This window comes from Ruegeria sp. CDSA246 (assembly GCF_059611225.1).
This window is the reverse complement of sequence record NZ_JBXWPD010000006.1, coordinates 222353-271478: the sequence shown is the minus strand read 5'-3', so window position 1 is coordinate 271478 and position 49126 is coordinate 222353. Positions and strand designations below refer to the sequence as shown.

The following is a 49126-nucleotide window of genomic DNA, read 5'->3' as shown; positions in this document are numbered from 1 at the left end:
CGGCTTTTGATTGGTGAGGCTGATAATATCAGGCCTCGTTTGCCCAAGGAGAGCGACCACCGCGATCACACCATGTCGTTCGCTGCACTTGGCATGAGCGGCTGATTTTGAGCGCGAAGCAGGCGTTGTTCTTTTTAAACGACGTAGCCGCTTTTTTGTTTTGTCCGCGCTACGCCGCCCGCTCCTTGAAGCTGACAGACTTAGCGATTACATACCAATCGCGGGCGGACAGCCCGCAATTCCCCCAAACATGATAACGCTCGTCTGCCGAGCCTTGCCCGTAAGTCGCGGAAGACCGCCGGGGTATGGACCGCCCGAGACATGCTTGCGACCGGTGCGAATGGTCTGGGTCTAGCGCCGATCCACTGATGAGCCTAAGGCAGGGCGAAACCAACAGCATCCAGAGCGTCACGAAAATTGTGATCACCAACCCCGCCTTGGGGTGGTCGCCGGTGGCAACAGCCAACGGGATGCGCATCAACATGATGAATAGGAGAAATCACATGGAGCAAGATATCCAACTTGAAGCTGCCGCAGCAAGGCACATCGTCTTGATCGCTATGGCCTACTGTGAAGCCCAAACAGCAACGAGCGGCGAGGAAAGCCCGATTGTGCATGACCGGCAGTGGCAGGCCTGCTGTGGTGTCGCTGCGCGTTTCCTGAGCGATCCTGAAGCTATGACACCGCAACTCTGCCACCATGAATGGCGGCTCAGCCAAATGCGGCACAGTCATCCGCAGTTCTGGCCTGCTGCCGCATCTCGCACTTGGGATGAACTCGACCCGATGGACCAGTATGTCGAACGGGCTGGTTTGGCAGCAATGCGTCAGGCACTGGACGAAACTCGGAGGTTCTCGCGGGGTCGCACCGCGGCGCTGCAATGAACGTCGGACGTTGAAAAGCAGCATTATGCTTGATGTGCGCAACAGAACATATACCGACGGACGAGACATAAAACCTCCCAACCTCCCAACCAAACGCCCGACGGGGAAGTTGGGAGGTTTGATTACTTGTCCGCCCATAAAGAACTGGCCGGCCTAGCTCGTTTGGCCTCTTTACAAGCTGTCCCACTTAAATCAGACCGTCTTGAGGATAGCATTTTCGAACCGAGCGCCTTTGCTATTGGGTCCTGGAACGAGACGGGGCTCTACTTGACGCAAGCGTCGCGCGAAACTGTTACGTGCGGGGATGCGGCCTTCTGGAACACCTTCGGCAGCGCACCATTGGCGAAAATCCAGATATAGGTCTGCAACGGTGACGACCTTGTTTGCCCTGATGGATAGTCTTTCTGCCGCCCACGCACGAACTCGGTCCGCATCCCTCATCCACGCCTCCTTGGCGATGCGTGATGTCATGGGATCCGCCATGCGCCGCGTGGTCAAAAGTTCCGCAGCCGCAACCACGACAAGATGTAGTAGAAGATCCGCCTCGTATTCGATTATGCGATCTGCCAATCCCTCGTCGGCCTGCTCTTCAGAATACGCTTTGTCGAAGACCAGAACCTTGAAGCGGCGCTCAACGCCGCTGTCGATCCCCCCGCTAAATGCGGGCAGCTCATTGCAGATGAACACATGCTGCGCCTTGGGACTGAAATAGAACGGTATGCCGTATGGCAGCCGGGCATGACAGATGTCCCCGGTGATGACCTTTTTTAGCGCGTCGCCTGAAAGATCACGATCCGACGTCTCCTCCGCAACGTTCAGCGCGCACCCGCGCAAAACTGAGACGAAGTAGTCTTGTCCCATCTTGGCTGGCGGCACCGACTGAAGTGCATCCGCTGCGATCAATGATGAGATGACCTTGCGCGTGGTACTTTTTCCTGCGCCGCCCGGCCCAATCCAAATAAGGGCCTGCGGGTGTTTCATTTGCGTGCCGATACCAAGTGCCGCTGCGGCGGCTGTCTGCAGGATCAGCTCAATCCGCGCGCTTTTGTCTTGTTCAGCCCTGTCCAAGTCGAACTCAAGGTTTGGAGCCTCGTGCTGCAGCCGCCTCAAAGTCGTTTTAGCTGAGAACAAACCCGTGAGCAGCTTCATCACGTCGCTTCCCAAAAGTCGCTTCTCAGCATCCTGCACTGGCCATACACCACGTACGGCATGCCGAGCCCGGTGCTTGCGAGCATGTGGTTCGAGCCGTGGGACATATTCACCTGTTGCAACGTCTTGTTCGAACAAAACGAACCCGCTTTCACAGGTGATGCCAACAGGCGCACCTTCAAAAAACCCATTGTCATCGCGTTTGGACATGAGAAGCGACTTGACACTCTGCGCCTTACTGGACGTGATCTTGACCTCGCCAATGCCGTTGGACGGCGTAGGGTAAGTGGCACCGTCAAAGCGCGCGATGGCACGCGTAAGCCGATTGTCGTTGAGAGCAGTCCAAAGCTTGCCATCGTAAATCCAAACTGTGCCCTCAGTGATGACAATGCGACCAAAGAGATCTTCTAGGTTTTCCAGCACACGATCGGCAATCTCTTCGTCGCTACCGCGGAGCAGCTGCTCAACGTTGGACCTTCGCTGCCGCGCGTGGATGCGGTCGGCATCATCCACGGCGGCGGCAACAGCCCGACGTCCCATATCCTGGAGCAGATCGTTCAAATCGGCCTTTTCACGAAGGTTTGACGGTACTGTGACGACATGGACCCGTGCATTTGGGTTTTCTGCCGCCAATTCACGCGCGATCTGGCGGCAGTCCTGCGCTTTGTCGCTGTCGGCAATGATCTCAATCCGACCGGCGTTTGCTCCTATCGTTTCGGGGCGGATGGACCCGAGGCACACCCTGATCTCTGCTGGCCCAGCAAACAATCGGGTTAATCCGGTTTCGATACCTTCGGCGATCGCAATTGTGCCTGTACCCAGTTTGTTTTTGATCCGAACTGAACCATCCCCGATGTAGCCTGCGCTCAGTTTGGTCTTCTTGCCGTTCTCGTCGCGTATCGGTTGCCCATTGCGGTTCAGGATTGTGCCCTGCATGCCAACAATATTTCCATCGTCATCCGTAGCCACCGCCACTAGAGCCGGGTTTTTCTTACCACCCGGTTTGCATTGGAAATCTGGAGCATATCGCAAAGCGTCGTGTTCAAGATCGATCCCAACCAATCCACGGATGTTGCGCAAGTATTCTTCGCCGGGTGAGCCGGCTAAAGGACGTGTCTTCGCAACCTGCTCCTGCACCCATGCGATCTTAGCAGCCTTTTCATCAGATGCCGCGCCGGAGCGTGCTCTTTCCTCCGCTTCTCGCTGCACGGCTTGTTCATCAGTTTCTTCACGGTTCTCCGAGGCCGCCTGTTCTCCCGGTTCCGATTGCTTCTGCTTCCGCCGTCCTTCAAAAACCTTTTCGCCAGTTACGGCTTCAATCTCGCGTACAGCAGCGTTGAAGTCGGCAAGGCCTCGTACCTTCATTAGCGCATCGGTCAGCGAAACCCCTTTTTCGGGCAGGCACGTGCAAAAAATACGATTAGCGTCTGCATCGTAGCGAAATGAAGGGTTCTTATCTTCATGGTCAGGAAACGGGCAGCGCTGATGCTTTTTTCCAATTTGTGGTTTGGCACCAATGGCGGCGAGGATTTTGTCCGCGTGTGATTCCTCGACGATGCGGAGACGCTCGGTCAAATTTTCATTGGTCCCCTCATGACCGCCACCGCTGTGTTTCGGTCCGGTATGCTGCAGATTTTGCCTGCATACTTTGTTCCTTTCCTTGGTCTAGGGAGAGCAACAATCATCACTGGCCCCGTTGCGCTCTCCGTGCGGCGGGGTTTCTCCATTCCTATTCCGCTGCCAGATCGGGCGTGTCGATCTTCACAAGCCGCCAGTCGATACCCGCCGCAATTGCGCGGACAGGTTCAGCGCGCCAAAAATGCTGGCGACCAATCTGGATGGGTTCCGGCGCATCGCCGCTGTCCACCATACGCAACCACGTGCTTGGCGATCCGGGGAACATGCCCAACGCACCGCTGTGGGTGGAAAGCTGTTTCAGTGTGACGTTCCCTGTTTTCGGGAAGCTGTCGGGGTGGATAGGCATACGGGCGACACTCATGCGGACGCCTGCGTCTGAGGTTCTTCGCCATTGGCTTTTTCAATTGCAGCCCGTGACCGCTTGAAAAAACCTTTCTCCATCATTTCCTGGCCCAGCTTCTCTGCCTTCTTGGCCTCAAGGCCTTCGTAGCTACGAATGATGTCACGGGGATCGTGATCGCCACCAGCTTCTATCCAATTGGTGATGTCGCTGCCGAGATACCGGATTTGTCCCGTGGGAAGGTTCATGAATTTCGGGCCGAGATGGTACTCGCGCCAGTGGTCCAACAGATAGAACTCGTCGTCGCTGAGACCGAGCAGCGCCGCCAGATACCGCTGATCATAAAGACGGTGTGGAACGGGCACTTCGATGTGATCTGACATTGCTAGCCTCCTACAAAAAGATACTGGCAATTCAGATAATGAAAGCAGGGGGGTAAGAACAAACGTTCTAATTTACCCCCCTGATCAGGTGGGTGAGAACACCCCAAGAATGACGTCTTCAACCGTCATTTGGTTGTGTATTCGAGACACTCTTTCAGTGAGTTTCCGGATCATTTCCTGCGCGGCAAAGTTCAGATTGAGGCGGTAGTTCTGATCACTGATATCTGGAGCTTTCAGCGTGGCTTTATGCCACTTGACTACATCGTCACGATCAATCTGCATTACATTTGCAATCAGAGTTCGCGCTTTTTCCACGTTATAGCCTTGCTGATCGATCAGGTACATGACGCCACCCGCAACGCCGCCTTGAAAACCGATTTCCATCGGGTCTTTCGCAGCATTGCCAGCATTCGCTTTGTGCATTGCAGTTGTGCGATCTCTCAGGTGCTTGTCCAGCGCTGGTGACACTATTTCTTCCTGCTCGCGCAAAACATCCAGAATGTCATGCAAGTCGAGAACGTAGGACCATTCGCCAGATTTCACGCGCTCGTTTAAACGTCCACGCAACCAGTCGAAATCTTTTAATACCGTGTCACTCACAACTTTGCCCCCGCAATCAACGGCACCACGATAGCACCGCCCTCCTGAAGCTGAACCAGAAACTGCGAATAAGCTTCCATCATAACGCGGCGCTGGGCGAGGAACGATGTGCGGTCATATGCGCGGCCATGCTGTTCCTTCGATGCGTGGGATAACTGTGCCTCTGCCAGTTTCTCGTCGAACCCGAGATGCTCGGTCACCAATGTGCGCAGCGTTGCCCGCAGGCCATGTGCGTCGGTCTCTCCATCAAACCCGATCCTGCGGATCATGTTCATTGTGGCCGGTTCAGAAACAGGTCCGTTCTCGCTGGCGAATACGTACTCGCGGTGGCCATTGAGCTTGTACATCTCGTTGAGGATTTTGATCACCGCGTCCGTCAGGGGTATGGCGAGCGTGATACCTGTCTTGGTGACAGGGTTGTTCCAGACCCGCTCGCCCATGTTGATGTCCGCCCATCGCATTTTGCGCACCTCACCGGCCCTCTGACCTGTATGTGCGATAATCTGCACCAGAGGTTTGCCCAAAGTGTGATGCGGCCAAGCGTCCAGCGCCTGCAGAAACAGCGCCAGACGTTCTGGCTCAACGATGGCTGGGTGGTGCTTCTTCGGCTGGGGCTTGAACCTGTCGATCACGTTTGCTCCCGGCACGACAGAGATCAAGCCTTCGGCCTCCGCATAGCCTAGAACTTGCCGCAGGATGCGAATGACCCGGCGTGCAGTCTCATGCGATCCACGATCCGCGATCTTGAGCGCAACGGCCTTGATATCGACTGCCGTGATATCCGCGACCACTACAGCCCCCAACAGAGGGATGGCATCCTTTTCGATCCGGTTGCGGGCGCGGACATAAGTCTTCTCTGCCCAGTGTGGACGCTCCTCTGCCAGCCATGCGCGTGCGACACCGGCGAAGGTGGTGTCCGTCAGACCTGACCGAGCCTGTACCCCTGCGCGCATCTCCGCCACGTCGGGGTTGATATTGGTGTCAAGCAAGTTCCTCTGCGCCTCGACGCGCTGGCGCGCGTCCTTGAGGCCGACAGAGGGATAGGAGCCCAAGCTCATCTCACGCTGCTTACCATCGACCCTATAGCGCCAGACCCATGTCCTGCCGCCTTTCGGGTGAACGATCAGCGTCAGGCCACCGCCATCTGCCAGCTTGATCTTCTTGTAGCCGGGTTTCGCAGCCTTGATTTGTTTGTCTGTAAGTTTGGTCATCTTGCATACTTTCTCACTGGCGAACCCCACACAGACCCCCACAATGGGTATTCTGGCAGAGCCCAAGTTTCCTTGGGGGTGAGAAAGACTGGCACGTCAAAAGCCTTATTTACAAAGCCGTGTGACTGCGAGTGAATTCGAACTGAGGAGAAAAATGGTGGAGCCTAGGGGAGTCGAACCCCTGACCTCTTGCATGCCATGCAAGCGCTCTCCCAACTGAGCTAAGGCCCCATCATGGTACCGCGGCTGCGGTGGGCGGACATTTATGAGACAGTGACATTGAGTGCAAGTCCAAAAATGGAGTTTGCGGAAAAGTTTCTGTCTTGCATCCGAGGATCGTCTGAGGCGGCGCAGGGGCCGCCCCGGACAGGTTTTAGCTGTCGTCTTCCGACGGCATGTCGGTAATCTCTTCCAGCGAAACGTCATCGTTGCTGTCGTCATCATCGTCCAACAGATCATCGTCCAGTTCGACGTCGACATTTTCGTCATCGTCCAGAACCAGATCTTCTTCTGAAGCATTTTCGCGTGCTTTTGCCGATGCGGCATCTTCCGCATCTGCGGCGATCATCCGGCTCTTGCCGGTTTCAAGCTCCACGATCTCGCCGGTGTAGGGGCTGACGATCGGGTTCTTATTCAGGTCGTAAAACCGCTTACCGGTCGTCGGGCAAACGCGCTTTACACCCCATTCTTCCTTGGGCATTTCAGATCCCCTTGATATCAGGTGAGTCGTAGTAATGATTCAGGTCACGTGCCACATGCAGCGGGCACTGTCAAAGCCTTTGAGCAGGAGAAACAGGCACATGGGGGATCACGCATTGCCCGGAAAACCGCCGGTGCCGCTAACGCTGCGCAAATCAGCCAGGGCGCGGCGTATCAGCCTGCGGATTTCTCAATTGGATGGGCGGGTTACACTAACCTACCCTAAAGGTGTGGCTGAAGCCGAGGCGCTGAATTTCGCCAAGGTCAAGGAAGACTGGATCCGTCAGCATCTTGAGGACCGACCCAACCCATCAGCCGTAGGATTCGGACAATCAATCCCTATAGAAGGCAAAGATAGGCGAATCGTACTGGCAGAGGGCCGACGCGTTCTGCTGCGGGACGCAGAGGTTGCAGTCCCCAAAGGGGCCGAAGCCCGGCGATTGGCACGGTTCCTAAAGGAACTGGCGCGGGATCGCCTGACCGAGGCTTGCGACGATTATGCGGCTATGCTGGGCCGTCCTTATTCCAGCCTGACCTTGCGCGATACGCGGTCTCGTTGGGGATCGTGCAGTTCCGCTGGTGGCCTGATGTTTTCGTGGCGCCTGATCCTCGCGCCATCGGACATCCTTCATTATGTCGCCGCACATGAGGTTGCGCATCTGGACGAAATGAACCATTCCCCCGCGTTCTGGGCGCAGGTCGAGCGTCTGTTTGGTGACTGCAAAGCCCAAAGGCGCTGGCTGCGCGACAACGGGGCGCAGCTTCATCAGTACAGATTTGATGGCGCGACGAGTTGACCGCGCGGCAATTTGTGATCACATGGGGTTATGTTAAGCGCTCGCCAAACCGAAACCCAACCTGCAGCTCATGATCTGGTCTATCGAGCCCTGCGCTCGCGTATCATGCACGGCGACATAGCGCCCGGGCAGGCGTTGACCCTGCGCGGCATCGGCAAGGAATTTGATGTCTCAATGACGCCTGCGCGTGAAGCGGTGCGGCGGCTGGTGGCCGAAGGGGCGTTGTTTCTGTCTTCTTCGGGTCGGGTGTCCACGCCCGAGCTGACCAATGACCGTATCGAAGAGCTGGCAGCCCTGCGTGCACTGCTAGAAGTCGAGCTGGCCAGCCGTGCATTGCCCCGTGCGCACATGGCGCTGATAGACCGGTTGCAGAGCATCAACATGACCGTCGCGGAAATGGTCACGAAACGGGATGCCGTCGGTTACATCCGATCAAACCTGGAATTCCATCGCACGCTGTATCTGCGCGCTCAGGCTCCGGCGATGCTGGCCATTGTGGAAACCGTGTGGCTTCAGTTGGGGCCGACGATGCGCGCGCTTTACGGGCGGTTGCGGCGGACAGAGCCGCCGCATTATCACAAGCTGATCATCGCCGCGTTGAAGGCGGGGGATGAGCCCGGATTGCGGCTGGCCGTACGTTCAGATGTGACGCAGGGGCTGCGCATGCTGGTCAGTTGAGCGGCTTGTCGCCGAAGTGATCGGGTTGCCTTTTCCAGGCACCGCAGAACTAGCTTGCGCACTTGGTCTGCGATACTCTGACCCAAATCACAACAAGAGCAGATTTCAGACATGATCAATCGACGCCTATTTTCAGTTGGACTTGGGTCAACCTTTTTGGCCGCCTGTTCGGGTGGCGCGCCAACCAGCGCCCCGGCAACGCGGATGCGGGCCGTCCCCAACGCAGGGTGGGACGCCTGGGTTGCCGGGTTCAAGTCGCGCGCGGCCTCGCAAGGCATTTCTCAGACCACCATCAACCGGGCCTTTCAGGGGGCAGGGTATCTGCCGGATGTGATCGAACGGGACCGCAATCAGGTCGAATTCAAGCGCTCACTCGAAGACTACCTGGCGATTGCTGCGTCGGATGAACGGATCGCAACCGGCAAACAGATGCTGGTACGCCATGCCGGAACCCTGTCAGCGATCGAGGCAAAATACGGCGTCGACAAAGAGGTTGTCGTGGCCGTATGGGGCTTGGAAAGCCGGTATGGAGCCCGCCGCGGGGATGTGCCGGTGGTATCAGCGGTTTCAACCTTGGCCTATGACGGGCGTCGCGGTGCGTTTTTTGAAAAGCAATTGATAGCCGCTCTGAAGATCATTCAAGAGGGCGATACATCGCCCGCGAACATGACCGGCAGTTGGGCCGGGGCGATGGGGCACACGCAGTTCATCCCGACCTCTTATTTGGCCTACGCGGTGGATTTTACCGGTGATGGTCGTCGGGATATCTGGTCTGAGGATCCCACGGACTCTTTGGCCTCGACCGCCGCATATCTGGCGCGCGCTGGCTGGGTACGCGGACAGCCTTGGGGGGGCGAAGCAGGTACTGTTTCGGGAACGCCTGTGGCGGTGTTGCAGCCGCAAACGCCGGGGCCGCGGATTGCGGTGTTCCGCAACTTCCAGGTGATCAAGCGCTATAACAACTCGGACAGCTACGCGATCGGCGTTGGGCATCTGTCGGACCGGATCGCCGGTGGCGCGCCGTTTCAGGCCTCGTTCGGGCCCGATGCGACCGGGTTGACGCTTGAGGATCGCAAAGAGCTGCAGCGCCGACTGACATCCGCAGGGTACGACACCCAGGGCGCGGATGGGGTTATCGGCAACAATACGAAATCCGCCATCAGCGCGTATCAACGCGCCAGTGGTTTGGCCGTAACCGGTGAACCTTCAGCGGCTTTGTTGCGTCAGCTCGGCGGCTGACGGATTACGCCGCCAGCCCTTTCGAGCCGATATCCAGGAATTTTTGGCGGCGGTCCTTGATCAGGGCTGCCGCATCCTTGCCATCCAGTTCTTTCAGCATAGCAGCAATGGCACCTCGTACAGAGTCGACCGTTGCGGCGCGGTCGCGATGCGCGCCGCCCTTGGGTTCGGTGATGATGTGATCACAGACGCCCAGCTTTTGCAGGTCTTGAGCAGTCAGCCGTAGCGCTTCGGCGGCCTCACGCATCTTTTCCGAATCCTTCCACAGGATCGACGCACAGCCTTCAGGTGAGATTACCGAATAGACCGAATGTTCCAGCATCGCGACCCGGTTTGCCGTGGCAAACGCTACTGCGCCGCCTGAACCACCTTCGCCGATGATCACAGACACCAAAGGCACGCCGATCTTCAAGCACATTTCGGTCGACCGCGCGATGGCCTCGGACTGGCCGCGTTCCTCGGCACCTTTGCCCGGATATGCACCGGCCGTGTCGATCAGAGTGATGACGGGCAGACCGAAACGTCCAGCCATTTCCATCAGGCGTACGGCCTTGCGATAACCTTCAGGGCGGGCCATGCCGAAATTCCGTTCGATCCGAGATTTGGTGTCCGAGCCTTTTTCGTGCCCGATCACCATGACGGGCTGGTCGTCGAAACGGGCCAGGCCACCGATCACAGCCAGATCGTCAGCAAAGTTGCGATCACCCGCTAGCGGTGTGAATTCGGTAAACAGTTCTGCCACGTAATCCTGGCAATGGGGGCGTTCAGGGTGACGCGCGACCTGACATTTTCGCCACGGAGTGAGGTCACCGTAAAGCTCGTCCAGCAGCTTGGCAGCCTTGGCGTCCAGCGCAGCGGCTTCTTCGGCCACGTCCATCTCTTCGTTGGCACGGGCCAGCGCGCGCAGTTCCTCGGCCTTGCCTTCGATCTCGGCCAGGGGTTTTTCGAAATCCAGATACTGGGTCATGACGCCTCTCAACGCGGAAGTTCATTGCTATATGAACTTGCTGTCAGAGGAATGCAACACAAGGTAAAGCGCGCCCCGATCAAGGGCCGCGCCGGTATGGGTCACTTCACAGGTACGTAGCTGGTCGGAAGGCCGTCGTCGTCAGCGTTCACCATGTAGTACTGGTTCTCGCCGCTGTCCCAGACCAGAAATGCGTCTGCGCCTTCGGGTTTGGTCTGTTCGCCCCATGGGGCCTGAATGGTCAGAGCATCGCTTTTTGCATATCCCAGATCAGACAGGCGCAGCATATCAACCGGTGTTGTCTTGAGCGCGCCAACAATGCCGGGCGCCTGATCTTCGAACATCGCCTTGACCTCAGGGGCCATGTCCAGCCGTTCGATCAGGCGCGTATTCTTGGCGGCAACACTGTCCAGCGAAACCAGCTCGTAGGCCTCGTCAAACGTGCTTTTGCCGATGATGTAGAAGTCTGGGCCATCCTTGCGGAACTGCAGCGCAATGATCGAGCCGGTGTTCTCGGTCAGGTAAGCCTGATCGTAACTGGTGCCATCAACCGAACCGAGGTTTTCGCGTATCGCGTCGGGGATGGCGTCGAAGTCATCGCTGGTCAGCTGCCAACCCAGGATTGGGCGATCCTTGATATAGGCTTCGGGCGCCGGGTTATGCTGGCTGACACGTTCAGAAATCATGGTTTGTGTCTGGACGTCATCGGCCTGCGCAATAGCCGGTATTGCGGCAAGGATGGCGGCAAACAGAATTTGGCGGAGCGGGCGAGATGGATTGTTCATATTGGTCCTCATTTACCATGTTGAAAAATCTATTGGTCTCGTGAGTTATACGCCCAGTGTAACATTCTTACCTGTGTATTCCGATTTGAATTCAGCAAGATATGTGGCCGCAGAATATGCATCCCTAGGCGGGCAAATAGAAAGGATGCTGATGACGACCCGTTATGAAGACAGCGTTCTGCGTGTTTTGGCCCACGTTCATGATAATCAGGCTGAAGACCTGGCGCTGAAATTGCTCAGTTCGGGTATAGAACAGGGTAGAGCGAGCCGACGAGCAAAGCCGCCATTGTCCAGTTGAACACCATCAGCCGGCGTGGGTTCGTCAGGATGCGCGCCATTTGCTGACCCAAAACGGTCCATGTGCTGACCGAGGGCAGGTTGACCGCTCCGAATACAAGAGCCACGACAACGATGGCCTGAAGGGTCTGATCCGGTGTGTAGGCAGTTGTGGCTGTCAAGGCCATGGCCCAGGCCTTGGGGTTGACCCACTGAAAGGCTGCCGCCTGCCGGAACGTCATCGGCGTGCCTGTCGTGTTTTGCCCCTTAGCCGGGGCGGCATGCGCGATTTTCCAAGCAAGGAACAGAAGATACGCAACAGAGGCGAATTTCAGCACCGTATAGCTGATCGGATATCTGTCGAACAGCTGCACGAGGCCGGTGCCGACCAATAGCACCATGAAGGTAAACCCAAGCCCGATCCCCAGCATGTGCGGGATGCTTTTGCGAAATCCGAAATTAGCCCCTGACGCCATCAGCATCAGGTTGTTGGGTCCAGGCGTAATGGACGAGACAAAAGCAAAGGCGATCAAGGCCAGAAGGATATCGTAGGTCATGAGTTGGATAATTGCTGCAAACTGAACAAATGAAATTGCGTTTTAATGCGTGATCTCACTAATATCGCAATCAATGGCGAAAATTGACCACATAAATCAGCAAATATTGCGAGAGCTATCACAAGACGGCCGCATCAGTAATCTGGATCTGGCCGACCGGGTGGGGCTGTCTCCTTCTGCCTGCCTGCGCCGCGTGCAGGAGCTGGAGCGTTCGGGTGTAATCTCGGGTTACCGCGCAGTCCTGAACCCATCCGAGATTGGCGTCGGATTTGTCGCCTATATCGGCGTTGGGCTGGGAGAACATACCAAAGCTGCACAGGAAGGGTTCGAACGCGCCCTACAACGTGTGCCGGAAGTGGTCGAATGCCACAATATCACGGGGACCATCGAATACCTGTTGCGCGTGGAATGCGCGGACTTGCCTTCCTACAAGACATTCCACACCGAAGTTCTGGGAACACTGCCGCATGTGACGTCGATCACGTCTTATGTGGTGATGGATTCACCCAAGGATATGCGCGCCTGACGTTGGAATTGTGATCTTCAACCGGCTTGCCGGGTGAATTTTCACAGCCTAGTGTCTTCTCAAGGACCTGATCGAAGGGGAACAACCCCAACAGGCCACACACAGGGAGAAGATAATGAAATTTGTTCGCATTGGAGCGCTGATAGCAGCTGCGGCGTTTATCGCCAGTTCAGCAGTGGCCGCGCCGCTCAAATTGCAGCCCGCCAGTCCGCAACCCAGTCCAAAAGCGGGATTGAATGTAAAATATGTGGGAACTGGTACTCAGCGCAAAATCCGCAACCTCACTCATGCCAAGCAGTTGCTGCCTAAGGCTCAGCCGGGGCAGCCGCTGATCGGTTTGGATTATAGGGATACAAACGAAGGCGAGGATGTTTTGACATTCGACCACCACTATAATGTCGCCGCAGAAATCACCGGTTACATGCGCTTTGACTCACCGGGGGTATACGAGTTGGAGACATGGTCAAACGATGGGATCGATGCCTGGGTCGGCGGGCAGCAGATCGGCAAAGTCAATAGTATTCAGGGGTGTGAGGCCAATCAACGAACCGAAGTAGAGGTGCCGAAGGCGGGTTGGTATCCGCTGAAGATAATCTATTTTCAGAAGCTCGGTACATCTTGCCTGATGATGAAGTCAGGAAAAAAGGGTGAGCGTTTTACATGGACGCCTAACGACGTCTTTGGCCGGTAGGCCCCAATAAGGCGCCCCTAAGGGCGCCTTATTCAATTAGATCAGCTCGCGGCGATCAATTCGGCCTGCGCCACGATCACCTCGGCCTGTTTGATCGAGGCGATGTCGACCAGACGGCCTTTGTAAACGGTTGCGCCTTCGCCATTGGCTTTGGCCTGCTCCATCGCAGCCAGGATTTCGCGTGCCTCGGACACGGCTTCGTCCGACGGGGTGAAGACCAGGTTGGCCAACGCGATCTGCTTGGGGTGGATCGCCCATTTACCAACCATGCCCAAGGTAGCCGAACGTTTCGCTTGCGCGATGTAACCTTCGTCGTCTGAGAAGTCGCCAAAGGGTCCGTCCACGGGCAGAACGCCATGTGTCCGGCATGCCGCAACAATGGCAGCCTGCGCCCAATGCCACGGATCGGACCAATGCTTTTCGCCTTCGCGCAGCATGTAATAGTTTTCTTGCGTGCCGCCGATACCGGTGGTCTGCATCCCCATCGAGGCTGCAAAATCTGCTGCACCCAGGCTCATCGCTTGCATGCGCGGAGACGAGGCCGCGATCTCTTCGACATGGGCAACGCCAGCTGCGGATTCGATGATCACCTCAAAGCTGACGGGCTTTGTGCGGCCCTTGGCGCGCTCGATGGCGGTGACCAGCGCGTCAACGGCGTAGACATCTGCCGCGCAGCCGACCTTGGGGATCATGATCTGATCCAGCCGGTCGCCGGCTTGTTCCAGCAGGTCCACCACATCGCGGTACCAATAGGGTGTGTCCAGCCCGTTGATGCGCACGGACATGTATTTGTTGCCCCAATCGACGGTGTTCAGCGCTTCGATTACATTTGCGCGCGCGGCGTCCTTGTCCGACGGCGCGACCGAGTCCTCAAGGTCGAGGTTGATTACGTCAGCGGCCGACGCGGCCATTTTCGGGAACAGCTTGGTGTTTGATCCCGGTCCGAACAACTGGCAACGGTTGGGGCGCGCGGGGGCGGCGGGTTGGATGCGAAAGCTCATCTGGACCTCGTGCGAGAAAGGAAATTACGATTTTCTTGCCTCATGGGGTATTAAATTGCGCAAGCCATAGCAAGCATCTTTGTGCAGGTGCGGCAATGCAATCGCAGCAATTGCCGCAATACTGGGTCAAAACAGCGATTAAAGTTTAATCGCTTTAAAAACTTGAAAGATTAGTGCGCTACTTAAAGGAATGGCGCAAAAATTTCCCACGTGACGGGGCGTTGTCAGGCGAAAACGCGAAACACTCGTGGAAATCGTCCCCTAGATTGCGCCAGAATCAAAGGAGTGAACCGCAATGATCGAGACACCGTACCTGCTGTTTTTGGGCGATGCGCCCGACCAATTGGCGGCCAAAGTGGCAGTTGGCATTAAGGACTGGCGTCCTGAAAATGCCGTCGGCCAGTACCGTATGGAAGGTTGTAAGGCTGATTTGGGCCTGACCGACATGTCCCTGACCGAAGCGAAAGAAGCCGGCGCCAAGACGCTGGTCATCGGCGTGGCCAACCGGGGCGGCGTGATCAGCCAGGAATGGAAGAAAGTTCTGGTGATGGCGCTCGAGGAAGGATTTGACCTCGCCTCGGGCCTGCACAACCTGTTGTGTGACGAACCCGATCTGGTTGCCGTTGCCGAGGCCACTGGCCGCAAGCTGCACGATGTTCGTGTGCCATCGGTCGAGTATCCGATTGCAAATGGTATCAAGCGCAAAGGTAAGCGCTGCCTGGCCGTTGGCACCGATTGCTCGGTCGGTAAGATGTATACTGCGATGGCAATGGATGCCGAAATGCGCGAGCGCGGCATGAAGTCGACCTTCCGCGCAACCGGTCAGACCGGCATCCTGATCACCGGGGACGGCGTGCCATTGGACGCGGTCATCGCGGATTTCATGGCGGGTTCGGTCGAATGGCTGACACCTGACAATGATGATGACCACTGGGATCTGATCGAAGGGCAGGGGTCGCTGTTCCACGTGTCTTATTCCGGTGTGACCATGGCGCTGATCCACGGCGGCCAGCCCGATGCGCTGATCCTGAGCCACGAACCGACCCGAGAGCATATGCGCGGGCTGCCGACCTATCAGTTGCCGACACTGGAAGCGTTGCGCGACACGGCGCTGGCACTGGCAAAGGTCGCGAATCCGGCATGTGAGGTCGTTGGGGTTTCGGTTAACACCCAGCATATGTCCGAAGAGGACGCCACCGCATACCTGGCCAAGGTTGAGGCGGAAATGGGCCTGCCTGCGACTGACCCGTTCCGCTTTGGTTCGGGTAAGCTGGTGGATGCGCTGGCCGCACTGTGATCTAAGCGGCGCGTCGGAGGCGGGCTTGTCCGCCTTCGGCGAGAGTATTTTGAAAAAGATGAAGGAGCTGGCGCGTGCAGGTAGAAGTTTCTCGTGACATGTTTCGGCTGGCGCAGGTTTTTACGATCTCGCGTGGGTCTCGGACCGAGGCCAGGGTGCTGACGGTTCGGATTTCTGACGGTACCCATCAGGGGTGGGGCGAATGCGTGCCCTATGCCAGGTATGATGAAACGCTGGATTCGGTCGAGGCCGAGATCGCAGCTTTGCCTGCTGAATTTACCCGCGACAGCCTGATGGACCTTTTGCCTGCAGGCGCGGCGCGGAATGCGGTGGACTGCGCCCTTTGGGATCTGGAGGCAAAACGCGCCGGAAAGCGCGCCTGGGATCTGGCCGGGCTGCCAGTTCCGGGACCAGAGATCACTGCGTATACACTGTCGCTCGATACGCCGGAAAAGATGCAGGCACAGGCTGCCGTCAACGCGCATCGGCCCTTGTTGAAGATCAAGCTGGGAACGCCGGATGACATGCCCCGGCTGGAGGCCGTGCGCGCAGGTGCACCAGATGCCACGATCATCGTCGATGCAAACGAAGGCTGGTCCGCTGGTGTTTACGCGGACCTTGCCCCGCATCTGGTGCGATTGGGTGTGGCCCTGGTCGAGCAGCCTTTGCCCGCCGGTGAAGATGACGCGCTGATCGGGATGGAGCGCCCCGTGCCGGTGTGTGCCGATGAGTCCTGTCATGATCGCACAAGCCTGCCTGCACTCAAGGGCAAGTACGATGTGGTCAACATCAAGCTCGACAAAACGGGCGGCCTGACAGAGGCGCTGGCCCTGCGGGAACAGGCGCTTGCTGAAGGCTATCGCGTGATGGTCGGATGCATGGTCGGAAGCTCTTTGGCTATGGCACCTGCGACACTGTTGGCACAGGGCGCAATGGTAACAGACCTTGACGGCCCGCTTCTGCTGGCCGAAGACCGCGACAACCCGCTGATTTTTGATGATGCCGGAGTGCACCCGCCCAAAGCGGACCTCTGGGGCTGAGGAGACAAGACATGACCCGCACCGTTTATGTAAATGGCGAATATCTGCCTGAGACCGAGGCCAAAGTATCCATCTTTGACCGTGGTTTTCTGTTTGCAGATGCTGTCTATGAGGTCACCAGTGTTCTGGATGGAAAGCTGATCGATTTCGAAGGTCACGCAGTACGCCTCAAACGGTCTCTGGATGAGCTGGAGATGGCTGAGCCCTGCACAAAGGATGAGTTGCTGGAAATTCATCGCAAGCTGGTAGAGCTGAACGGCATCGAAGAAGGGCTGGTCTATCTGCAGGTCAGCCGCGGTTCGGATGGCGACCGCGATTTTGTATTCCCGCCCGCAGATACCAAGCCCAGCCTTGTGCTGTTCACTCAAAACAAGCCCGGCTTGGCCGATAGCCCAGCCGCCAAGAAGGGCGCCAAGATCATCTCGATCGAAGACATCCGCTGGGGCCGCCGCGACATCAAGACCGTTCAGCTGCTGTACCCGTCGATGGGCAAGATGATGGCCAAGAAGGCAGGCTGTGACGATGCGTGGTTGATTGAGGACGGTTATGTGACCGAAGGCACCAGCAACAACGCCTACTACGTAAAGGACGGCAAGATCGTCACCCGCCCGCTTTCGAACGACATTCTGCACGGCATCACCCGCAAGGCCGTCCTGCGTATGGCCGCCGAGGCGCAGATGGAAGTGGAAGAACGCCTGTTCACCATTGATGAGGCGAAGGAAGCGGATGAGGCTTTTACAACTTCGGCCAGTGCGTTTGTCATGCCCGTGGTTGAGATTGACGGGGTTACGCTGGGCGACGGTACGCCGGGGCCAATCGCCAAGCGTTTGCGAGAGATTTATCTGGACGAAAGCCGCAAGGTCGCAATCTAAACAAAAGGCCCGCCAGGTTGGCGGGCCTCTTTCGTTTTGGGCGTCAGCCCTTATTCGTCACATTCTCTTCGAACGCGACCTTGAAGGCGGCCTGCTTCTCCGGGCTGGCGTCGGTCTGGTAGTTGGCTTTCCATTCATCCATGGTCATGCCATAGAAAATTTGACGGGCTTCATCCTTGCCCATCTCGATGCCTTTTTCATTGGCGGCTTCCTGATACCATCGCGACAGGCAGTTGCGGCAGAACCCGGCCAGATTCATCATGTCGATGTTCTGCACATCGGTGCGGTCCTCCATCAGATGCTGTTGCAAGCGACGGAATGCGGCTGCCTGAAGTTCTATTTCGGTTTGCTTGTGCATGGTCTGGCTCCGGATGACAGAAATACGTGCTGTAAATGACCTAGCGGCCAAAGGGCGATGTTTCAACGATCAGCGTATCAGGCCAGTTTCAATGCCAGCCAAGGAGTGATGCAGAAGATCAGTGTCAAAATCTTGTAGTTGGCCAGATACCGGAAATATGCCCGTTTCACTGCGGGGCGCTCCATCTGGAACATCTTGCCGTGGATGCCTGCGATCCAATCCTGCAACAGCAAGATCATCACTGTGGTGAACAGCAGAACCGCGATGTTAAGCACAGCCATCCAGCCAAAGACGGACGTCAGAAACTCCTGAGTCATTGTGGCCTCCTTTCCCAATAATATGGGGTCTGGGGCGGGTTCTCACAATGACGTGAGGGCATTTGTCACAACCCGCTTTCGCCCAGTGCGTCCTGCAGGATAGGGGCTAGCCGCTCGGCCCATTCTCGCTGTCCCGCGTGTTCGGCAATCAGGTCATTGCGCAGCTCGATCAGTGCGTTGGGGCGACCAAAACTGGTACAGTGTTTGTCAATGGCATCACCGGGCAGCACGCCGGTATAGGGTTCATTAACGCCGACGCAAAGGTCACCCTCGGCCTCTAGACGGTTGATCAACGGGCCCGAGAACCGTTCGTCCGGAGTATGCAAAACCCCAATATGCCACGGGCGGGGATCACGACCCCTTAATTGCCGCGTGAACGAGTGCATCGACACGATCACCGCATGCGGCAACGCGGCCATCTGCGCCAGCGCGTCATGATACGGGCGATAGCACATGTTCAACCGCCGCTCTCGTTCTGCCGCATCGGCGTGCCGGTTGCCGGGAATGATCGACCCGTCATAGAGCTTCATCAACAGGGTCGGATCATCTTCGCCGCGGTTCGGATCAATCACGAGGCGGGAAAAATTGGCCGCGATCACGGGTGCATTCAAAAGCTCACTCAGATGTTTTGACACCTCGTAGGCACCTACATCATAAGCGATGTGGCGTTCCATATCTTCACGAGGTAGGCCAAGATCGCCACCGTGGATTTCGGGCGGAACCAAGTTGGATGCGTGGTCGCATGTGATCAGCCAGCGCGAGGGCCGATCCGCGCCGTGGATAAAAAACGGGGAATACGTCATAAGCCTGTCATCTAGTTTGTCGCAGGTTTAGGGCAGTTGCTTTGAAAAGGGAATTGCGCAATAAGCAGGCGGAGCAATGTTTGCGGTAACATTTGCGCAGAATCAAGAGAAGACGTTAGGAGAGCCAGACCAATGCGACGCCTGAGAAATGTGAAAATCGTGGCGACGCTGGGACCGGCGTCAAATGACTATGACATGATCCGCGCGCTGTACGAGGCAGGCGCAGACGTCTTCCGCCTGAATATGAGTCACGGCAGCCATGATGAGATCCGCGAACGCCACCGGATCATCCGACAGATTGAAAAAGATCTGGACAGGCCAATCGCAATTCTGGCTGACCTTCAAGGACCCAAGTTGCGTGTCGGGGTGTTCGCCAACGACGCAGAAGAACTTGAAGAAGGCGCGGCCTTCCGTCTGGACTTGGACCCTGCGCCCGGAGATATCAACCGCGTTTGCCTGCCGCATCCCGAGATTTTTGCCGCGTTGGAGCCGGGTGCGCGCCTTCTGGTCAACGACGGCAAAATCCGCCTGACCGTGCAGGACTGTGGCCAGGATTTCGCTAATTGCACCGTTGAGGTCGGCGGTACGATCTCGAACCGCAAAGGTGTGAACGTTCCTGATGTGGTGCTGCCGCTGGCCGCCTTGTCGGCCAAGGATCGCGACGACCTGGAATTCGTCTGCCAACTGGGTGTGGATTGGCTGGCACTGAGCTTTGTGCAGCGTGCCAAGGATGTGTTTGAAGCGCGCGCGCTGGCCGACGGTCGCGCCTCGATCCTGTCCAAGATCGAAAAGCCTGCAGCGGTCGAGGCATTCGACGACATTCTGGATGCCTCTGACGGGATCATGGTCGCGCGCGGCGATCTGGGTGTTGAGCTTCCTGTGTCGGCGGTGCCCCCGATCCAGAAACGACTGGTACGCAAATGCCGTGGGGCGGCTAAGCCCGTGATCGTGGCCACTCAGATGCTGGAAAGCATGATCGAAAGCCCGATGCCAACCCGGGCCGAAGTTTCGGACGTGGCGACAGCAATCTACGAAGGCACGGATGCGATCATGCTCAGCGCGGAATCCGCTGCGGGTACGTACCCAATCGAGGCCGTGCAAACCATGAACAAGGTTGCGATCGAGGTCGAAGCGGACCCGACCTACACGCAGATTATCGCAGCGTCCCGGACGGCAAAGGGGACCACTATTGCCGATGGAATCGTTGCTGCCGCGCGCGAGATTGCAGAAAAAACAGATATCAAGGCGATTTGCTGTTTTACCCAAAGCGGCACCACCGCGCTGCTGACCGCCCGCGAACGTCCAGGCGTTCCGATCATCGCGATGACGCCTGCCACGGGAACCGCGCGGCGTCTGTGTCTGAGCTGGGGCTGTCATTGCGTGATGACGCCCGAGCTTGAGCGGTTCAAAGGCGCTGTCGTCAACGCGGCCCGTGCGGCCCGTGCCGGTGGGTTCGCATCCGAAGCCGATCAGATCGTGGTGACTGCTGGCGTGCCTTTCAACGTACCGGGAACGACCAATATTTTGCGCATCGCACCCTGTGATGAACGGCTGATCTATAACACCGATCCCGGCTGATGACAGCAATGCCGGGCTCGGCGAAACATAGTATCAAACCGATACGCCTAAATTTTAGGCGGAAAAGTAACAACAATTTCAACAATATAGCGAATTATTGCTTGCGCCCATAAGATAACTCTCTGTTTTTTGGGGTTTTTCCGGGATACTCGGGCGCATGGGCGGTCCACTTAATAAGTTCCAGGTTCCGGCTGCCCTGCCGGGGGCACGGGTCCCGGCATAACCAAAATTATTGGAGGAACGTCATGACAACGAAAATTGTCATTGGACTGGACGGGACAGAAACCGGAGAACGCGCCATCGCCTTTGCCAAGGATCTGGCTGGCCGAATTGGCACGTGTGAATTGCTGGTTGTTTATGTCATCGAATGGTCCCCATTTACTTTTCAAACCCCAGAAGAGAACGCATTGCGGCACAAGCGGCGTGAAGAAGAAATCGAACTTGCGACGAACCGGATTGTTACCCCGGCTGTCGAGGCTCTGACCGCAGATGGTTACACAGTGCAGGGCATCGTGCGTCATGGCGACGTGGCCGAAACTCTGAACGCAATCACCGTCGAGAATGGCGGTTCGCAGATCATCGTCGGGCGCGCCTCGGCCGATGGATTCAAGAAACGCTTGTTTGGCAGCTCGACCCAAAATCTGGTCATGCACGCCGATGTGCCAGTCACTGTTGTGAACTGACGGGAGGGATGAGAATGACTATGTTGAAACATCTCTGGCTGGCTGTAGTCGCCGCCCTGATCGCCGCTCCTGCGATGGCGCAAGAGGCGCCCGGGCTGGACGACAAGATCAATCAGGCATTTGCCGATTTTACCGGGCCATTTGTCAGCTTTATTTTTGCGCCGTTTCCGGGAACCAGTTTCCCGTGGATCGTGGGTTGGCTGGTCGTCGCGGCGACTGTTTTCACGCTGTACTTTGCCTTTGTGCAGCTGCGGTTCTTTGGCCACGCGATCAGCCTTGTGAAAGGCGACTACTCCGATCCCAATGACGCGGGTGAGGTCAGCCACTTTCAGGCTCTGGCCACGGCACTGTCGGGTACTGTCGGACTTGGCAACATTGCCGGTGTGGCGGTTGCCGTAGGGATTGGCGGACCGGGTGCCACCTTCTGGATGATTGTCGCGGGCCTTCTGGGCATGGCGTCGAAATTCACCGAATGTACGTTGGGCGTGAAATACCGCAACGAATACGAGGATGGCACCGTTTCCGGCGGTCCAATGTACTATATGTCCAAGGGTTTTGACGAGCTGGGTCTGCCTGGAGGCAAGATTCTGGCCGTCCTGTTCTCGATCTTCTGTATTCTGGGCGCGCTGGGCGGGGGCAATATGTTCCAGGCCAATCAGGCGCACCAACAGATCGCGGGCATCACGGGCGACTATCCCGGATGGATCACAGGGGTTGTCTTTGCAATCATCGTGTTCCTTGTCATTGTGGGCGGCCTGAAATCCATCGCACGGGTGACCGAAAAGGTCGTTCCGTTCATGGGCATCCTATATGTGGCCGCGGCATTGGTGATTATCATCATGAATGCTGATCAAATCGGCTGGGCGTTCGGCCAGATTTTCGCAGGTGCCTTCACCGGCCTCGGCGTCGCTGGTGGTATGGTCGGGGCACTGATCCAGGGCTTCCGGCGTGCCGCGTTTTCGAACGAAGCGGGCGTGGGTTCTGCGGCGATTGCGCACTCGGCTGTTCGGACCAAAGAGCCGATCACCGAAGGCTTTGTCTCGCTGCTTGAGCCGTTCATCGACACGGTCGTGATCTGTACGATGACGGCGCTGGTGATCATCATCACCCAGCAGCTGATCGTCGATCCGGAAACCGGCAAATATATGCTGAACGAAGCGGGTAATGCCATTGCAACTGTGGACGGCAACTCGGGCGTCAGCCTGACCTCTGCTGCCTTTGGTAGTGCCTTCAGCTGGTTCCCATATGTACTGGCGATTGCGGTGGTCTTGTTTGCCTTCTCGACCATGATCAGCTGGTCCTACTATGGCCTCAAGGCCTGGACCTACCTGTTCGGGGAAGGCCACACCAAGGAACTGATCTTCAAGGTCATCTTCTGCATTTTCGTTATCATCGGGGCTGCGGCCAATCTTGGTCCGGTCATCGACTTCTCGGACGCGGCGATCTTTGCGATGGCGGTCGTGAACGTCTTTGCACTCTACTTCCTGATGAAAGTGGTACGTGAAGAACTGGCCAGCTATGCGAGCCGACTGAAGACCGGCGAAATCCGCAAATTCGAACACTAAATCAAACCATCGGGGCGACCTTGGTCGCCCCGGTGCCTGATCAGGCTGTAAAAAGCGCAGATTCTGGTCCAAAACCCCTTGCCAGTATGACCGAACTTGCGTAAACGGCGCTTCTGATCGCGTGACCGGCCGAGATGGCATGCCGAGTCGCGTCTGAAACCGAACCCCGAAAGGAGACGGAAATGCCTAAGATGAAGACAAAGTCGAGCGCCAAAAAGCGCTTTAAGGTGACTGCGACCGGTAAGGTCCTTGCTGGCCAAGCCGGCAAACGTCACGGCATGATCAAGCGGACTAAAAAGTTCATCCGCGACGCCCGTGGCAACACCACCCTGTCCGCCCCCGACGCCAAGATCGTCAAGGGCTACATGCCCTACGACCGCTAAGAGGAGATTAAGAGATGTCCCGCGTTAAAGGTGGAACCGTAACTCACGCCCGTCACAAGAAGGTTATCAAGGCCGCCAAAGGTTACTATGGCCGCCGCAAGAGCACCTTCAAGGTTGCCCGTCAGGCCGTCGACAAGGCGAACCAGTATGCAACCCGCGACCGTAAGAACCGCAAGCGCAACTTCCGCGCGCTGTGGATCCAGCGTATCAACGCTGCTGTCCGTTCGCATGACGAAGCACTGACATATTCCCGCTTCATCAACGGCCTGACCCTGGCCGGAATCGAAGTGGATCGTAAAGTTCTGGCCGACCTGGCCGTGCACGAACCGGAAGCGTTCGGCACGATCGTCGCCAAAGCTCAGGCCGCTCTGGCTGCTTGATCCTCTTTCGAGAGACAGTGAATGAAGGGCCGTCCCGTTTGGGGCGGCCTTTTTCAGTGATAGCCGAAAGTGAACTCAGCAACACTTCGGTAAACTAAAGCGCATAACGTCCATGGTGATGCTCGGATAGATTATTCCTGCGCTGGTGGTACCGCCCGTTGATAAAGATGCCACGTGGCGTGGCCAAGGATCGGCAGGGTGAAGATCAGGCCCAGAAATGCCGGAACCAGCGACAACAGCATGGTAACCGAGATGATCGCAGCCCAAGTGAGCATGACACCCGGGCTTTCCGCGACGACGCGCAAAGAAGTCAACATGGCGGAAACAAAATTGGTTTCCCGGTCAAGCAACATGGGCATGGCAATGACGGTGACCGAAAAAAGGACCGCCGACAGAAATGCGCCGACGCAGGTGCCAATGGCAAGGAAAGCCCAGCCCTGAGGTGTGAAGAATACGGTATTCAAGAACCCTTCAAAATCCGAAAATGATGCGTTTTGCAGGGTGATCGCAAGCCAAAGCCGGATCTGGTAAATCCAAACCCAGAAAATGAACAGGGTGACAAAGGCCATCCATCCCATTTCGCGTTTGCGCTGATTGGCCATCACAGTCAGGATTTCTGACCAGCCGAACCTCTCTCCGTTCTGCAACCGACGGGACATTTCGTAGAGCCCGGCGGCAGCGAAAGGCGCGACCAGCGGGAATCCAACAATGGCGGGAATGATCATCCAGATCTTTCCAAGCCAGACCAGACTCCAAACCATCAGGATTCCGAAAACCGCATAGAACAGGCCGAAGAACCCACTCATGAAGGGGCGCGCCAGAAAGTCGGAAAACCCTGCCTTCAGCGACTCGGTGACATCACCTGTAGTTACCTTGTTGATTTGGGGCATGGCCGCATGTTGCGGCGTCATGTTGTCCGGTGGTGTGGACCCTGTAGTTTTGGATGCCATGACACACTCCTCTCAAAGAATGGTGTCGCGCTGGGTGGTCTGCCAACTTGCTATGCGGTTAAGCAGACATCCTTCCTGAAACAAGTCTGCATCAGTGGCGGCATAACGGCAAGAGTAAGGATGGCGGCCAAACTTTGGCTGGCGAGTTTTGCTAATTTCAACGGAGCCATAAGCCTATTTGTTTGGGTCTTTCTTCACCAACTGCGCCGCAAACGCCACGCCGGTTCCCGGACCGGCATAGGTGACCATGATCACGTCATCCAGGTAGACCCCGTTGAAAATCCCCGCCGAGACGTCTTCGCCCGAAATCCCAGCCTCGGCCAGAACAAAGCGGGTGGGGTCGTCCAGACTGAAAGTGCCCATAGCTTCTTCTACGACCCACTCTTCATCGCCGATACGCCGCCAGCGGTTGGTGGCAGTGATGAGATTGCCGTCCAGTTTGGTGACTTCCAGCTCCATCTCGGTTTTCAGCAGACCTTTCCCGTGATTTGGGTTCGATTTGGCGAAGGCCACCAGATAGGTGCCGTGCCAGGTGCCGACGATCTGGGGAAAGCCGCTGCCTTCATCAGCGCTGGAAGGGGTGGTGACCGCAAGGGTGGCCACGGCGGCGAGGCTTCGGATGAGCTTGAGTACCATTGGACACGTCTCCTGCATGGGGTGTAATAACTACAGGGTACTGGAGTAGACGCATTTGACAAACCCATATGCGTAAACACAAAAAACCGGCGCGGGTGGCGCGCCGGTTTAAGTTCATCTGCCGTGATTGCGTGAGTGGTGGCAGATGTATTCAGTTAGGTTCAGCCGAATACACGACCCAGTGCGCCGTCGACCGCGTCGGTGATCTGGTCGATGTCGTCTGCGGTTGCAATCAGTGCAGGCGAGAAGCACAGCGTGTTGTTGCGGCTGGGGATCGAACGGTTGGTGGCACCGATGATGACGCCCTGCGCCATACAGTCGGCAACGACCGCCTGAACCTTTTTCTCGTCCATCGGCTCTTTGGTGGCACGATCTGCGACCAGTTCAGCACCCAGGAACAGGCCCTTGCCGCGCACGTCGCCGATAACTTCGTGCTTTTCCATCAGCGCCTGCAGGTTGCCCAGCATCCGGTTGCCCATGTCGGTGCAGTTCTGCAACAGGTTCTCGTCTTCGATGATGCGCATGTTTTCGATTGCCGCAGCTGGACCGGCGGTGCAGCCACCAAAGGTCGAGATGTCGCGGAAATAGCTCATCGGGTCCGACATGTCGTCCTTGAACATGTCAAAGACTTCCTCGGTGGTGACCATCACGGCAATCGCCGCATAACCTGAGGCAACGCCTTTGGCCATGGTCACGAAGTCCGGCTTGATGCCGTACTGCTGATAACCGAACCAGGTGCCGGTACGGCCCACGCCGCAGACAACTTCGTCGATATGCAGCAAGATGTCGTACTTTTTGCAGATTTCCTGCACGCGTTCCCAATACCCTTCGGGCGCTTCGATGACGCCACCACCTGCGGTCACAGGCTCAAGACACAGGGCGCCAACGGTTTCGGGACCTTCGCGCAGGATCACTTCTTCGATCTGATCCGCGGCCCAGACGCCAAAGTTTTCTTCAGGCGCGCCGTCCAGCTCGTGCTTGCGGTATTCCATGCAGTGGGGAACGCGGACGAAATCGGGCGCGAAGGGGCCGTACTGCGCCGTACGCTCGTCCTGACCGCCTGCAGACATGGTTGCCAGCGTCGAGCCGTGATAGTCGCGGTCACGGTACAGAATCTTAGTTTTCTTGCCGCCGTAGCGCTTGTGCGCGATCTGGCGAACCATCTTGAACACCTTCTCGTTCGCCTCAGAGCCGGAGTTGGTGTAGTAGACCCGGCTCATGCCCGGCATTTTTTCAATCAGCATTTTAGCAAAGATCGAACCGGGAATAGACCCTGCGGTATTGGCGAAATAGCACAGCTTCATCAGCTGGTCATGAACCGCCTTACAAATCGATTCGCGGCCATAGCCGACGTTTACGGTCCAGACGCCGCCGGACACAGCATCAAGGTGTTCTTTGCCATTCTGGTCCCAGACGCGCATGCCTTTGCCTTCGACAATGATCTTCGGATCATTGGTTTCCAATGGCTTATGCTGCAGCAGGTGGTGCCAGATATGGGCGCGGTCGGCCTCGACCACGTGGGAGAGATCGTTTTCGTTGAACGTGCCGTCCATGACATGTCCTTTCAGAATGACTGGGGCGCGGGTTGCCAAAAATGGGCTTTCCCGGCTTTGTGTTTCGATGGCTCAGATCACCGCGAAAGCTCTGTCGGAGATAGGGCCAGATTGCACCATCCCGTAATTCCAGTCCATGGCCGCGCCGTATTTTTACGGGTTTGTCAGAGGATCAACTTTGTGCTCAATTCGCCGAAATGGACGAGGGAGGGTTAGTAAATGACACAGGCCAGCATCTACGAGCGTCATTTGGACAAGTGCCGGGCAAACTATACTCCGCTGTCACCGCTGAGTTTTATCGAGCGGACGGCGCAGATTTATCCGGATTACCCTTCGGTGGTATTCGGCGCGCGCCGCTATACATGGGCTGAAACCTATGCCCGCTGTCGTCGTTTGGCAGGCGCATTGTCGGCACGTGGAATCAGTACGGGCGACACTGTTTCTATCATCGCCGCCAACATTCCGGAAATGTATGAGGCGCATTTTGGCGTGCCGATGGCAGGTGCTGTTCTGAATGCCATCAACACTCGATTGGACGCACCGATCATTGCCTTCATACTGAACCACGCGGAATCCAAGGTCCTTCTGGTCGATCCCGAGTTCTCAGGCGTGGTCAAAGAGGCGCTGAAACAGGTGGATCACGATGTACTGATCGTCGATATCGAGGACCCGAGCTTTGACGGTGGTGAGAAGCTGGGCGGCCTGACCTATGACGCCTTGCTGGACGAGGGCGACCCTGAATTCAACTGGTCGCTTCCCAAGGATGAGTGGGACGCGATCACGCTGAACTATACCTCGGGGACAACAGGCAATCCCAAGGGCGTCGTGTACCACCACAGAGGGGCCGCGCTGAACGCGCAGTCGGACCTGCTGGACTGGAACATGCCAAAGCACTCGGTCTATTTGTGGACCCTGCCGATGTTCCACTGCAACGGCTGGTGTTTCCCCTGGGCGATGGCCGCCAATGCGGGGGTTTCCGTCTGCCTGCGGGCCGTGCGGGACGAACCGATTTATGCGGCGTTCCGGGATGAGAAAGTCACGCATTTCTGCGGCGCGCCGATCGTTCTGAACATGCTTGCCAATGCGCCTGATCACCTCAAGGATTTCGATCATGAGATCAAAGTGATGACCGCTGGCGCGCCGCCACCCGCTGCGGTGATCGAAAGCATGGAAAACATGGGCGTCGAAGTTACCCATGTCTATGGATTGACCGAGACTTATGGCCCGTCAGTGGTCTGTGCCTGGAAGGATGAATGGAACGACAAGGGGGCCGAAGACCGCGCCGCGCTGAAGGTCCGTCAGGGTGTGCGCTATACGGCTCTGTCGGGGCTGATGGTTGCGGACCCGGACACGTTGGAACCTGTGCCTGCTGATGGTGAGACGATGGGTGAGATTTTCATGCAAGGAAACGTCGTTATGAAAGGCTACCTCAAGAACGCCGAAGCCACAGATAAGGCGTTCCGGGGTGGATGGTTTGCCTCTGGCGATCTGGGGGTGATGCATCCGGACGGTTACATCGCGCTTAAGGACCGGTCGAAAGACATCATCATTTCGGGGGGTGAGAATATCTCATCCGTCGAGGTTGAGGATATCCTTTACAAGCACCCGGCGGTGATGGAGGCCGCCGTGGTTGCGCGCCCGGATGACAAATGGGGCGAAACGCCCTGTGCATTCATCGAACTTAAGCCAAACGCGCAGGCGAGTGAGGCTGATATCATCGGCTTCTGTCGGGAAAACATGGCCCATTTTAAGGCCCCCAAAACGGTGGTGTTTGGACCTTTACCCAAGACCTCGACTGGCAAGATCCAAAAGTTCAAATTGCGGGATCAGGCAAAGGCGGTGACTTAAGTGCCCACCTTGTCAAAGATCGACAGATCAAGATCCAGCATTTCACCCATCCAGATGGCCCGGTCCCGATGATCCGCCAGATGGTCGCCGGTTTCGGGGTGGGTGAAGATGGTCAGGCCCTGTCGGTTCAGCATTAGCCAAGGCATGACTTGATCGAACGCGTCCGGGTCAAAGCCCAACTGGCAGCTCCATCGCGGGTGGGGGCCTACATTTTTGGCATGCATGCGCCCCATCTGCACTGGAAACAGATCGGCGACCTCTTCACAGACCTGCTGGGCAATGGCTTGCGTATTTGCGTCGTAATAGACATGGGCGTGATAGCCGGTGATCTCTGACATTGGGGCCTCTTGCATACGTTTCGAACAAGGTACGGCGCTGCAATTGGTATTGCCACTTGCGCCGTCACACAGGCTCTGTGCGCCAGATCAAGTGGTTGCGTGGAGATTTGGGTGGGCTGCGGCAAAGGCGGGATGTTCGGCACAAGCGGCCTCGGCGTTTAAACTGCGCGGCAAGTCCGATAAATCCACGTCCCAACGGCGCGCATTGTACATTTGCGGGACCAGGCAAACATCGGCCAGTCCGGGCTTGGTCCCGGTGCAATAGGGTGCTTGTTCAAAACCCTCGAGAAGCGCCTCAAAAGCCAGTAGACCGGGGCGAATGAAATGGCGCATCCAGTCACCGGGCATACCGTCAGTACCATCACTCAGCGCGGTCGCATACTGCGCGACGGACAAGTTGCAGACCGGATGCACATCAACCGCGATGGATTGCGCCAAAGCCAGCGCATGCGCCCGGGCCGCCGGTTCCGGAGGCAACAGTCCAAGGCCGCGAGTTTGGTCAAGGTAGTCGATAATGGCCAGAGATTGCGTCAACCGCAGCCCGTCAATCTCGAGCACGGGGACCAGCCCCTGTGGATTACGCGCCAAGTGGTGGTCGGACCTTTGTTCGCCCGCTGCCAGATCAACCGACACTCCGCGATAGGTGATCCCGGCCAGATTCAGCGCGATGCGCACCCTGTAGCTGGCCGAAGACCGCCAAAAGTCATACAACACCACGCCGCTCATCATCGATCTCCTCAGTTCGTCAGGTGTCCTTCAGCGTGGCGGCTTTCAGGGCGCTAGACAATACATTTGCATTGCCGATGTGATTGGCCAGGACCAGAACCAGACGTGCATTCAGGGCGTCACTGTCGGCTTTGACCAGCCCATCATGCGCCGCCACCAAATCGGCATAGAAACCGTCGGCATTTTCAAGATTGGGGGAAAGGATCAGATCGGTCATGTCGCTCACTCCTTACCTGTTGCCCGGCGGATCGCCTGCCGGAATGCGTTTTCTTCGAACGTGTCGCGACGGGCTGCAACGTGTTGGTCAGGCCTGATCAGGTACACCGCGCCTGTGGCATCACCCAGATACCTGCGCTTCAACTCCAAAGACAGGTCATCCTTGACCGACAGGGCCAGCCGCGTCGCCTGTACACCGCCCTCTTCGATACTGTCGGGTGCATCCGCATCTATCGTCAGCAGCGTGAATTTTCCGGCCAACTTGGGCAGCAAAAATTCATCACCCAAAGGCGCGTCGGGGCAGGCGGAACCGGGGCGCGTGATCTCTGGCCCGGTCAGAGCATCCGCAGAACTCAGCGATGATCCGGAATATGCGCATGGTGTGCTCAACCGGCCGGAATTGACCAGCGGGCGCGCAAACGCGTAGTGCTCGCTGAGGTCCAAAACCGCATCCCGTAAAAGTCGCGACATATCGGATTTGGGCGTGATAAATTCCGTCGATAGGGTGGACATGCGTATATTCTCATCAGCGGCTTCGACCCGTTCGCGGTTGTAGCTGTCCAGCAAAAGCTCGGGCGCGTCGCCGTCAATAACCATCTTTAGTTTCCAGCACAGGTTGTCTGTGTCCTGCAGGCCAGAGTTGGCCCCACGCGCGCCAAAGGGGCTGACCTGATGAGCGCTGTCGCCAGCAAACAAAACGCGACCATGGCGGAACCGCTCCATCCGACGGCATTGGAACGTATAGATCGAGACCCATTCAAGTTCGAAATTGATCTCTTCGCCCAACATCGCCTTAAGCCGGGGGATCACGTTTTCAGGTTGTTTTTCCTGCTCGGGATCGATGTCCCTTCCTAGTTGCAGGTCGATCCGCCACACGTTGTCGGGTTGTTTGTGTAGCAGGGCAGACTGTCCGCGATTGAACGGCGGGTCGAACCAGAACCAGCGTTCGGTCGGGAAGTCCGCCTGCATCACCACGTCAGCGATCAGAAAGTTGTCTTCGAATACGCGGCCTTCGAAATCCAAGCCGAGCATGCGGCGGGTTGGCGAGTTTGCACCGTCACAGGCAATCAGCCAATCCGCCTCAACGTTATAGGGGCCTTCGGGAGTTTCGACTTCAAGCTTGACGTGATCGTTGTGGGTACCGACGGCTTCGACCTTGTTCTGGCCGCGAATTTCAATCGGCGCGCCCTCGGCCTGCAGTTCCCGTACCCGTTCAACTAGCGCTTTTTCAAAATAGTATTGTTGCAGGTTGATGAAGGCGGGGTGCGCATAGCCCGCGTCGGGTTGCAGGTGAAACTCATAGACCTGCCGGTTGTCAAAAAAGACTTTGCCGGCATCCCACAGCACGCCTTTATCGACCAACTTAACCCCGGCGCCCAGACGGTCGGCGATTTCCAGAGACCGCTGTGAAAAGCAGATCGCTCGGCTGCCAAAACTAACCTTGTCATTGTCGTCCAGCACGACGACGGGGACCCCTTTCTGGGCCAGATCAATGGCCGCGGCCAACCCAACCGGGCCGGCACCAATCACGATAACCTTGTGTCGTACCGAGCTTGCCGTGTCCTGATCCGGGCTGCGTTGATAGGCATAGAGTGGAACTTCGAAAATATTGTTCATGGGCTCTCCCCCGATACTCAGGCGCCGTGGGCGCACTAGATCCCGCCCTCTGGCACGCACGCGCCAGAAGGCCTTGCCCTATGATTCCACCTATTTCCCCTGTGCAAAACGATCTGGATCAAGTTTGCTCGTCTTCTTCAGCCCTGCAGGGCCTCCCACATCTCCAAGTCGCGCTGGGCGGTCCAGATACGGGGCGTGTCAATGCCGCGGGCTTCGTCATAGGCGCGGGCGACATTGAAAGGCAGGCAATGTTCGTAGATCGCGTAATCGGCGAATTTCGGATCGCACTCTGCGCGCACTGCATCCCATGCCTCTTTCAGAGATCCTCCGCGTGCCGCCACTTTCGCAGCCGGGCGGTAGGTGCTTTCGACAAAGTCACGAGTGTTTTCGATCGCTGCATTGACCATGTCCTTGCCAACCAGGGCGTTTCCGCGACCAGGTGCGATGGCATCGACGTCGAACCACTTGATTTCATCCAGCGTATCGCCCCAATCGCTGAAATGCCCGTCACCGCAATAACAGGCCGAGTGGTATTCGACGATGTCACCGGTGAACATGACATTCTGGTCGGGTACGTGAATGACGATATCACCTGCGGTGTGGGCGCGGCCCAAATGCATAAGATCGACCCGACGATTACCCAGATAAACCGTCATCGTGTCACTGAATGTGGTGGTGGGCCAGGTCAGGCCGGGGATGCTTTCATGGCCTTCAAACAGGCGGGGGAAACGCTGAAACTCGCTGTCCCAGTCCTCTTGCCCGCGTTCAACGACCATGGCGCGCGCCATGTCCGACATCAGGACCTGCTGCGCACCAAACGCACTGGCACCCAGTACGCGAACCGCGTGGTAGTGGGTCAGCGCAACGTGGGTGATCGGTTTGTCGGTGACGGACCGCACACATTCGATCACCTTGTTGGCCAGGCGCGGGGTCGCCTGCGCCTCGACAATCATGACGCTATCATCGCCGATGATGACGCCTGAATTCGGATCGCCTTCGGCGGTGAAGGCATAAAGGCCCTCGCCGACCTCCGTGAAAGAGATCTTCTTTTCCGACATGTCCCCTTGGGACGCGAATGCCTTGGACATGATGAGTTCCTTATCGGGCGTATGGGTTTTCAAGGGCGGGCAGCAGGGTCCCGACACAGTCGCCAAACCCGATGGTGTAACCTTTGCCCTTGGCAGCACCTGTCAGGGTCAGTGTGTCACCGTCCTCGATAAAAGTGCGGGTTTCACCGGTATCCAGCGTCAGCGGTTCCTTTCCGCCCCAGCTGAGTTCCAACAGCGAGCCCCGCTCTGATTTTGTTGGACCGGAAATCGTGCCAGACCCAAGCAGATCGCCCGTGTTCATTGGGCCGCCTGAGGTCGAATGGTGTGCCAGTTGTTGGGCGGCCGAGTAGTACATTTCGTTGTAATTTGTTCGGGCAATGACTGTGGCGTCCTTGCCGTCGGGCTCCATCGTGACCTCCAAATCAATGTCATACAGCATCGGACCGCAGTCTTTGATGTGATCCAATAACTCGAATTCACGCGCAGGCGTGTCGCAGCGAAAGGGTTCCAGTGCCGCCTTTGTCACAATCCACGGGCTGATCGAAGTGGCTGTGGCTTTGGCTTGAAACGGCCCCAAGGGTTGATATTCCCAGGCCTGAATATCGCGTGCGGACCAATCGTTCAGCAGAACGTAGCCAAAGATGTTGTCGTCGGCCTCCTGAACCGAGATGGGTCCGTCCGAGGGTGTACCGACAATCGCGCCCATCTCAAGCTCGATGTCAAAACGACGGCTAGGTAGAAAAGCGGGCATGTCATGGTCGGGCGACTTGAGCTGACCCCATGGCCGACGGATATCGGTCCCCGACACGACAACGGATGAAGCCCGGCCGTTATACCCGATGGGGATATGCAACCAGTTTGGCGGAAGGGCATTTTCCGGTCCGCGGAACATGGTGCCGACGTTTTGCGCGTGGTGACGTCCGGCATAGAAATCGGTGTATTCGCTGACGGCGAAAGGCATGTGCATTTCGGCGTCGATCTGAGCAATAAGCAACGGTTCAACCTGCGCCTGTTCTTCGGCGCCTTCGGCCAATAATGCGGTCAGGCGGTTGCGCAATGCAGCCCAGACGGCAGGACCTTCCTCCATCAGCGGGTTCCAGAAAGGCAGGTCAAAGAGCGGCTCGTCGGCCAGTTCGATCAGACCATTGGTCTCAGCGGCGGTGACATCCAGGATCATGTCACCAATCGCGACGCCACAGCGCGGATCGCCGCCTTCGGTCGAGAAAACACCGTAAGGCAGGTTGTTCAGGGGAAACGGGTTATCGGCCTCATTGGCCGAGGCCACCCAGGATTTCATCAATGGCATGTATTCAGACCTCTTTTGGGTGTCACTTTTTGCCCGGTGTGCCGTCGAACTTTTTCTCAAGCGACGTCCAGCAGTCGATGTAGTCATCCTGCAACGGGGCTTCGTTGGCTGCAAATGGTGTCAGATGCTGCGGGAAACGGGTTTCGAACATGAAGGACATCGTGTTGTCCAGCTTGTCTGGCCCGAGGTTGGCGTTTGATGCTTTCTCAAACGCCTCCCGATCCGGCCCATGCGGCAACATCATGTTGTGCAGGCTCATGCCGCCCGGAACAAACCCCTGCGGTTTGGCGTCGTACTGGCCGTATATGTTGCCCATCAACTCGGACATGATGTTTTTGTGATACCAGGGCGGGCGGAAAGTATCCTCGGCCACCATCCAGCGTTCGCGGAACAGGACAAAGTCGATATTGGCGGTGCCCGGTTGCCCAGAGGGCGCTGTCAGGACGGTAAAGATCGACGGATCGGGATGGTCGAATAGAATTGCGCCGACCGGGCAATAGGTGCGCAGGTCATATTTGTAGGGCGCGTAGTTCCCGTGCCACGCCACCACGTCCAGCGGGCTTTGACCAATCTTTGTGGTATGGAACTGCCCGCACCATTTGACCGTCACGGTCGAAGGCACCTCGCGGTCTTCAAACGCCGCCACCGGAGCCTTGAAATCGCGTGGATTGGCCATGCAGTTGGCCCCGATTGGACCGCGGCCGGGCAATTCGAACTTCTGGCCGTAGTTCTCGCAGACAAATCCGCGCGCTGGGCCTTCCAGCACCTCGACACGGTACACGAGGCCACGGGGGAGAATGGCGATTTCCTTGGGTTCCAGATCAATGATTCCCAGCTCTGTTGCGAACCGCAGACGACCTTCCTGCGGCACCACCAACAACTCGGAATCGGCCGAAAAGAAATAGTCATCCACCATGGATTCCGTGACCAGATAGATGTGGCTGGCCATGCCCACCTGCGTGTTCACATCCCCTGCCGTTGTCATGGTGCGCATACCGGTGAGCCATGTCAGCCCGTCATCGGAATGAGGCACTGCGTCCCAGCGGTATTGGCCAAGGCTGATCACGTCCGGGTCAACGCAGGGCGCGGATTTCCAGTGTGGTAGTTCGATTTTTTCATAACGGTGCGAATGCTTGACCGACGGGCGAATGCGATAGCACCACGTGCGCTCGGGCGGATTGGCTGTAAAGGCCGTGCCGCTAAGCTGTTCACCATAAAGACCGTAGTTGCAACGCTGCGGGCTGTTCATACCCTGCGGCAACGCGCCGGGCAGGGCTTCCGTCTCAAAATCATTTCCAAAGCCGGGCATATAGCCTGCTTGCGTGCCAACGGGCGTGCTGGCTTGCGTCATTTTGTGCGGATCCGTCGGATGGTTCATCCTGTGTTCCTCCAATTGCTGCTTGTCGAGTAATAGTTGATTTTGTAACTAACAAGCATGACTCAGGACAAATCTGCCAAAAAAGATGACTTTGATCTGCAGGAATTCCTGCCGTACCTGCTGAACCGTGCAGCCGAAGAAAGTTCGCTAGAGTTTCAGCAGGTCTATAAGGACCGTTACGGAATGCTTCGCACCGAATGGCGCGTCTTGTTTCATCTGGGAAATTACGGCGAGATGACTGCAAAAGAAATAGGTGAGCGTGCCAAAATTCACAAAACCAAGGTCAGCCGTGCAGTTTCGAAACTGGAACAGCGCCGATACTTAGCCCGTAAACGCGACACATCCGACCGCCGGGTTGAACAATTAACGCTGACATCCGCAGGTCAGTCGGTTTACAGGGATTTGCGCTTGGTGGCCGAGGCCTATGATACAAAGCTTGCTGGCCTGTTTTCCCGGAACGAAGCAGAACTGTTGCGCAAAATGCTTCGGCGTTTGGCGCATATGGATTGACCACTGGTAATTCACCGCCTCAATTCCCAGATGAAGCCCAGAACAAAAATGGGACAAAACATGACGACCTTGGATGCCGATACGGCAAAATCAAGCGATCTGATCAACTGGCTGGTGGCGCGCGGGCTTGAGGGTGTCGAAAAAGAAGAACTGCTGGAAGAGTACTGCAATCGCCTGGTGGAACTGGGCGTTCCGCTGATGCGATTTCATGCGGCCCAGTCGACCCTGCACCCGATTTATGGCGGAACCGGCTATAGCTGGTATTACGGCAAGGGAGGGGAATATCAAAAGTTCGAATACTCTGAACAGCCCAGCGATCAATGGCGTGCTAGCCCTCTGTTTGCTGTTCTGAACGAAGGCGAAAGCGTCGTGCACGAACGGTTGGTGGATCAGAACGAACCCAGCCGATTTCCCTTGCTGAATGAACTGCGCGAACATGGCGCCACTGAATATTACGCGACGGGTGTGTCCTTTGACATTCCGACTCATAATCAGCCGAAGGACGCCAAAAAGGCGGTGAACGGTGTATTGTTGTCCTGGACGTCAAACGCGCCCGAGGGGTTCAAGGACAGCGATCTGGCGTTGATCAATACAGCGCTGCCGCATCTCGGGTTGGCTTTGAAATCGGCAAACAACCAGCGGATATCAAAGGACCTGATGCGCGTCTATTTGGGCCGTGATGCCGGTCGGCGCGTTTTATCCGGCGAAATCAGGCGCGGGTCGCTTCAGCAGATCGATGCAGTAATCTGGAATTTTGACCTTGAGGGGTTCACCAGCCTGTCCGAAGAGCTGCCGGGCGATGCCCTTATTGAGATGCTAAACGAGTATCTGGCCGCTGCTATCGACGTGGTCCACAAATGCGACGGAAGCATCCTCAAGTTCATGGGCGACGGGTTGATGGCCATGTTCGATGTAGGCGAGATTGATGCGGATGCGCGTGCGGCATTGGCGGCCGTCGCCGAATTGGAGGCATCGATGGCGAAACTGAACGCACAACGTTCTGCCGATGGCCTACCTGTGTCGAACTATACGCTGGCCCTGCACGCGGGTGAGATTCTGTACGGCAATATCGGCTCTGAGAACCGCCTCGACTTCACCGTCATCGGCCCGACCGTCAACCAGACCGCGCGGATTGCCGGAATGCACAGGTCGCTGGGTCAACGGATCCTGATCTCGGATGACGTGGCAAAGGCGGCGCGACCTGCCGCGTCAGAGCTGGTCTCTGTCGGTCGTTACATGCTGCGTGGAGTGCCGGAACCGAAGGAACTGTTTACGGTTTACAAGGCGAATGACGCACGGGATTAAGTTTGCTTTTCGTTGCCGAAATTTGTTACGGCTTGGGCCTATCCAATTGTGAACAGGCTCAGGCAATGGTTTCTGGCTCAGACGTGATCGTCCTTAACCAACGCGCCGCGCCCGTGGCCGGCCATACCCCCAGAGACTTCTTCTGTCGCCTCATCAGCGAGTGTCTCTGGCAGGATCAGGTTAAGCACAATAGCGATGAACGCAGCTGGAAGGATGCCTGACGCGCCCAGGACCCGCAGGGTGTCGGGCAGGTGCTGTAGCGCATTTGCCGATCCGGGCGCCACGTTCATGACTTCGAGTTGAAGCCCCAGACCAATCGAAAGCGAAACCGCAAAAATCACCATGTTGCGACGGTTCCACACAACATCCGACAACATGGATACGCCTGCGGCGACAACCATGCCGAACATGACTATGACGCCGCCGCCCAGCACTTCGATCGGAACCGTTCGGATCAACCCGCCGACCTTCGGCACCAGACCGCACACAATCAGGAAAATGGCACCAATGGTGACCACGTGGCGGCTCATGACGCCGGTCATAGCGATCAGACCGACATTCTGGCTGAACGAGGTGTTCGGGAAGCCGCCAAAGACACCCGCAATGGCAGAGCCGAAACCGTCCGCGTATGTGGCCCCCTGAATCTCTTTGTCGGTCGCCTCGCGACCGGCGCCACCTTTGGTGATTCCCGAGACATCTCCGACCGTCTCAACCGCAGAGACAAAGGCCATGAGGCAGAAACCGATTACTGCGGCGAACGAGAACTCGAAACCGTATTTGAAAGGCTGCGGCAGTGCGAAAGCCGCAGAGCGTTCCCACGAGCCGGAGATCACTTCGACGGGCAGCTTCCCAACCAGTAGGCAATAAACATAGCCCACCAAAATACCGACCAGGACAGCCGAAACGGAAAGCATGCCACGCGCGAAGAACTTTAGCCCCAGCGTGACAAACACAACGATCAGCGCAGGTGTCCAGCTGGACAATGAACCATAACTTTCCGCACCCGATGCTTTGGCTGGTACGCCTCCGGCCGCGTATTCGATGCCGACCTTTACCAGTGCAAGACCGATCATCGTCACAACCAATCCGGTGACCAGAGGCGGTAATGCAAAGCGTATCCTGCCGATTACCGTGCCCAACAGGGCATGAAACAAGCCACCGATAATCACGCCCCCAAACAGGGCGGCAAGACCGTCCACGCCTTTTCCGGCAACCAGAGGGATCATGATCGGAATGAAGGCGAATGATGTGCCCTGTACGATCGGAAGCGCCGCGCCAACCGGGCCAAGCGTTACCGTTTGCAACAGCGTGGCAACACCGGCGAAAAGCATCGACATCTGGATCAGGTACAGCAATTCGGGAAAATCCGGGCTGTTTGAGCCAAAGCCAAAGCCCGCCGCGCCAGCGACGATAATCGCCGGAGTAACGTTTGACACGAACATTGCAAGCACGTGCTGAATCCCCAACGGCACGGCCCGGTATATGGCTGGAAAGTAATTTGGATCGCGGAGTTGCTCCGGCGTCCCAATGGATGAATCGGTCATGGCTGTCCTCCCGTAAACGCGCGCTTTGGCGTCCTGTCCTTTGATAGCCTGGTGTGGAATTCACATCCTGATCCATTCAAAGTTGTCTATTATTAGAGCAAGCAGATAGCTGGGATTATCAAAAATACCAAAAAGGTGTTTTGGATGGTTGTATTTTTGGTAAAGAAACCAATGGCGGTCCAGAGTCAGCCCTAACTCGACGCTGAAGCGTCAGGCTGCCGGTATTGTCAAAACTCATTGCCCAAAAGGGCAGGGGCGCACCCGATCTACGATTTTAGCGAGGTATAGTAGCGCTGGGACTGGAACGCCCGAACGTGGCAGTTAGAAGTCGATCTCTACGCCCGGCAGGTTAAGCTCTTTCATCATGTCGCGCAGCTCTTGCCGTGCAGCGATGTTCGAAATGTTCAGCTGTTTGACCCCGATATCCTTGAGGTCCAGCAAGGTCAGGCCGCGTGGGAAAAGCTCGCGGAAGATAACCCGCTCGGAGAAACCCGAGGCGACGCGGAAGCCGATGCGCTGGGACAGCATCTCAATCGCGCGCTGCATCTTTTCCTTGTTGACCATGCGCTGGGTGCCGACGCGGTTGCGCACGACCACCCAGTCGATGGGTTTTAGTCCCGCCTGCGCGCGCAACTGACGCGCGTTCCACACCATTTCCGAATAGACCGACGGGCCTAGGATCTTTTCGCCCTTCGAGTCGATCCGTGCAAGCAAGTCAAAGTCGATAAAGCTGTCATTCAGTGGCGTGATCAGCGTATCGGCCAGCGAATGTGCCACCTGGCTTAGGCGTGTGTGCGATCCGGGGCAGTCGATCAGGATGAAATCGCTGTCGCTTTCCAGCTCGGACACGGCAGCTGACAAGCGGTGGTCATAGATGTTTTCGCCGGGTTTCAGCTTGGCGGCATCAATCTCGGGCAGATCGTGGTGGCGAGGGCTAGGCAAAGTGACCTCGGACCCGTTCAGGAAATTACCGCGGTTCTCAAAGTACCGGCCAAGGCTGCGCTGCCGAAGATCAAGGTCCAGTGTGCTGACCTTGTGACCCAATCGCGCTAGTGCGGTCGCTACATGCATCGACACGGTCGATTTGCCTGCGCCGCCCTTCTCGTTCCCCACTACGATAATATGTGCCATGCTTGTATTCCCACGTCCCGCCGTGCTTAACCACACGTTGTTGCGACCCACTATATGTTGTGGAGGCCGGGAATGGAAGAACCCCAAGCGCCATCGAAGGGCAATATCAGGCTCTAATTTGGAAAACTCAACCGGGTGTGTTGGTTAGGACGCGTGCTTGTCAAAGCGGATGGGGTGTTTCACAGTTCAAATCAGGGTTTGGCGATAGGGGAACCGGTTGGACCATCTGTTTTTGAACGTTCTGAACGTGGTTCTGCCGGTGCTGATCTGTGCCGGGATCGGCTATGCCCATGCTGTGATCAAGGCGCCGTTCGACAACAAAGTCATCGGTGGGATCGTCTCACGCGTTGGGTACCCGACGCTGATCATCTCGCATCTGTCCACGACCCAAGTTGCGGTTGGCACCTTTCTGGACGTCATGACGGCCGCAGCGCTGGCCATTGCGGGGTTCGGAGTGTTGGGATTTCTGGCACTAAAAGCCATGCGTCTGCCGGTTCGGGCCTTTTTGACGCCGCTGATGCATGGGAACGTGGGCAATGTCGGGCTGCCTATCGCGTTGCTTGCGTTGGGTGATGCGGGAATGGCCTATACGATGGGTTTTGTCGTAGTCGTGCTGATCAGCATTTTCACCATCGGCATGTGGATCCCGGCGGGTGAGTTTTCGCCCAGAAAGCTCGTCACGTCCCCGATCATTTATGCAGTGATCCTATCACTGATCCTTATGGCGAGCGGATCAAGCTTGCCTCAGCCGCTGGCAAAATCCTTCGACATTCTCGGTGGGCTGTCGATCCCGCTGATGCTGCTGACATTGGGCCATACGCTGGCGACGTTGCGGATCAAAAGTCTGGGCCGGGCGGTGCTGTTGACCGTTCTGCATCTGGTCATGGCGATTGCAATCGCCAGCACTTTGGTATGGGCGTTCGGTTTCACCGGAGCTGAGCGTGGCGCGGTGATTCTGTGTTGCCTGATGCCATCCTCGGTTGCGACTTACCTTTTCATTGACCAGCACGTTCCGGAATACGGGCCGGATGTTGCTGGTTTCATTCTTGTGTCGACGCTGGCCACGATCATCGTCCTGCCGGTGGCTCTGTCCTACTGGATCTAAAGCCGACCCTTTGCGCAGCGACAAAAATCGTTAAACTGCTCATTAATTGCATTTAAGAACAATGAGTTTTGGGGTGTATTTATGATCGACAAGACGTCATCTGACCCAACACACGAGGGGGGTGCCCGCGTTGTGCTGGCGATGACGGCCATCTGCATGATGGTTGTTGGGTTTAACACAACGGCCGTCGCGACCATCCTGCCGAACCTCAAGGCCGAGTTCGATTTGACACCATCCGGTCTGCAATGGGTGATGGCAACCTATACCGTGGCCAGCGCTACGCTGGTCACAATCGTCAGCCGGTTGGGCGATATCACCGGCAAGATGGGCGTGTTCTTTGCTGGTATGATTGTCTTCGGCATTGGGTCCGCCTCGGTCCTGTTTGCGCAAGATGGCGCGATGCTTTTGTTTGGGCGCGGGGCGCAGGGTGCAGGGGCTGCGGCCTTGTTTGGAACATCTCTGTCATTGCTCACCGCCGCCACACCCGAAGAACAGCGTGCAGGTGTCACCGGCGCATGGGGTGCAATTGTCGGTCTTGCCATTGGCGTCGGGCCGATCGTCGGCGGAGCCTTTGCCCACTACATCAGCTGGCGCGCAGTGTTTGCGACCGATCTGGTGTTGCTGATGTTCGCCTTCCTGATTGGGCTACATGTCAGCCGGCGCAGATACGTGCCGGACACACGTCAGGCCGGGGCCAAGTTTGACTATCCGGGTGCTTTTGCGCTGCTGTTGTTCCTTGGCCCGCTGTCCTTCGCGCTTAGCAATGGCGAAAGCAGCGGGTGGGCTACGCCGATGACATTGATGCCGCTGGGAGTCGCTGCGGTTGCGACAATCATCCTTGTCATCGTATCCCGCCGCAGCGACGATCCGTTGATCGAGCTGCGATACTTCAAGCATCCGCGCTATTTCATGGCCGCCGTTGGTATGTTCTTCACCGGCTTCACGCTGTTCTGCTTCTTTGTGTATTTCAACACGTTCGTTCAATCCCCGGATGCTTTCGGTTACTCGCCTGTCGGCGCAGGTTTGGCGATCATGCCGCTTAGCCTCAGCATGTTCGTGATCTCGGTCACCGCACCCCGGTTTCTGGCACCCTACAGCTTTCGATGGCCCATTGCGGTTGGCTTGGGGGCGATGGCCTGTGGGTTCTTGTTGTTGATGACAACCTCGAACTCTACCCAATATGTCGAGATCTGGCGGAAGCTGATGATTGTCGGTATCGGGTTGGGGATCTGTTTCTCGCTGCTACCCCGGCTGGGCCTGCGCCTTTTGCCGGAAGAGCATGTCGGGCAAGGGTCCGGAGTGATTAATGCCTGCCTGTATTTTGGCGCGACACTAGGGGCCGTAGTCGGAGGCTTGGCCGAAGCTATAACGACCCGCAGAGGTATTTCCGAGGTCATGAATGCTTTGCCCACCGGGTCCGCCCAGCGAGAAGATCTGGCCCATTCCCTGACCCATGGGACGCCGAGTCAAATCCAACAAATGATCGCTAAAATGGATCCTGAAACTAGCGTTGCATTGGCCAAGGCCCTTAGGGACTTGCAGGACAACGCCTTTGACAGCGCGATGCTTGTTGCTGCTGCGGCGGCTCTAGTCGGGATGGCTTTGGCGCTGATGTTGCTTCGAGGCCCGGTGCCGCCCGTACACAGCGCAGCCGAGCTGACGCGTGCGAAGAGTTGAGTTCGCTTCGACCGTTCGGAATTCTTCTATTGGAAATCCGGTTGTGATAGTAGGGCGCCATGGTTGAGTTTGCGTTACTCTCTCAAAAAAACTTGCGCCCTTTGGCGGCATTGTCTGTGCGCGAAGATCAGGCAGGGTTTGTCGCGACAAATCTAATGACGATGGCGCAGTCGATTTTCGAACCGGGGTCAGAAATCTATGGCATTTGGGATGGCGGCGATGCGGTGGGATTGCTTGCCATAGTCGACATGGCGCATCCCGACGCAGATTTGGATGACGAGGACGACCCGGATGGCGTCTACATCTGGCGGCTGATGGTCGACAAATCTCGTCAGGGCCGGGGCTATGGAATAGCCGCATTGGATTTTGCGAAATCCGTGGCTTTGAAAAAGGGTCGCTCTAACCTGGTGATCAGCGTCGTCGACGAACCTGGCAGTGCGCTGCCGCTTTATCAATCGTTCGGGTTTGCGCCGACTGGCCGGCTTGTCGATGGTGAGGTCGAATTGATCATGCGGCTGGCTTAGCCACTTATTTTTGGCAACGTTCTACCCACAAAAAAGGCCGCCCCGGTGGGCGGCCTTTCGCATCTCAAACGGGTCTGGCTTAGAAGCCCAGACCTTCGTATTTCTTCTTGAACTTCGACACACGGCCGCCGGCGTCCAGCAGGCGCGACGAACCACCGGTCCATGCAGGGTGCACAGAGGGGTCGATTTCCAGAGCCAGCTGATCGCCTTCGGCGCCCCAGGTGGATTTCATCTGAACTACGGTGCCATCGGTCATTTTGACGTCGATGACGTGATAATCGGGATGGATGTCTTTTTTCATCTTTCCGTTCCTTACGCTTCGGCGCCAGCCTTGGGCTTGTAGTTGGTGACTTCTGCGATACGCGCGGATTTACCACGGCGCGAGCGCAGATAGTACAGTTTGGCGCGACGGACGCGGCCACGGCGGACAACGGTGATGCTGTCGATGTTGGTCGAATACAGCGGGAACACACGCTCCACACCTTCGCCAAACGAAATTTTGCGAACGGTGAACGCCCCGGCGATGGTGTTGCCGCCTTTGCGGGCGATGCAGACGCCTTCGTAGTTCTGTACACGGGTGCGCGACCCTTCGGTCACTTTAAAGCCGACACGGATGGTGTCTCCGGCTTTGAAATCGGGGATGTCTTTCCCCAGGGCGGCAATCTGTTCCGCCTCAAGCTGTGCGATCAGGTCCATCGCATTTCTCCTATCTGCTCGTGGTTGGTCCACGAAGTTGAGCACGGCCTGAGAGCTCTTGGTCTTCACCGGGTCCTGCGTACAGCCCGCCAGAGGTCAGATCGAATATTCCTTTGGTCCGGTCCGCCCTGCCGCGCCGTGGCCGAAGAAAGCCGGGCGTCACGCCATGATGCAAACCAAAACACCGGAGTCGCATGTCGCGGCACCGGATTGCGCTGCTTTACGGGCTTTATGGGCAGGGATCAAGCCTGAATCGCAAGAATGGTCAGGGCCAAATGGTAAGATTTCGCCACCGGCCAACAACACCGTTGCCTTGTCAGGCAGATCAGGCATTCTAGACGGAATTATAAGAGCAGAAATTTAGAACAGGAACATACCATGCGCACAGCATTGATGCTGGTTGTTTTGGCCTTCGCGACCCTGTCCTGCGGTCGCAGCAGCCCTCCGCCCCAACAGGTCGAAGCTAAGGCATTTCTGAGCACCACGTCGCCCTCGGTCATTTTTCCAAGCTTTGGGGATGCCAAGCCGCATGAGTGGGAAGGCCGGCATCCGGGGCACTATCCGGTTCACGGGCTCGATGTTTCGCGATGGCAGGGTCCGATTGACTGGCGCAGGGCCAAGTCCTCCGGTGTCAGTTTCGTATTCATCAAGGCGACCGAGGGGGGGGACGTGGCCGACCCTTTGTTTGATGATCACCGGCGCGGCGCGCAAGCCGCCGGTGTTCCATGGGGGGCTTATCACTATTACTATTTTTGCCGACCGGCGCATGAGCAGGCAAAATGGTTCATCGAGAACGTGCCCCGAGGTGCCGACCTGCCGCATGTGCTGGATATGGAATGGACGCCACATTCCAAGACCTGCACCATCAGACCCGATGGCGCCACCGTCCGGTCCGAGGCGAAGCGGTTCCTTGATATCCTGGAACGCCACTATGGCCGCCGCCCGATCGTCTATACGACCGTGGATTTCTACGGTGACACCGATATCGCCCGCCTGCCCAAGACGGAATTCTGGCTGCGGTCGGTCGCCGGACACCCGCGCAACGTTTACCCCAAGGCCGCGTGGCGGTTTTGGCAGTATACGGGCACGGGTTTGGTTCCTGGCGTTCAGGGGAAAGTGGACATCAACACATTCAACGGCCCGCCTGAGATATGGGCCAGATGGAAGGCGGGGGGCACTTAGCCGCTTGGTGCCCCATAAGTTTCAATGGTTCCTCCGGCCACAAGGTGATCCAGACGGCGTACCCGTTCTTGGCCAGATGTGTGATGCAGCCAGAACCGCTCTCCATCAGTCAGTTCGCGTCGCTCGAAGCCAAGTTCGGTCATGCAGCGGTGCACCTGGTCAATTTCACCCTGTGAGCGAAGCTTATCGTCGAAGGGCGCCGTAACGATGGGGCCAAGGATCACGCCCCACAGCAGGATATTCGTGGCGTATCCACCAATCACCGCGCTGTTGCCCCCAATATCTTCCTCGGTGGCGCATGATTGCACGGCGACCTTTGCGGAGTGCAGGTTATGGCCCGCCTGAGTGGGCACTGCCATCTCAAGAGGCTTGGTTGTGCAAGCTGAAAGGGCAAGCACAGCTAAGCATATGATTTTTTTTCATTTAGCAGCCTGTTATGCGTTGAATTGAAATCGCATTTTGCAATATCTTCAAGATGAGTATTTTTTCAGAACATCAGCTTCAAGTGGTGTTCGCTAAATACAGGAACGTGCTGCATACAAGCCACACTCGGGGTATCAATCCTGTGTGTCGTCCCCGGATTCCTCATAGCGTTCCCACAGATCAGGGCGTCGCTTGCGGGTGATCTCTTCAGACATCTGGTGCCGCCATTCGGCAATGCGCCCATGATGACCAGACATCAGAATGTCGGGGATCGGACGGCCTTTCCAATCTGCGGGTCGGGTGTATTGCGGGTGCTCTAAAAGACCCGAGGAAAAGCTTTCCTCTTCGGCTGAGGCCTGGTTGCCCAATACGCCGGGAATCAACCGCACAGTTGAGTCAATCAGCGCCTGGGCTGCGATCTCGCCGCCGGTCATCACGAAATCCCCAAGGCTGACTTCCTGAACGCCGTAATGTTCCAACACGCGTTCATCGACGCCTTCGAACCGACCGCAGAGCAAGGTCATACCGTCGCAGCGTGCGAGGTTTTGCATCATACGTTGATCCATGCGGCGACCGCGCGGGCTGAGGTAGATCAGCGGCCAGTTGCCCTGCACGCCAGCCATTGTGTGTTCGATTGCCTCACCCAGCACGTCTGCGCGCAACACCATACCCGCGCCGCCGCCAGCCGGCGTGTCATCGACATTGCGATGCTTGCCAACGCCGAACTGGCGCAGATCCACGGTCTCTAATTGCCACAACCCTTCTTGCAAGGCTTTGCCCGTCAAGCTTTCGCCGAGAACGCCGGGAAAGGCGGAAGGGAACAGGGTGATGATTTTTGCCTTCCAGACCCCGTGCAGATCAGGGGTCGGAGTCATCAATTCACGCGGCTTCAGCGTGGGTCGGATTGCCTTGCGTCCGTGAGATTTGCCTGGCTTGTCTGTCATATTGTGCCGACCATCGCGTTCTTTGCCCGCTCTACTACCAGCGCTTTTTGCCGGGTCAGCTCAGCTTCGTCCAGATGGGATCGGTTCAGCGTCAGCAATTCGGCCAGCACGCTTTCCGGCAGCCTGCTGTTGGATTTTGTGGGCGGCACCAAAAGCTGCGCTTTTTCCCGAGGCAAGTTCAGGAATTCGGCAAAAGGCGTACCGGGACCAAAGCGGCGCAAATGCGTCTCTTCCAGCCACTCTTGGATCACGGTGACCGACGGCAGTTTCTTGCGAATTTCCGAGACCGTTTCCTCGAGCGGGGGCAGGTGATCCATGTTCGTGCGGAAGGTTTCGAAATCCTGGACTTCACGGGTTCTTTGAAGATCGTGAGCCCACAGGCTGCGCAACCACGCTCCGCGCTGGCGCAGGGACAGGTAGATCGTGATATTGACCTCCTGATCCTCGAACCGATCGCGGACGGCGTCCACCAGACAAGCGGCCAGATCGGGTGTAGCTGCATACCCCTGTTCGATATTGCGGCTGGGTCGCAGGCCGCTGAAATTCTCTTCACTGACGATCAGGCCACGTTTCGTGCCGAAGTTCCGCGTGGCCAGATACTCTCGGGCCTGCGAGCTGAATTCGGACAGCGTTCCCACGGTTCCATAGATGGAGTGGCGGGTCGCAGCACCTGACAGCCCCAATTTGCGCGTCTTGTAAGGCAGCAACAGTGCAAAATGTGGCCAGATCAACTCGCGGTTTTCATACAGAAACGACTGAGCTGCAGTGGTTCCGGTCTTGTGTAGCCCCAGATGCAGCAGAACGCGTCGCATCAGATCAGCCCCTCGGGCGGGTCTGCGATGATGCGGCCTTTGTCCAGATCCACGGTTGGAACAACCTCAAGCGTGAAGGGCAGAAAAACGGTGCCTTTCAACCCCGGCCCGTGCAGTTCCAGCAGATCTGCGGCGCCGTGGTTTTGTACCGACTTCACACGACCCAGCAGCGTTCCGCCGGTGTCGTAGACCTCAAGCTCGATCAGGTCGGTGTGATAGAATTCGTCATCAGGCAATGATGGCAGCTGATCACGCCGCGCGAACAGGCGGAGGCCGTTGATGGCGTCTGCCTGTTCTTTGGTCTCGATCCCACCCAAACGCGCCGCAAAGCCGTTTTTGATTGGGCGGGTCAGGACCAGCGGATAGCGTTCCTTGCCGTCTTCGTCAGTTAGGGGCGAATAGGTCTCGATATCCTCTGGGATGGCGCAAAAACTTTTTAGCCGCACTTCGCCGCGCACGCCGTAAGACCCCGCAACGCTGCCCACGCAGATCAGATCAGTCATTTGGCTCTTCCGTCGTTACACATAATCCGTCCTGCCAGTCTCCAAGCGAGGCACATGCCTCGCGTTGGTTATTGCGCTCAAAGAACACGCCCACAATAAAAGCGATCAGCAACAGGATGGGAAGCCGTATCAGTCCGAACATCTGGCCTTACCGCGTTTCGATATGCAACCGGGCGCTGCGCTGTTCCCAGCCGGCACGCTCAAGTTCGGGTCTTTCAGACATTTCTTCCGGCCAGCCCACACAGTAGTAGCCTACCAGAGACCAATCGTCAGGCACAGCCAGATCGCGTTTCATCCGTTCGGGATCAAGGATCGAGACCCAACCCAGACCCAACCCCTCGGCCCGCAAAGCGAGCCAAAACAAGGTGATTGCGGCTACAACAGAATAGCGGCGCATCTCGGGCATCGTGCCCGCGCCCAGCCCCAGACCTTTGTTGGTCGTCTCGTCTGAGAAAACAGCCAGCTGAACAGGCGCTTCCTGCATGCCGGACAGCTTCAGGCGGCTGTATTTCAGCGCCTTGTCACCCGAGTATCCCGCAAGGGCTTTTTCGTTGGCGTTTTGGAAATTCTCCAGCGCTGCGGCACGCGCCGCTTCGCTTTCGACGCGAATGACGCGCCAGGGTTCGCTCAGCCCCACTGAAGGGGCCAGTCGAAATGTGTCGAGGCAGCGCGTCAGCACCGCCTCGTCCACGGGATCGGTGCGGAACCGGCGCACATCGCGCCGGAGCCGCATCAACAGTTCGAACTGCGTGCGAAAATCGTCGGTGAAGTCCTGATCCTGCACGCGCCGACCTGCTTACTCTTCTGCTGCTGCTTCTTCAGCCGGCGCAGCAGCCGCTTCGGCAGCTTCAGCAGCCTTTGCAGCTTTTTCTTCTGCGCGTTCCTGAGCTTTCTTGCCCGGGGTGCCCTTGTTGGGGTTGTTGCGCTCGGCCTTGTCGCGGGTGCCGGCAGCTTCCAGCATCCGTGCGATACGGTCGGTGGGCTGTGCGCCCTGGTCCAGCCAGTACTGAACGCGCTCCATGTTCATTTTCACGCGCTCTTCGCTGTCTTTGGGCAGCAGCGGGTTGTAGGTGCCCAGCTTTTCGATGAAGCGACCATCGCGGGGCATACGGCTGTCAGCCGCTACGATGCGATAGAAAGGACGCTTTTTCGAGCCGCCGCGGGCGAGACGAATTTTCATTGCCATGGTGGTATCTCCTTTGAATGGCGTATCCGGTGGTTCACCGGTTTAGTTCTGGTGTTTCTTGTGGTGTCGGATGACTTCCTGAATGATGAAATTCAGAAAAGCCTTGGCGAAATCGGGGTCCAGATCGGCTTCTTTCGCCAGTTCTTCTAACCGTGCGATCTGCGCGGCCTCGCGCGAAGGATCGGACGGGGGAAGTTCGTGTTCGGCCTTGAGCTTGCCAACGGCCTGGGTGTGCTTGAACCGCTCGCCCAACGTGTAGACAAGGATCGC

The 49126-nt window shown here is 57.1% G+C and carries 56 protein-coding genes and 1 tRNA gene (1 of these 57 only partly in view); 21 read left to right on the top strand and 36 right to left on the bottom strand.

Features of this window, described 5'->3' with window-relative positions; all coding sequences use genetic code 11:
• Positions 1-503 precede the first annotated feature (503 nt).
• On the top strand, positions 504-884 hold the full coding sequence (locus AC2FI9_RS10135; RefSeq protein WP_282169967.1) for a hypothetical protein: 381 nt from the start codon (positions 504-506) through the stop codon (positions 882-884).
• A gap of 192 nt (positions 885-1076) precedes the next feature.
• Here the strand turns inward: AC2FI9_RS10135 and AC2FI9_RS10130 are convergent, their stop codons facing one another.
• From AC2FI9_RS10130 to AC2FI9_RS10100, 7 genes are all read right to left on the bottom strand, one after another.
• Complete coding sequence (locus AC2FI9_RS10130; protein ID WP_496767302.1) at positions 1077-3608, bottom strand: phage/plasmid primase, P4 family; 2532 nt, start codon at positions 3606-3608, stop codon at positions 1077-1079.
• A 154-nt stretch (positions 3609-3762) separates the two neighbouring features.
• Entirely contained in the window at positions 3763-4032 is a 270-nt protein-coding gene (locus AC2FI9_RS10125) for a hypothetical protein (RefSeq protein ID WP_496767300.1), read from the bottom strand.
• Positions 4029-4394 (bottom strand): helix-turn-helix transcriptional regulator, encoded by a 366-nt coding sequence (locus tag AC2FI9_RS10120; RefSeq protein ID WP_282169965.1) that lies wholly within the window; start codon positions 4392-4394, stop codon positions 4029-4031. The genes AC2FI9_RS10125 and AC2FI9_RS10120 overlap by 4 nt, the downstream gene beginning before the upstream one ends.
• A gap of 84 nt (positions 4395-4478) precedes the next feature.
• Positions 4479-4994 (bottom strand): hypothetical protein, encoded by a 516-nt coding sequence (locus AC2FI9_RS10115; RefSeq protein ID WP_496707281.1) that lies wholly within the window; start codon positions 4992-4994, stop codon positions 4479-4481.
• Entirely contained in the window at positions 4991-6205 is a 1215-nt protein-coding gene (locus AC2FI9_RS10110; protein ID WP_282169963.1) for a tyrosine-type recombinase/integrase, read from the bottom strand. Before AC2FI9_RS10110 ends, AC2FI9_RS10115 begins: the two co-directional genes overlap by 4 nt.
• Before the next feature lie 155 nt (positions 6206-6360).
• Positions 6361-6436: transfer RNA gene (locus AC2FI9_RS10105), tRNA-Ala, on the bottom strand.
• Between the two features lie 142 nt (positions 6437-6578).
• Entirely contained in the window at positions 6579-6905 is a 327-nt protein-coding gene (locus AC2FI9_RS10100) for a TIGR02300 family protein (RefSeq protein WP_496726988.1), read from the bottom strand.
• A gap of 100 nt (positions 6906-7005) precedes the next feature.
• On the opposite strand from AC2FI9_RS10100, the gene AC2FI9_RS10095 reads away from it, so the two are divergent.
• The 3 genes from AC2FI9_RS10095 (at position 7006) to AC2FI9_RS10085 (ending at position 9618) form a co-directional block, all read left to right on the top strand.
• On the top strand, positions 7006-7701 hold the full coding sequence (locus AC2FI9_RS10095) for a M48 family metallopeptidase (protein WP_496767298.1): 696 nt from the start codon (positions 7006-7008) through the stop codon (positions 7699-7701).
• Positions 7702-7731: 30 nt separating this feature from the next.
• On the top strand, positions 7732-8379 hold the full coding sequence (locus AC2FI9_RS10090; protein WP_496767296.1) for a GntR family transcriptional regulator: 648 nt from the start codon (positions 7732-7734) through the stop codon (positions 8377-8379).
• Positions 8380-8490: 111 nt separating this feature from the next.
• A complete protein-coding gene (locus AC2FI9_RS10085; protein ID WP_496767294.1) occupies positions 8491-9618 on the top strand; it encodes a lytic murein transglycosylase in 1128 nt (375 codons plus the stop codon).
• A gap of 4 nt (positions 9619-9622) precedes the next feature.
• Here AC2FI9_RS10085 and AC2FI9_RS10080 read toward each other — a convergent pair whose 3' ends face one another.
• From AC2FI9_RS10080 to AC2FI9_RS10070, 3 genes are all read right to left on the bottom strand, one after another.
• Entirely contained in the window at positions 9623-10585 is a 963-nt protein-coding gene (locus AC2FI9_RS10080) for an acetyl-CoA carboxylase carboxyltransferase subunit alpha (protein ID WP_108861352.1), read from the bottom strand.
• 101 nt (positions 10586-10686) lie between these two features.
• Positions 10687-11370 (bottom strand): hypothetical protein, encoded by a 684-nt coding sequence (locus tag AC2FI9_RS10075; RefSeq protein ID WP_496726992.1) that lies wholly within the window; start codon positions 11368-11370, stop codon positions 10687-10689.
• 236 nt (positions 11371-11606) lie between these two features.
• Positions 11607-12203, bottom strand: a complete 597-nt coding sequence (locus tag AC2FI9_RS10070) for a LysE family translocator (RefSeq protein WP_496767292.1) — start codon at positions 12201-12203, stop codon at positions 11607-11609.
• Between the two features lie 73 nt (positions 12204-12276).
• Here AC2FI9_RS10070 and AC2FI9_RS10065 point away from each other — a divergent pair, with 73 nt between their 5' ends.
• Entirely contained in the window at positions 12277-12729 is a 453-nt protein-coding gene (locus tag AC2FI9_RS10065; RefSeq protein ID WP_058273360.1) for an Lrp/AsnC family transcriptional regulator, read from the top strand.
• A 115-nt stretch (positions 12730-12844) separates the two neighbouring features.
• Complete coding sequence (locus AC2FI9_RS10060; RefSeq protein ID WP_109312215.1) at positions 12845-13420, top strand: PA14 domain-containing protein; 576 nt, start codon at positions 12845-12847, stop codon at positions 13418-13420.
• Positions 13421-13461: 41 nt separating this feature from the next.
• Here the strand turns inward: AC2FI9_RS10060 and AC2FI9_RS10055 are convergent, their stop codons facing one another.
• A complete protein-coding gene (locus AC2FI9_RS10055) occupies positions 13462-14421 on the bottom strand; it encodes an L-malyl-CoA/beta-methylmalyl-CoA lyase (protein WP_496726994.1) in 960 nt (319 codons plus the stop codon).
• 295 nt (positions 14422-14716) lie between these two features.
• Here AC2FI9_RS10055 and dgcN point away from each other — a divergent pair, with 295 nt between their 5' ends.
• From dgcN to AC2FI9_RS10040, 3 genes are all read left to right on the top strand, one after another.
• Positions 14717-15718, top strand: coding sequence for an N-acetyltransferase DgcN (dgcN, locus tag AC2FI9_RS10050; RefSeq protein ID WP_108861347.1), 1002 nt, complete (start codon positions 14717-14719; stop codon positions 15716-15718).
• Positions 15719-15792: 74 nt separating this feature from the next.
• Entirely contained in the window at positions 15793-16758 is a 966-nt protein-coding gene (gene dgcA, locus AC2FI9_RS10045) for an N-acetyl-D-Glu racemase DgcA (protein ID WP_496726995.1), read from the top strand.
• A gap of 11 nt (positions 16759-16769) precedes the next feature.
• Positions 16770-17630 (top strand): D-amino-acid transaminase, encoded by an 861-nt coding sequence (locus AC2FI9_RS10040; protein ID WP_496726996.1) that lies wholly within the window; start codon positions 16770-16772, stop codon positions 17628-17630.
• Between the two features lie 43 nt (positions 17631-17673).
• Here AC2FI9_RS10040 and AC2FI9_RS10035 read toward each other — a convergent pair whose 3' ends face one another.
• The 3 genes from AC2FI9_RS10035 to AC2FI9_RS10025 all read right to left on the bottom strand — a co-directional run bounded on the left by AC2FI9_RS10035 (position 17674) and on the right by AC2FI9_RS10025 (position 19108).
• A complete protein-coding gene (locus AC2FI9_RS10035) occupies positions 17674-17988 on the bottom strand; it encodes a DUF1244 domain-containing protein (RefSeq protein ID WP_496767290.1) in 315 nt (104 codons plus the stop codon).
• 77 nt (positions 17989-18065) lie between these two features.
• Positions 18066-18305 carry a DUF6868 family protein gene (locus AC2FI9_RS10030; RefSeq protein ID WP_108861343.1) on the bottom strand — a complete coding sequence of 80 codons (240 nt, stop codon included), beginning with the start codon at positions 18303-18305 and terminating at the stop codon, positions 18066-18068.
• Between the two features lie 65 nt (positions 18306-18370).
• Positions 18371-19108 carry an N-formylglutamate amidohydrolase gene (locus tag AC2FI9_RS10025; protein ID WP_496767287.1) on the bottom strand — a complete coding sequence of 246 codons (738 nt, stop codon included), beginning with the start codon at positions 19106-19108 and terminating at the stop codon, positions 18371-18373.
• Between the two features lie 132 nt (positions 19109-19240).
• Here AC2FI9_RS10025 and pyk point away from each other — a divergent pair, with 132 nt between their 5' ends.
• The 5 genes from pyk (at position 19241) to rplT (ending at position 23697) form a co-directional block, all read left to right on the top strand.
• Positions 19241-20686: a pyruvate kinase gene (pyk, locus tag AC2FI9_RS10020; protein ID WP_108861341.1), complete on the top strand. Its 1446-nt coding sequence runs from the start codon at positions 19241-19243 to the stop codon at positions 20684-20686.
• A 245-nt stretch (positions 20687-20931) separates the two neighbouring features.
• On the top strand, positions 20932-21369 hold the full coding sequence (locus AC2FI9_RS10015; RefSeq protein ID WP_058273350.1) for a universal stress protein: 438 nt from the start codon (positions 20932-20934) through the stop codon (positions 21367-21369).
• Between the two features lie 14 nt (positions 21370-21383).
• Entirely contained in the window at positions 21384-22934 is a 1551-nt protein-coding gene (locus AC2FI9_RS10010; protein ID WP_496767285.1) for an alanine/glycine:cation symporter family protein, read from the top strand.
• A 182-nt stretch (positions 22935-23116) separates the two neighbouring features.
• On the top strand, positions 23117-23317 hold the full coding sequence (gene rpmI / locus AC2FI9_RS10005) for a 50S ribosomal protein L35 (RefSeq protein WP_010443552.1): 201 nt from the start codon (positions 23117-23119) through the stop codon (positions 23315-23317).
• 14 nt (positions 23318-23331) lie between these two features.
• The gene (gene rplT / locus AC2FI9_RS10000; protein WP_058273348.1) at positions 23332-23697 is read left to right on the top strand and encodes a 50S ribosomal protein L20; all 366 of its coding nucleotides are present in this window, start codon (positions 23332-23334) and stop codon (positions 23695-23697) included.
• 131 nt (positions 23698-23828) lie between these two features.
• On the opposite strand, the gene AC2FI9_RS09995 is transcribed toward rplT, so the two are convergent.
• The 3 genes from AC2FI9_RS09995 to AC2FI9_RS09985 form a co-directional block, all read right to left on the bottom strand.
• Positions 23829-24647, bottom strand: a complete 819-nt coding sequence (locus AC2FI9_RS09995; RefSeq protein ID WP_496767283.1) for a DUF2189 domain-containing protein — start codon at positions 24645-24647, stop codon at positions 23829-23831.
• A gap of 174 nt (positions 24648-24821) precedes the next feature.
• Positions 24822-25283, bottom strand: coding sequence for a hypothetical protein (locus tag AC2FI9_RS09990; RefSeq protein WP_496767282.1), 462 nt, complete (start codon positions 25281-25283; stop codon positions 24822-24824).
• Between the two features lie 161 nt (positions 25284-25444).
• A complete protein-coding gene (locus tag AC2FI9_RS09985) occupies positions 25445-26836 on the bottom strand; it encodes an aminotransferase family protein (protein WP_496767314.1) in 1392 nt (463 codons plus the stop codon).
• 219 nt (positions 26837-27055) lie between these two features.
• On the opposite strand from AC2FI9_RS09985, the gene AC2FI9_RS09980 reads away from it, so the two are divergent.
• On the top strand, positions 27056-28684 hold the full coding sequence (locus tag AC2FI9_RS09980; protein WP_496767280.1) for an acyl-CoA synthetase: 1629 nt from the start codon (positions 27056-27058) through the stop codon (positions 28682-28684).
• Here AC2FI9_RS09980 and AC2FI9_RS09975 read toward each other — a convergent pair.
• The 7 genes from AC2FI9_RS09975 to hmgA all read right to left on the bottom strand — a co-directional run bounded on the left by AC2FI9_RS09975 (position 28681) and on the right by hmgA (position 35314).
• Positions 28681-29022, bottom strand: coding sequence for a DOPA 4,5-dioxygenase family protein (locus AC2FI9_RS09975; RefSeq protein ID WP_496767278.1), 342 nt, complete (start codon positions 29020-29022; stop codon positions 28681-28683). The two genes, AC2FI9_RS09980 and AC2FI9_RS09975, sit on opposite strands and share 4 nt — an antisense overlap.
• Positions 29023-29109: 87 nt before the next feature.
• Positions 29110-29748: a maleylacetoacetate isomerase gene (gene maiA, locus AC2FI9_RS09970; RefSeq protein ID WP_496767276.1), complete on the bottom strand. Its 639-nt coding sequence runs from the start codon at positions 29746-29748 to the stop codon at positions 29110-29112.
• Between the two features lie 19 nt (positions 29749-29767).
• The gene (locus AC2FI9_RS09965) at positions 29768-29965 is read right to left on the bottom strand and encodes a DUF2783 domain-containing protein (protein ID WP_200833234.1); all 198 of its coding nucleotides are present in this window, start codon (positions 29963-29965) and stop codon (positions 29768-29770) included.
• 5 nt (positions 29966-29970) lie between these two features.
• Entirely contained in the window at positions 29971-31581 is a 1611-nt protein-coding gene (locus AC2FI9_RS09960) for an FAD-dependent oxidoreductase (RefSeq protein ID WP_496767273.1), read from the bottom strand.
• A 137-nt stretch (positions 31582-31718) separates the two neighbouring features.
• Entirely contained in the window at positions 31719-32669 is a 951-nt protein-coding gene (locus AC2FI9_RS09955) for an MBL fold metallo-hydrolase (RefSeq protein ID WP_496767270.1), read from the bottom strand.
• Between the two features lie 10 nt (positions 32670-32679).
• Positions 32680-33936: a fumarylacetoacetase gene (gene fahA / locus AC2FI9_RS09950; protein ID WP_496767268.1), complete on the bottom strand. Its 1257-nt coding sequence runs from the start codon at positions 33934-33936 to the stop codon at positions 32680-32682.
• Between the two features lie 22 nt (positions 33937-33958).
• Complete coding sequence (gene hmgA / locus AC2FI9_RS09945) at positions 33959-35314, bottom strand: homogentisate 1,2-dioxygenase (protein WP_496767266.1); 1356 nt, start codon at positions 35312-35314, stop codon at positions 33959-33961.
• 57 nt (positions 35315-35371) lie between these two features.
• Between hmgA and AC2FI9_RS09940 the strand changes: the two genes are divergently transcribed.
• Positions 35372-35824: a MarR family winged helix-turn-helix transcriptional regulator gene (locus tag AC2FI9_RS09940; protein ID WP_496767264.1), complete on the top strand. Its 453-nt coding sequence runs from the start codon at positions 35372-35374 to the stop codon at positions 35822-35824.
• A gap of 60 nt (positions 35825-35884) precedes the next feature.
• Positions 35885-37129, top strand: a complete 1245-nt coding sequence (locus tag AC2FI9_RS09935; RefSeq protein ID WP_496727012.1) for an adenylate/guanylate cyclase domain-containing protein — start codon at positions 35885-35887, stop codon at positions 37127-37129.
• A 77-nt stretch (positions 37130-37206) separates the two neighbouring features.
• Here AC2FI9_RS09935 and AC2FI9_RS09930 read toward each other — a convergent pair whose 3' ends face one another.
• Positions 37207-38673, bottom strand: a complete 1467-nt coding sequence (locus AC2FI9_RS09930; protein WP_108861328.1) for a uracil-xanthine permease family protein — start codon at positions 38671-38673, stop codon at positions 37207-37209.
• 321 nt (positions 38674-38994) lie between these two features.
• Positions 38995-39804, bottom strand: coding sequence for a division plane positioning ATPase MipZ (locus tag AC2FI9_RS09925; protein ID WP_496727013.1), 810 nt, complete (start codon positions 39802-39804; stop codon positions 38995-38997).
• A gap of 217 nt (positions 39805-40021) precedes the next feature.
• Between AC2FI9_RS09925 and AC2FI9_RS09920 the strand changes: the two genes are divergently transcribed.
• From AC2FI9_RS09920 to AC2FI9_RS09910, 3 genes are all read left to right on the top strand, one after another.
• Entirely contained in the window at positions 40022-40909 is an 888-nt protein-coding gene (locus AC2FI9_RS09920; protein ID WP_496767262.1) for an AEC family transporter, read from the top strand.
• An 81-nt stretch (positions 40910-40990) separates the two neighbouring features.
• Entirely contained in the window at positions 40991-42586 is a 1596-nt protein-coding gene (locus AC2FI9_RS09915) for an MFS transporter (protein ID WP_496767260.1), read from the top strand.
• 59 nt (positions 42587-42645) lie between these two features.
• Entirely contained in the window at positions 42646-43110 is a 465-nt protein-coding gene (locus tag AC2FI9_RS09910) for a GNAT family N-acetyltransferase (RefSeq protein ID WP_496767258.1), read from the top strand.
• Positions 43111-43189: 79 nt separating this feature from the next.
• On the opposite strand, the gene rpmE is transcribed toward AC2FI9_RS09910, so the two are convergent.
• A complete protein-coding gene (gene rpmE / locus AC2FI9_RS09905; RefSeq protein WP_010437577.1) occupies positions 43190-43411 on the bottom strand; it encodes a 50S ribosomal protein L31 in 222 nt (73 codons plus the stop codon).
• 11 nt (positions 43412-43422) lie between these two features.
• Entirely contained in the window at positions 43423-43806 is a 384-nt protein-coding gene (gene rplS, locus AC2FI9_RS09900) for a 50S ribosomal protein L19 (protein WP_058273331.1), read from the bottom strand.
• Positions 43807-44184: 378 nt separating this feature from the next.
• Here rplS and AC2FI9_RS09895 point away from each other — a divergent pair, with 378 nt between their 5' ends.
• A complete protein-coding gene (locus tag AC2FI9_RS09895) occupies positions 44185-44988 on the top strand; it encodes a glycoside hydrolase family 25 protein (RefSeq protein WP_496767256.1) in 804 nt (267 codons plus the stop codon).
• Here the strand turns inward: AC2FI9_RS09895 and AC2FI9_RS09890 are convergent.
• The 8 genes from AC2FI9_RS09890 to AC2FI9_RS09855 all read right to left on the bottom strand — a co-directional run.
• Complete coding sequence (locus AC2FI9_RS09890) at positions 44985-45347, bottom strand: hypothetical protein (RefSeq protein ID WP_147235301.1); 363 nt, start codon at positions 45345-45347, stop codon at positions 44985-44987. The genes AC2FI9_RS09895 and AC2FI9_RS09890 overlap by 4 nt on opposite strands.
• 198 nt (positions 45348-45545) lie before the next feature.
• Positions 45546-46355, bottom strand: a complete 810-nt coding sequence (gene trmD, locus AC2FI9_RS09885; protein ID WP_496767253.1) for a tRNA (guanosine(37)-N1)-methyltransferase TrmD — start codon at positions 46353-46355, stop codon at positions 45546-45548.
• Entirely contained in the window at positions 46352-47167 is an 816-nt protein-coding gene (locus AC2FI9_RS09880) for a hypothetical protein (protein ID WP_496767252.1), read from the bottom strand. The genes trmD and AC2FI9_RS09880 overlap by 4 nt, the downstream gene beginning before the upstream one ends.
• On the bottom strand, positions 47167-47670 hold the full coding sequence (gene rimM, locus AC2FI9_RS09875; RefSeq protein WP_058278985.1) for a ribosome maturation factor RimM: 504 nt from the start codon (positions 47668-47670) through the stop codon (positions 47167-47169). The genes AC2FI9_RS09880 and rimM overlap by 1 nt, the downstream gene beginning before the upstream one ends.
• Positions 47663-47812, bottom strand: coding sequence for a hypothetical protein (locus tag AC2FI9_RS09870; RefSeq protein ID WP_496767250.1), 150 nt, complete (start codon positions 47810-47812; stop codon positions 47663-47665). Before AC2FI9_RS09870 ends, rimM begins: the two co-directional genes overlap by 8 nt.
• Positions 47813-47818: 6 nt before the next feature.
• Positions 47819-48454, bottom strand: a complete 636-nt coding sequence (bluB, locus tag AC2FI9_RS09865; RefSeq protein WP_496767246.1) for a 5,6-dimethylbenzimidazole synthase — start codon at positions 48452-48454, stop codon at positions 47819-47821.
• A gap of 12 nt (positions 48455-48466) precedes the next feature.
• Positions 48467-48856: a 30S ribosomal protein S16 gene (gene rpsP / locus AC2FI9_RS09860; protein WP_170561254.1), complete on the bottom strand. Its 390-nt coding sequence runs from the start codon at positions 48854-48856 to the stop codon at positions 48467-48469.
• Positions 48857-48898: 42 nt separating this feature from the next.
• Positions 48899-49126, bottom strand: partial view of a chorismate mutase gene (locus tag AC2FI9_RS09855; protein ID WP_170561253.1) — the 3' portion only. Its footprint extends 69 nt past the window's final position; the window shows 228 of its 297 coding nt (coding positions 70-297); the start codon falls outside the window, past its right edge; its stop codon occupies positions 48899-48901.

Bases quoted from the DNA above. Each gene is read 5' to 3' on its own strand.
- AC2FI9_RS10095 (WP_496767298.1), top strand. From the start codon at position 7,006: ATGGGGGATCACGCATTGCCCGGAAAACCGCCGGTGCCGCTAACGCTG.
- AC2FI9_RS10080 (WP_108861352.1), bottom strand. From the start codon at position 10,585: ATGACCCAGTATCTGGATTTCGAAAAACCCCTGGCCGAGATCGAAGGC.
- AC2FI9_RS09995 (WP_496767283.1), bottom strand. From the start codon at position 24,647: ATGGCATCCAAAACTACAGGGTCCACACCACCGGACAACATGACGCCG.
- AC2FI9_RS10100 (WP_496726988.1), bottom strand. From the start codon at position 6,905: ATGCCCAAGGAAGAATGGGGTGTAAAGCGCGTTTGCCCGACGACCGGT.
- AC2FI9_RS09990 (WP_496767282.1), bottom strand. From the start codon at position 25,283: ATGGTACTCAAGCTCATCCGAAGCCTCGCCGCCGTGGCCACCCTTGCG.
- AC2FI9_RS09890 (WP_147235301.1), bottom strand. From the start codon at position 45,347: ATGGCAGTGCCCACTCAGGCGGGCCATAACCTGCACTCCGCAAAGGTC.
- AC2FI9_RS10110 (WP_282169963.1), bottom strand. From the start codon at position 6,205: ATGACCAAACTTACAGACAAACAAATCAAGGCTGCGAAACCCGGCTAC.
- AC2FI9_RS10040 (WP_496726996.1), top strand. From the start codon at position 16,770: ATGACCCGCACCGTTTATGTAAATGGCGAATATCTGCCTGAGACCGAG.
- AC2FI9_RS09895 (WP_496767256.1), top strand. From the start codon at position 44,185: ATGCGCACAGCATTGATGCTGGTTGTTTTGGCCTTCGCGACCCTGTCC.
- rpmI (WP_010443552.1), top strand. From the start codon at position 23,117: ATGCCTAAGATGAAGACAAAGTCGAGCGCCAAAAAGCGCTTTAAGGTG.
- AC2FI9_RS10035 (WP_496767290.1), bottom strand. From the start codon at position 17,988: ATGCACAAGCAAACCGAAATAGAACTTCAGGCAGCCGCATTCCGTCGC.
- AC2FI9_RS10125 (WP_496767300.1), bottom strand. From the start codon at position 4,032: ATGAGTGTCGCCCGTATGCCTATCCACCCCGACAGCTTCCCGAAAACA.
- rplS (WP_058273331.1), bottom strand. From the start codon at position 43,806: ATGGACCTGATCGCACAGCTTGAGGCGGAACAGATTGCCGCCCTGGGG.
- trmD (WP_496767253.1), bottom strand. From the start codon at position 46,355: ATGACAGACAAGCCAGGCAAATCTCACGGACGCAAGGCAATCCGACCC.
- AC2FI9_RS10085 (WP_496767294.1), top strand. From the start codon at position 8,491: ATGATCAATCGACGCCTATTTTCAGTTGGACTTGGGTCAACCTTTTTG.
- AC2FI9_RS09985 (WP_496767314.1), bottom strand. From the start codon at position 26,836: ATGGACGGCACGTTCAACGAAAACGATCTCTCCCACGTGGTCGAGGCC.
- AC2FI9_RS10015 (WP_058273350.1), top strand. From the start codon at position 20,932: ATGACAACGAAAATTGTCATTGGACTGGACGGGACAGAAACCGGAGAA.
- AC2FI9_RS09930 (WP_108861328.1), bottom strand. From the start codon at position 38,673: ATGACCGATTCATCCATTGGGACGCCGGAGCAACTCCGCGATCCAAAT.
- AC2FI9_RS10065 (WP_058273360.1), top strand. From the start codon at position 12,277: ATGGCGAAAATTGACCACATAAATCAGCAAATATTGCGAGAGCTATCA.
- fahA (WP_496767268.1), bottom strand. From the start codon at position 33,936: ATGCCATTGATGAAATCCTGGGTGGCCTCGGCCAATGAGGCCGATAAC.
- hmgA (WP_496767266.1), bottom strand. From the start codon at position 35,314: ATGAACCATCCGACGGATCCGCACAAAATGACGCAAGCCAGCACGCCC.
- AC2FI9_RS10090 (WP_496767296.1), top strand. From the start codon at position 7,732: ATGTTAAGCGCTCGCCAAACCGAAACCCAACCTGCAGCTCATGATCTG.
- AC2FI9_RS09975 (WP_496767278.1), bottom strand. From the start codon at position 29,022: ATGTCAGAGATCACCGGCTATCACGCCCATGTCTATTACGACGCAAAT.
- AC2FI9_RS09980 (WP_496767280.1), top strand. From the start codon at position 27,056: ATGACACAGGCCAGCATCTACGAGCGTCATTTGGACAAGTGCCGGGCA.
- rplT (WP_058273348.1), top strand. From the start codon at position 23,332: ATGTCCCGCGTTAAAGGTGGAACCGTAACTCACGCCCGTCACAAGAAG.
- rpmE (WP_010437577.1), bottom strand. From the start codon at position 43,411: ATGAAAAAAGACATCCATCCCGATTATCACGTCATCGACGTCAAAATG.
- dgcN (WP_108861347.1), top strand. From the start codon at position 14,717: ATGATCGAGACACCGTACCTGCTGTTTTTGGGCGATGCGCCCGACCAA.
- AC2FI9_RS09940 (WP_496767264.1), top strand. From the start codon at position 35,372: ATGACTCAGGACAAATCTGCCAAAAAAGATGACTTTGATCTGCAGGAA.
- AC2FI9_RS09880 (WP_496767252.1), bottom strand. From the start codon at position 47,167: ATGCGACGCGTTCTGCTGCATCTGGGGCTACACAAGACCGGAACCACT.
- rpsP (WP_170561254.1), bottom strand. From the start codon at position 48,856: ATGGCAATGAAAATTCGTCTCGCCCGCGGCGGCTCGAAAAAGCGTCCT.
- AC2FI9_RS10055 (WP_496726994.1), bottom strand. From the start codon at position 14,421: ATGAGCTTTCGCATCCAACCCGCCGCCCCCGCGCGCCCCAACCGTTGC.
- AC2FI9_RS09965 (WP_200833234.1), bottom strand. From the start codon at position 29,965: ATGACCGATCTGATCCTTTCCCCCAATCTTGAAAATGCCGACGGTTTC.
- AC2FI9_RS10060 (WP_109312215.1), top strand. From the start codon at position 12,845: ATGAAATTTGTTCGCATTGGAGCGCTGATAGCAGCTGCGGCGTTTATC.
- AC2FI9_RS09925 (WP_496727013.1), bottom strand. From the start codon at position 39,804: ATGGCACATATTATCGTAGTGGGGAACGAGAAGGGCGGCGCAGGCAAA.
- AC2FI9_RS09960 (WP_496767273.1), bottom strand. From the start codon at position 31,581: ATGAACAATATTTTCGAAGTTCCACTCTATGCCTATCAACGCAGCCCG.
- AC2FI9_RS10025 (WP_496767287.1), bottom strand. From the start codon at position 19,108: ATGACGTATTCCCCGTTTTTTATCCACGGCGCGGATCGGCCCTCGCGC.
- AC2FI9_RS10135 (WP_282169967.1), top strand. From the start codon at position 504: ATGGAGCAAGATATCCAACTTGAAGCTGCCGCAGCAAGGCACATCGTC.
- AC2FI9_RS10030 (WP_108861343.1), bottom strand. From the start codon at position 18,305: ATGACTCAGGAGTTTCTGACGTCCGTCTTTGGCTGGATGGCTGTGCTT.
- AC2FI9_RS09915 (WP_496767260.1), top strand. From the start codon at position 40,991: ATGATCGACAAGACGTCATCTGACCCAACACACGAGGGGGGTGCCCGC.
- pyk (WP_108861341.1), top strand. From the start codon at position 19,241: ATGCGACGCCTGAGAAATGTGAAAATCGTGGCGACGCTGGGACCGGCG.
- AC2FI9_RS10070 (WP_496767292.1), bottom strand. From the start codon at position 12,203: ATGACCTACGATATCCTTCTGGCCTTGATCGCCTTTGCTTTTGTCTCG.
- maiA (WP_496767276.1), bottom strand. From the start codon at position 29,748: ATGAGCGGCGTGGTGTTGTATGACTTTTGGCGGTCTTCGGCCAGCTAC.
- AC2FI9_RS10075 (WP_496726992.1), bottom strand. From the start codon at position 11,370: ATGAACAATCCATCTCGCCCGCTCCGCCAAATTCTGTTTGCCGCCATC.
- AC2FI9_RS10010 (WP_496767285.1), top strand. From the start codon at position 21,384: ATGACTATGTTGAAACATCTCTGGCTGGCTGTAGTCGCCGCCCTGATC.
- AC2FI9_RS10120 (WP_282169965.1), bottom strand. From the start codon at position 4,394: ATGTCAGATCACATCGAAGTGCCCGTTCCACACCGTCTTTATGATCAG.
- AC2FI9_RS09870 (WP_496767250.1), bottom strand. From the start codon at position 47,812: ATGTTCGGACTGATACGGCTTCCCATCCTGTTGCTGATCGCTTTTATT.
- AC2FI9_RS09935 (WP_496727012.1), top strand. From the start codon at position 35,885: ATGACGACCTTGGATGCCGATACGGCAAAATCAAGCGATCTGATCAAC.
- rimM (WP_058278985.1), bottom strand. From the start codon at position 47,670: ATGACTGATCTGATCTGCGTGGGCAGCGTTGCGGGGTCTTACGGCGTG.
- AC2FI9_RS09955 (WP_496767270.1), bottom strand. From the start codon at position 32,669: ATGTCCAAGGCATTCGCGTCCCAAGGGGACATGTCGGAAAAGAAGATC.
- AC2FI9_RS09910 (WP_496767258.1), top strand. From the start codon at position 42,646: ATGGTTGAGTTTGCGTTACTCTCTCAAAAAAACTTGCGCCCTTTGGCG.